General features: G+C 27.2%; 42 protein-coding genes. 20 read left to right on the forward strand and 22 right to left on the reverse strand.

Annotated features, from left to right (window positions below):
• The first annotated feature begins 77 nt into the window (after positions 1-77).
• Positions 78-470 (forward strand): MarR family winged helix-turn-helix transcriptional regulator, encoded by a 393-nt coding sequence (locus GQX97_RS09540; RefSeq protein WP_157151704.1) that lies wholly within the window; start codon positions 78-80, stop codon positions 468-470.
• A gap of 2 nt (positions 471-472) precedes the next feature.
• On the forward strand, positions 473-1,132 hold the full coding sequence (locus GQX97_RS09545; protein ID WP_157151705.1) for a YitT family protein: 660 nt from the start codon (positions 473-475) through the stop codon (positions 1,130-1,132).
• Positions 1,133-1,324: 192 nt separating this feature from the next.
• On the opposite strand, the gene glyS is transcribed toward GQX97_RS09545, so the two are convergent.
• Positions 1,325-3,412 carry a glycine--tRNA ligase subunit beta gene (gene glyS / locus GQX97_RS09550; protein ID WP_157151706.1) on the reverse strand — a complete coding sequence of 696 codons (2,088 nt, stop codon included), beginning with the start codon at positions 3,410-3,412 and terminating at the stop codon, positions 1,325-1,327.
• Positions 3,413-3,564: 152 nt separating this feature from the next.
• Between glyS and GQX97_RS09555 the strand changes: the two genes are divergently transcribed.
• The gene (locus GQX97_RS09555) at positions 3,565-4,563 is read left to right on the forward strand and encodes an aldose epimerase family protein (protein ID WP_157151707.1); all 999 of its coding nucleotides are present in this window, start codon (positions 3,565-3,567) and stop codon (positions 4,561-4,563) included.
• Between the two features lie 31 nt (positions 4,564-4,594).
• Positions 4,595-5,230 carry a class I SAM-dependent methyltransferase gene (locus tag GQX97_RS09560; RefSeq protein ID WP_157151708.1) on the forward strand — a complete coding sequence of 212 codons (636 nt, stop codon included), beginning with the start codon at positions 4,595-4,597 and terminating at the stop codon, positions 5,228-5,230.
• A 535-nt stretch (positions 5,231-5,765) separates the two neighbouring features.
• Here GQX97_RS09560 and GQX97_RS09565 read toward each other — a convergent pair.
• From GQX97_RS09565 to GQX97_RS09575, 3 genes are all read right to left on the reverse strand, one after another.
• Positions 5,766-6,062 carry a DUF2314 domain-containing protein gene (locus GQX97_RS09565; RefSeq protein WP_157151709.1) on the reverse strand — a complete coding sequence of 99 codons (297 nt, stop codon included), beginning with the start codon at positions 6,060-6,062 and terminating at the stop codon, positions 5,766-5,768.
• A 92-nt stretch (positions 6,063-6,154) separates the two neighbouring features.
• Positions 6,155-8,578 carry a TIGR03960 family B12-binding radical SAM protein gene (locus GQX97_RS09570; RefSeq protein WP_157151710.1) on the reverse strand — a complete coding sequence of 808 codons (2,424 nt, stop codon included), beginning with the start codon at positions 8,576-8,578 and terminating at the stop codon, positions 6,155-6,157.
• 13 nt (positions 8,579-8,591) lie between these two features.
• Positions 8,592-9,296 carry a B3/4 domain-containing protein gene (locus GQX97_RS09575; RefSeq protein ID WP_157151711.1) on the reverse strand — a complete coding sequence of 235 codons (705 nt, stop codon included), beginning with the start codon at positions 9,294-9,296 and terminating at the stop codon, positions 8,592-8,594.
• A 280-nt stretch (positions 9,297-9,576) separates the two neighbouring features.
• On the opposite strand from GQX97_RS09575, the gene GQX97_RS09580 reads away from it, so the two are divergent.
• Positions 9,577-10,038 (forward strand): hypothetical protein, encoded by a 462-nt coding sequence (locus GQX97_RS09580; protein ID WP_157151712.1) that lies wholly within the window; start codon positions 9,577-9,579, stop codon positions 10,036-10,038.
• 108 nt (positions 10,039-10,146) lie between these two features.
• A complete protein-coding gene (gene lepA / locus GQX97_RS09585) occupies positions 10,147-11,958 on the forward strand; it encodes a translation elongation factor 4 (RefSeq protein ID WP_157151713.1) in 1,812 nt (603 codons plus the stop codon).
• A 99-nt stretch (positions 11,959-12,057) separates the two neighbouring features.
• Here the strand turns inward: lepA and GQX97_RS09590 are convergent, their stop codons facing one another.
• On the reverse strand, positions 12,058-12,408 hold the full coding sequence (locus GQX97_RS09590; protein WP_157151714.1) for a type II toxin-antitoxin system RelE/ParE family toxin: 351 nt from the start codon (positions 12,406-12,408) through the stop codon (positions 12,058-12,060).
• 810 nt (positions 12,409-13,218) lie between these two features.
• Entirely contained in the window at positions 13,219-13,614 is a 396-nt protein-coding gene (locus tag GQX97_RS09595; RefSeq protein ID WP_157151715.1) for a hypothetical protein, read from the reverse strand.
• 559 nt (positions 13,615-14,173) lie between these two features.
• Between GQX97_RS09595 and GQX97_RS09600 the strand changes: the two genes are divergently transcribed.
• Positions 14,174-15,850 (forward strand): DUF6348 family protein, encoded by a 1,677-nt coding sequence (locus tag GQX97_RS09600; RefSeq protein ID WP_232473310.1) that lies wholly within the window; start codon positions 14,174-14,176, stop codon positions 15,848-15,850.
• Between the two features lie 253 nt (positions 15,851-16,103).
• On the opposite strand, the gene GQX97_RS09605 is transcribed toward GQX97_RS09600, so the two are convergent.
• The 5 genes from GQX97_RS09605 to GQX97_RS09625 all read right to left on the reverse strand — a co-directional run bounded on the left by GQX97_RS09605 (position 16,104) and on the right by GQX97_RS09625 (position 20,373).
• Entirely contained in the window at positions 16,104-16,907 is an 804-nt protein-coding gene (locus GQX97_RS09605; protein ID WP_157151716.1) for a metal ABC transporter permease, read from the reverse strand.
• 24 nt (positions 16,908-16,931) lie between these two features.
• Positions 16,932-17,669, reverse strand: a complete 738-nt coding sequence (locus tag GQX97_RS09610; protein WP_157151717.1) for a metal ABC transporter ATP-binding protein — start codon at positions 17,667-17,669, stop codon at positions 16,932-16,934.
• A 22-nt stretch (positions 17,670-17,691) separates the two neighbouring features.
• On the reverse strand, positions 17,692-18,552 hold the full coding sequence (locus GQX97_RS09615; protein ID WP_157151718.1) for a metal ABC transporter solute-binding protein, Zn/Mn family: 861 nt from the start codon (positions 18,550-18,552) through the stop codon (positions 17,692-17,694).
• Positions 18,553-18,634: 82 nt separating this feature from the next.
• Entirely contained in the window at positions 18,635-19,303 is a 669-nt protein-coding gene (locus tag GQX97_RS09620) for a flavin reductase (RefSeq protein WP_157151719.1), read from the reverse strand.
• Between the two features lie 71 nt (positions 19,304-19,374).
• Positions 19,375-20,373 carry a glycosyltransferase family 2 protein gene (locus tag GQX97_RS09625; RefSeq protein ID WP_157151720.1) on the reverse strand — a complete coding sequence of 333 codons (999 nt, stop codon included), beginning with the start codon at positions 20,371-20,373 and terminating at the stop codon, positions 19,375-19,377.
• 123 nt (positions 20,374-20,496) lie between these two features.
• Here GQX97_RS09625 and GQX97_RS09630 point away from each other — a divergent pair, with 123 nt between their 5' ends.
• Both GQX97_RS09630 and GQX97_RS09635 read left to right on the forward strand, forming a co-directional pair.
• Complete coding sequence (locus tag GQX97_RS09630) at positions 20,497-21,276, forward strand: NYN domain-containing protein (RefSeq protein WP_157151721.1); 780 nt, start codon at positions 20,497-20,499, stop codon at positions 21,274-21,276.
• A gap of 34 nt (positions 21,277-21,310) precedes the next feature.
• On the forward strand, positions 21,311-22,147 hold the full coding sequence (locus GQX97_RS09635; protein ID WP_157151722.1) for a prephenate dehydrogenase: 837 nt from the start codon (positions 21,311-21,313) through the stop codon (positions 22,145-22,147).
• A 250-nt stretch (positions 22,148-22,397) separates the two neighbouring features.
• On the opposite strand, the gene GQX97_RS09640 is transcribed toward GQX97_RS09635, so the two are convergent.
• Positions 22,398-24,017 carry a CTP synthase gene (locus tag GQX97_RS09640; protein ID WP_157151723.1) on the reverse strand — a complete coding sequence of 540 codons (1,620 nt, stop codon included), beginning with the start codon at positions 24,015-24,017 and terminating at the stop codon, positions 22,398-22,400.
• 145 nt (positions 24,018-24,162) lie between these two features.
• Here GQX97_RS09640 and GQX97_RS09645 point away from each other — a divergent pair, with 145 nt between their 5' ends.
• From GQX97_RS09645 to GQX97_RS09655, 3 genes are all read left to right on the forward strand, one after another.
• Positions 24,163-24,669, forward strand: a complete 507-nt coding sequence (locus GQX97_RS09645) for a hypothetical protein (RefSeq protein WP_014936357.1) — start codon at positions 24,163-24,165, stop codon at positions 24,667-24,669.
• Positions 24,670-24,844: 175 nt separating this feature from the next.
• The gene (tva(B), locus tag GQX97_RS09650) at positions 24,845-26,359 is read left to right on the forward strand and encodes an ABC-F type ribosomal protection protein Tva(B) (RefSeq protein WP_014936356.1); all 1,515 of its coding nucleotides are present in this window, start codon (positions 24,845-24,847) and stop codon (positions 26,357-26,359) included.
• 91 nt (positions 26,360-26,450) lie between these two features.
• On the forward strand, positions 26,451-29,039 hold the full coding sequence (locus tag GQX97_RS09655) for an ABC transporter substrate-binding protein (protein ID WP_157151724.1): 2,589 nt from the start codon (positions 26,451-26,453) through the stop codon (positions 29,037-29,039).
• 9 nt (positions 29,040-29,048) lie between these two features.
• On the opposite strand, the gene GQX97_RS09660 is transcribed toward GQX97_RS09655, so the two are convergent.
• Complete coding sequence (locus tag GQX97_RS09660; RefSeq protein ID WP_157151725.1) at positions 29,049-31,307, reverse strand: tetratricopeptide repeat protein; 2,259 nt, start codon at positions 31,305-31,307, stop codon at positions 29,049-29,051.
• 219 nt (positions 31,308-31,526) lie between these two features.
• Between GQX97_RS09660 and GQX97_RS09665 the strand changes: the two genes are divergently transcribed.
• Positions 31,527-32,084, forward strand: a complete 558-nt coding sequence (locus GQX97_RS09665) for a lytic transglycosylase domain-containing protein (RefSeq protein ID WP_157151726.1) — start codon at positions 31,527-31,529, stop codon at positions 32,082-32,084.
• A gap of 47 nt (positions 32,085-32,131) precedes the next feature.
• Here GQX97_RS09665 and flgG read toward each other — a convergent pair whose 3' ends face one another.
• Complete coding sequence (gene flgG, locus GQX97_RS09670) at positions 32,132-32,926, reverse strand: flagellar basal-body rod protein FlgG (protein ID WP_157151727.1); 795 nt, start codon at positions 32,924-32,926, stop codon at positions 32,132-32,134.
• Between the two features lie 135 nt (positions 32,927-33,061).
• Positions 33,062-34,393, reverse strand: coding sequence for a glucose-6-phosphate isomerase (locus GQX97_RS09675; protein WP_157151728.1), 1,332 nt, complete (start codon positions 34,391-34,393; stop codon positions 33,062-33,064).
• A gap of 98 nt (positions 34,394-34,491) precedes the next feature.
• Between GQX97_RS09675 and dcd the strand changes: the two genes are divergently transcribed.
• Both dcd and GQX97_RS09685 read left to right on the forward strand, forming a co-directional pair.
• Positions 34,492-35,010, forward strand: a complete 519-nt coding sequence (gene dcd / locus GQX97_RS09680; protein WP_013244920.1) for a dCTP deaminase — start codon at positions 34,492-34,494, stop codon at positions 35,008-35,010.
• Between the two features lie 19 nt (positions 35,011-35,029).
• On the forward strand, positions 35,030-36,019 hold the full coding sequence (locus GQX97_RS09685) for an RluA family pseudouridine synthase (RefSeq protein ID WP_157151729.1): 990 nt from the start codon (positions 35,030-35,032) through the stop codon (positions 36,017-36,019).
• A 495-nt stretch (positions 36,020-36,514) separates the two neighbouring features.
• On the opposite strand, the gene GQX97_RS09690 is transcribed toward GQX97_RS09685, so the two are convergent.
• A complete protein-coding gene (locus tag GQX97_RS09690) occupies positions 36,515-38,092 on the reverse strand; it encodes a hypothetical protein (RefSeq protein ID WP_157151730.1) in 1,578 nt (525 codons plus the stop codon).
• Between the two features lie 138 nt (positions 38,093-38,230).
• Between GQX97_RS09690 and GQX97_RS09695 the strand changes: the two genes are divergently transcribed.
• Together GQX97_RS09695 and GQX97_RS09700 are read left to right on the forward strand one after the other, a co-directional pair.
• Entirely contained in the window at positions 38,231-38,626 is a 396-nt protein-coding gene (locus tag GQX97_RS09695) for a hypothetical protein (RefSeq protein ID WP_157151731.1), read from the forward strand.
• 83 nt (positions 38,627-38,709) lie between these two features.
• Positions 38,710-39,066 carry an FMN-binding protein gene (locus GQX97_RS09700; RefSeq protein WP_157151732.1) on the forward strand — a complete coding sequence of 119 codons (357 nt, stop codon included), beginning with the start codon at positions 38,710-38,712 and terminating at the stop codon, positions 39,064-39,066.
• A gap of 60 nt (positions 39,067-39,126) precedes the next feature.
• On the opposite strand, the gene GQX97_RS09705 is transcribed toward GQX97_RS09700, so the two are convergent.
• From GQX97_RS09705 to pbpC, 4 genes are all read right to left on the reverse strand, one after another.
• Positions 39,127-40,674: a ComEC/Rec2 family competence protein gene (locus tag GQX97_RS09705; RefSeq protein WP_157151733.1), complete on the reverse strand. Its 1,548-nt coding sequence runs from the start codon at positions 40,672-40,674 to the stop codon at positions 39,127-39,129.
• Positions 40,675-40,678: 4 nt separating this feature from the next.
• Positions 40,679-41,245: a TetR/AcrR family transcriptional regulator gene (locus GQX97_RS09710; protein WP_157151734.1), complete on the reverse strand. Its 567-nt coding sequence runs from the start codon at positions 41,243-41,245 to the stop codon at positions 40,679-40,681.
• Between the two features lie 109 nt (positions 41,246-41,354).
• Positions 41,355-42,023, reverse strand: a complete 669-nt coding sequence (locus GQX97_RS09715) for a FecR domain-containing protein (RefSeq protein ID WP_157151735.1) — start codon at positions 42,021-42,023, stop codon at positions 41,355-41,357.
• A 72-nt stretch (positions 42,024-42,095) separates the two neighbouring features.
• Entirely contained in the window at positions 42,096-44,534 is a 2,439-nt protein-coding gene (pbpC, locus tag GQX97_RS09720) for a penicillin-binding protein 1C (protein ID WP_157151736.1), read from the reverse strand.
• Positions 44,535-45,254: 720 nt separating this feature from the next.
• On the opposite strand from pbpC, the gene GQX97_RS09725 reads away from it, so the two are divergent.
• Positions 45,255-46,451: a hypothetical protein gene (locus GQX97_RS09725; protein ID WP_157151737.1), complete on the forward strand. Its 1,197-nt coding sequence runs from the start codon at positions 45,255-45,257 to the stop codon at positions 46,449-46,451.
• A gap of 31 nt (positions 46,452-46,482) precedes the next feature.
• The gene (locus GQX97_RS09730; protein ID WP_157151738.1) at positions 46,483-47,571 is read left to right on the forward strand and encodes an ankyrin repeat domain-containing protein; all 1,089 of its coding nucleotides are present in this window, start codon (positions 46,483-46,485) and stop codon (positions 47,569-47,571) included.
• A gap of 64 nt (positions 47,572-47,635) precedes the next feature.
• On the opposite strand, the gene pepT is transcribed toward GQX97_RS09730, so the two are convergent.
• Both pepT and GQX97_RS09740 read right to left on the reverse strand, forming a co-directional pair.
• Positions 47,636-48,874: a peptidase T gene (pepT, locus tag GQX97_RS09735; RefSeq protein WP_157151739.1), complete on the reverse strand. Its 1,239-nt coding sequence runs from the start codon at positions 48,872-48,874 to the stop codon at positions 47,636-47,638.
• A gap of 29 nt (positions 48,875-48,903) precedes the next feature.
• On the reverse strand, positions 48,904-50,460 hold the full coding sequence (locus tag GQX97_RS09740; RefSeq protein WP_157151740.1) for an AbgT family transporter: 1,557 nt from the start codon (positions 50,458-50,460) through the stop codon (positions 48,904-48,906).
• 373 nt (positions 50,461-50,833) lie between these two features.
• Between GQX97_RS09740 and GQX97_RS09745 the strand changes: the two genes are divergently transcribed.
• A partial coding sequence (locus GQX97_RS09745) for a hypothetical protein (protein ID WP_157151741.1) occupies positions 50,834-51,017 on the forward strand: 184 nt, incomplete at its 3' end.

The following is a 51,017-nucleotide window of genomic DNA, read 5'->3' on the forward strand; positions in this document are numbered from 1 at the left end:
ATTATATAATAAGCTATCTCATTATAACAATACTTATTATAAGGATGCTCACATTGGAGAATCTGCACTATTTACTAATGAAAGCTAATTCTATGTTTGCAAAAAGAGTAATGCTTGAAGCAAACAAAATAGGACTTACATCTGGTCAGCCTAAAGTATTATACTTTTTATCTAAGTTTAAAGAAGCGGATCAGAAAACTATAGCAAACTACTTAGAAATAGAGCAGACAACTGTAGGAAGCATATTACTAGGAATGGAAAATGCTGGGCTTATTGTGAGGAAGCAGCATGATGGCAATAGGCGTTCTCTTTATGTTTCTCTAACAGAAAAAGGAGTAGAAGCTTCAAATTATATGGAGAAAGTTTTTGAGGATATAGAAAGTATTGCTGCAAATGAGATATCAAAAGAAGACGAAGAAAAATTAAAAGAACTGTTAATGAAAATGTGTCAGTCGCTTAAGGGAGTTTAATTATGAACAGAGAAATTTTTAAAAATCGTTTTGTTGAGAGATGTATAATATTAGTGATAGGTCTTGCTACTATGTCTTTAGGTATAGCTTTTTCTATTAAAGCGGCACTTGGTACTTCTCCGATTTCTAGTGTGCCGTATGTGGCAAGTTCAATATCAGGTTTATCAGTAGGGGCAACAACTATTATAATCAATCTTTTATTTATATTAATACAAATATTGCTTCTAAGAAAAAAGTATGATTTATTTCAGCTTTTTCAAATACCAGCACTTATTTTATTTGGATTTATGATTGATTTTTCTGGTTATTTAATAAAAGATATAACATATACAAATTATATTCAGCAATGGGTTTTATGTATATTAGGAATAATATTAGTTGGTTTAGGAGTAAGCATAGAAGTAATGGCAAAATTAGTTACTACACCCGGTGAAGGAGTTGTTTTAGCTATTTGTAAAATATTTTCTGTAAAGTTTGGTAATACAAAAATGGTATTTGATATATTTTTAGTAGCAGTATCAATTGTTATAGTATTATCATTTTTAGGACATTTGGAAGGGGTTAGAGAAGGTACTATTGCGGGAGCTGTATTTGTGGGATTATTAGCTAAACAATTCAGTAAGCCTTTAAAAGCTTTAGAAGAGAAATATTTGTTATCTTAAAATATTTTAAAATTATAATATATTAATATTATATAAAATTAAAATATTTGTACTTTTTGCTACGGGAAAAAGTTGATAGCGTTTATAAAAATAAAAATTGACAAAATATAATTCAATTTATCCTAATCAATTATTTTTTATATAAAAAAGGGACTTTATTTTAAAGCCCCTTTTATTTTACAATAATAATTATTATTTTACCAAACTAGAGAAGTCAAGCATATTCTTGAAAATCTTATCAACTGATGAAAGTAAAGCTATACGGTTATTTTTTATTTTCTCATCATCTACATTTACCATAATATCTTTAAAGAACTTATCTAATGGTTCATAAAGACTTGCCAATAAAGCAAATGTTTTTTCATATTCTCTCTTTTCCATAAGCTTATTAACTTCATTTAATTTTTCTTTATAAATATTGTATAAAGATTTTTCTGCCTCTTCTTTTAATAATGATTCATCTAAATTAACTTCTTTAGAAGATTTAATCATATTCTTAATTCTCTTGAACACTAATAAAAGATTAGAGAATAGTTCCTCGTTTTTATTTCTAAATGCATCAATAGCCTCTATCTTTAAGTAAGCATCATACATATCATCTATACCAGTAGAAAGAACTCCAGCAACAGAATCTTTTGCAAAGTCAATATCATTCTCAAAACGAGATTTAAAGAACTCAAATATATCATTCAATAAATCATTGCTCTTATTTACTTTAGCATCTTTAGGCATAGAGTTAATAGAATCTTCTATTAATTTTTTAAGATTAACATGCTTTTTAGATTTTATAAGAATGTTTACAATACCAAGAGCCTGTCTTCTTAAAGCATTAGGGTCTTGAGAGCCAGTAGGTATATCAGCAACATAAAAACCAGCTACAATATTATCCATCTTGTCAAGTATAGCTATAGCCTTACCAGTATCATTTGAAGGTATTTCATCAGCAGCAAATAAAGGTCTATATTGTTCATTAATAGCCAAAGCCACATCATCATTAAAATTCATAGACTTAGCAAAATAACCGCCCATTATACCTTGAAGCTCTGGGAAGTTGTAAACCATATTACTTACCAAATCTGATTTCATATATTTTATAGCTTTAAGTATATTTTCTTTATCTTTATCATATCCTAAAAGTTTTATTAAAAGCTCAGAGTTTCTCTCAAGTCTTTTTACTTTGTCAGTAACACTTCCAAGCTCTTTTCTAAACATAAGCATTTCAAGTCTTTCATTCATTTCGTCCATGCCCTTTCTAATATCTTCTTGATAAAGGAATCTACCATCAGAAAGTCTTGCTGTTAATACTCTTATGTTTCCTGCTATTATTTGAGGAGTTTTAGGCTGATTAGCAGTAATTACAAATATATTAGTTAAAGAACCATCTTTTTTACATAACGGGAAATATTTCTGATGCTCAATCATTTCACTTGTTAAAACTTCTTTAGGCACTTCTAAAAACTTAGAGTCAAATTCAGCAGTAAGCAAATAAGGCTCTTCCACCAAATCAACAACTATTTCAGAAACTTTTTTCTTTGATACTGCTTCAAAACCAAGCTCTTTTTCTATCTTTTCTAATTGGCTAACTATATTTTCTAATCTTTTCTCTCTTGAAACAATTACATGTTTTTCTTCTAAAGTTTTTTCATAATCTTTAGGGGTATTAATTTCTTTAAACTCTGGAGAGAGTAGTCTATGTCCAGTTACTTTATTGTTAGTATCTATTCCAGCAACGGTAGTCTTTATAACTTCATTGCCAAATAAAGCTAATACATTTCTAATAGGGCGTACAAATGCAAAGTCCTTATCTGCCCATCTCATCTTCTTTTTAAAATCTATTTTAGCTACAATATCTTCCAATACTTCTTCAAATAATTTTTTAGTATCTACACCTTTTTTTTCTTTTTTTACAAATAAATATTTTTTTCCGCCAACTTCTTTTATATATGCTTTATTAAAATCTTCTTTTTCATCTATGTTTTTAATATTTTCAATATTATGAGATTTTAAAAAACCTTCTCCTGCTTTGGTTAAAGCACCGTCTTTTATAGCACTTTCTAATAAAGGTCCTCTTGATTCTACAACTTCATCTTTTGACTTTTCTTCTACTTCTTCAACAAGAATAGATAATCTTCTTGGAGTTGTGTAGGCTATTATGGATTTAAAACCTATACCATTATTTTTTAGGGTATCTTCCATAATTTTCTTAAAACTCATACTTGCAGGATAGGCAAAATCTGCAGGTATCTCTTCAACTAATATTTCAATAAGTAAATCTTTCACTTCTATAATCCTTAAAAATAATTATGCTATATATTTTATATTTAGTATGTAAAAAAAACAATATTTTTTATTGCAAATAAAAATTAAAATTATGTTGAAAACTAGTTAAATTTTTTATATAATTTTGTTTATAAAAAATGGAGAATATACAAATGCAAATAAAAAACTTTAATAACGGCTATTTACTTTATGAATTAAAAAATAAAAATGATATGGTATTAAAACTCACAGATATTGGAGCTTCAATAGTTGGGGTATTTATAAAAGATAAAAATAATAATGATGTTCAGGTTTCTTTTGGAAGTGATGATATTAATTTTTATCTTAATCCTCATGATTATATAGGGTCTTCTGTGGGAAGGGTTGCTAATAGAACTATAGATGCAGAGTTTACATTAGATGGCGTAACATATAAATTAGCTAAAAATGACAACAATAAACATCATCTTCACGGAGGTGTTGAGGGTATATCTTTTAAGAAATTTGATTCTAAATGTATTAATAATAAAACAGTATTATTTTCTTATTTTTCAAAAGATGGTGAAGAAGGTTATCCCGGAAATGTAAATATTGATATTACTTATACTCTTACTGATGATAATGAGATAATAATGGATTATTTTGTGAAAACAGATAAAAGAACGCCTTTAAACTTTACCAATCATGCCTATTGGAACTTAAATGGTGATGGCACTATATATGAACATGAATTATTTATAGATTCAAAATATTATCTTCCTGTAACAGATGAATGTGTATCTACCGGAGAGATTTTAAAAACAGAGAACACTCCTTTTGACTTTACAAAAAATAAAAAAATAGGGTTAGACATAGAAAAATGCGGAGGCTATGATAATTGTTTTATATTTACTAATAATGATGTAAACAAATTAAAGGCTAAAGCTTATAGTGATAAAACAGGCATAAGCTTAGAGTTTTATACAACAAAACCTGCTATGCATTTTTATTCTGGAAACATGCTTAATAATAGAGAAGTTAGAAACACTGTATTAAACAAACATATGGCTTTTTGTTTTGAGAGTGAGTATTTGGCTTGTGCTTTGAATTTTTTACATTTTCCAAGTATAATATATTCGCCTGATAAGGATTATAAAGAGAGAACTATATATAAATTAAGTTTAAATAAATAATTAATGAACTAATTAAAGAGAGATTGTATTTATGGAAGAAAGCAGAAAATCTATAATAGTTGATCATTATATAAACAGAGTAAATGATTTAAATATACCAGATTATAAAGTAGTTGACTGGGAGTCTGAAGAGGCACAGAATTTAAGGTTTAAGGCGTTAATAGAGCATTTTAATATGAGAGGAAATGTTTTGCTTGATGTTGGATGCGGGGTTGGAAGTTTGGCAGAATATATAGATAAAAATGACATCAACTTATATTACATAGGTATAGATATTATGCCTGAGATGGTTGAGAGAGCTAAAGCAAAAACTTATAAAAATATTAGCCCTCAATTTATGACTATGGATTTCTTTAAAAAGACTGATATAAAGAATGATGTTGATTATATATACACTTCTGGAATATTTAATTTAAACTTGGGAAACAATGAAGAGTTTTTAAAAGAGGCTATAGAAGCATTTTTACTAGCAGCAAGAAAGGGCGTTTGTTTTAATTTGCTTGATATATCTTGTAAAGAAAAATACGGAGATAAATATTATTATTACAAAAAAGATGATATACTTCTGCTTACTCAAGATATATTAAAAAAGCTTAATTTAAATTATAAAATACACATAGAAGATAAATATTTGCAAAACGATTTTTCTGTATTTATAGATTATTAAATTAAAGCTATTTTATAGTAAAAATTTTTAAGTTTGTTATTTTTTCTGTTCTTTTTCCCGCAACTTGCACCCATACCTAAAGGTACTTCCTACGGTCGCGGTGCGGACTTCGTCAAAAGAACCAAAAAGTGCAAGTGTAAAATTAGTACCGAATCATACTAATTCTGTTTTATATGTAATATAAATTATTAAATTTAAATAAAATATAGCCTTTTTGCTTCTTTGTGGCAACAAAAGAAGTGGGGTGCGGGGCAAAGCCCTGCAAATATTTTCAATTTAATAAATTTATTTTTGACAAAATGTAATTGTTTAGGCATATAATTTCATATCAACTTTTCCCGTGGCAAAAGTTGCAAAAGCACATATTACTTTTTATTATACAGTGAAATATTAATAAAAAATTAATACCACAATAAAAACAATGATTATACTAACTTAAGCTTTCTAATATTTTTAATAATCCCAAATAAAGTTTTTCATTCAATTTTTTTGTTTATATATTATTTGTGTTTATAAAATATCCATTTTTAATTTATTAATATATATCAATAATGTTTTCTACTTTAAAAACTATTTCATCGCCATATTTTATACTTTCAATATAGTAAGGATTATTATCTAATATACCAACAAAATTGTCTTTATTGATTTCTATGATTTTTACCCACATTCTCTCAGGTATTGTTTCAGAGCTATCATTTTCCTCAACAAAAATTAATTTAACTAAATCATTAACTTTTAAAGAATCAATTTCTTTTTTGGAAGGTATTTTAAAAGTATCAGGATATTCTTTGTTTAATTCAAATGCATTTTCTAAATAATATTCACTCATATAATACACCTATATATTGAAATTATGATTTAGTAATTAAATTATGTTTTTATATATAAAACTTATTATATCAAAGCCTATAAAATAAACAATTAAATCAAATCTAGTTTCCTAATATTTTTTATATTGATATTATTCTTTGAAAGATAACTTTTTATGTCGCGTACTCTTATAGCTTTTTCATTGCTTTCTAAAAGTGTTATGAGTAAGTCATTATCTTTCTTTATAGCTAAATAATCGCCTTTTCTCTCCTCGCTTGTTCTTAATTCTTCCTTATTTGATAATATTTTTAATGCTTCTTCATCATTATCAGTTTTTATCTTGTAAATAGTGTTTTTGGGAAGAGCTTGAATATTTTTAGCATTTAAAGGAGTAGATACTGCACTAATTATTTCAATTCCTATATGAGAAAGTAAGTTATTTATTTTGTTTTTTAATAAGTCTATGTCTATAGGGTCAGTTAAACTTACTTCCATATATTCAGCCTCACTCTCACATGCAAATGGGGTAGGCGGAGTAAACACAACTTTTTCTAATGGGTGAAAACCTCTGCTTAATGCTATACTTGCACCTGCTATCTTTAAAGCACAAACCATTACACGTGATAAATCATGCATACCCAAAAGCGATGATATACCTTCTTTTTTGAATTTCATTAATACTTTATAGTTTACAGCGAATATATCTCTTTTCTTTAAAGTTTTTAATTCTTCAACCATTTGAGTAAAATTTGTATTTAAAACTTCTTTTTTGTATTTATGGCAATATTTTTTATAATCTATACCGCAGTTTTGACAGTTTCCCGTAAAGCAGTAGTCTGTAAACTTTCCGTTTTGAAATCTTTCATATTCTTTGTCAAAGAATTGCTGGCTTACAAGAGTGTCAATGCATTTCCAAGGCATGTTTATTTTTTTGCTTAATAATTCTTTTATAGTGTATCCGCTCTCTTCTATCACTTCTTTCCAAACATCATATTTAAAATATTCAACCCAAGCATCGAACCTTGCACCTTTTTTATATGCTTTATAAATAATACCTCCAATCTTTTCATCGCCTCTTGATATTATGCCTTCAATTTCTGCCATTCTTGGAGGATGATATTTTATAGCTACTTTGCTTCCTCTGAAATGGTCTCTTACTTTTCCTATATAGTAAATAGCTTCTTCATCTGTAAGCTGATTATTGTTTTCTAAAGGTGTATGAGGCTTTGGAATAAATACATTAATAGCGGCATTTATTTTTACTTTCTTTTTTGATACTTCCAGCATTTTTTCTAATGCTTCTATTATTTCATCAGCTTCTTTTTCTGGGTTATCGGTGAATCCTATCATAAAATATATTTTTACTATCTTCCAGCCCATTTTCTGAACATCAGCAAGTATATTATAAATTGCATCTTCATCCATTGATTTATTTATTTTTTCTCTAAGCTCATGGCTTCCTACTTCTAAGGCAAACGTTAATCCTGTTTTTCTAAATTGAGCGATTCTCTCAGCAGTTTCTTTATCGAATGAATCAATTCTTAATGAAGGCAGAGAGAGAGAAAATCCCTTATGCTCTCCTAGTGTCTGTAAATATTCTATTAATTCACCAATATGCGGATAATCATCAGCAGAAAGAGAAAATAAATTTAAAGTGTTTGCCCCAGTGGCTTCTAAAGACTCCATTGCTATATCAACAATTTTTTCTATAGTGCGGTTTCTTACAGGCCTATAAGTAATACCAGCTAAACAAAATCTGCAGCTATGAGTGCATCCTCTAGCTATTTCAACTGATATTCTATTTTGTATACCTTCAACAAGAGGAACTAAAGGTTTCTTCACATAAGGCATTTCATTAATATTTTCAACGAATATTCTCTTTACATTCTCTCTTGGATATTTCGGCACATAAGCATATTCAAGTTTTGAAAGCTCTTTTAATATATCATCTCTTTTAGCACCATTTTTCTTGAGATTATAAATTATATCAACAAAGTTTTTCATCTCAAAATCAAATTCCCCAAACAAAAACACATCAATAAAATCAACCAAAGGAAATGGATTAAATACACTAGGTCCGCCTGCTGCTATTATAGGTACATCTTCTCCTCTTTCATCTCTATGCATAGGTATTTGACTTAATTCAAGCACTTGAAGTATGTTTGTATATATAAGCTCATACTGCAAAGTAAATCCCAAAACATCAGCATCTTTTACCCTGCTGAAAGTTTCTAAAGTATAAAGCGGTATATTTTTTTCTCTTAAAAGTTCCTCAAAGTCTTCAGCAACGGCATACACTCTCTCGCAAGAAGCATATTCAATAGAATTAATAACCTCATAAAGTATAGAAAGTCCCAAATTGCTAATTGCTACTTCATACATATCAGCAAAACACATAACAAATTTAAAAGGCATATTAGGTTTTATTATAGCATTTATCTCACCGCCTAAATATCTAGTAGGTTTTACTATGTCTTCACTTTTTACAAGATTTAATATCTCTTCTCTCATGCTGCTGCTTGAATTATTGTTCATAAATATCCTTTAATTAAAACTCTTCAGATTCATTGTTTTCTTTGCTTAAAAAACCTTTTATAGTAGTGCAATTAAATAAGTCTTTTAAAATTGTTTCAAGTTCATCTCTTGCCTCTATTACTTTTTTATCATTAACTCCAACAAAACCATCTATTGGAAAAATAATATTAGTTGTAGTCTCTACAATCTTTCCATACTCGCTTTGTCTCCATATCCATCTTCTTGTTCTTATATCATTTCCACAAGTATATACAAGTTCATTGTCTTCTAATAATTCTATTTCAGTCTCACCAAAAGGTAAAAACTTATCACCCTTAACAGAATATCTTACATAAAAATCATCATTCATAGAATCAATATCATGCGAACCCATAGGAAGTCTGTATTTTATAGATAAAGCATTAACTAAATCTACTATTTTGTTTATATGAGGAAAACCCTTACCTTTTGAAACCCTTGTAAGTATAGCTTCTATAGATGATAAAAACTTATTAGGGTTAATAGATAATTTTTCAAAAGCATTTCTATAACATAATATTTCACTATATTCTTTTATCTTTATATTTTCTAATTCTTTTTGAGCCTCTGATAAGTTGTTATCAAGTAAATCCATAACATATTTATCATTTTCTTTATTGTCTATATTTTTAGCAACAACAAATGCTATGCATAAATTGTCTAAAGTGTTAAATACTTTCTCTTCTATTTTGAATTTCATTATTATATTAGCTCCTTTATATAATTATATAATTTTATTTTTATGATTCTATAAAGAATATAATAAAATTACTCATTTGTCAAAGTGGTGAAAAACATAAAAAATATAAAAAAAAATAATTTTTTGGGAACTTTTTTCTGTAACAATCGTCTAATATAATACACAACTTAAGAATAATTACTCATAATTTACTCAAAACTCCGTGTAATATTTTCTATTATGCGGAGTTATTGAATTTATTTTTACTATTTGTATAATTAATATATACGGAGGTAAAACAATGAAGAAATTATTTTGTATATTTTTTATATTATCATTTAATTTATTTTCACAATACTATTATTCTCCAACACCAAGAGTGGGTAATGTAAAACCATTAATACCTAATCAAAGAATACCAATGTATCAACCTCGTTATGACTTGTATAATAAAAGATATAAAAATTACGGATACACAAAAACGTATTACAAAAATGGTAGGTTCTATAAATTTGGAAACGGATATATGACTTATCAAGAGAGAGAAAAGCTAAAAGCAATAGACGGCAGATATTCTCCAAGAATTAGAATGCTTGAAGATAGAATGAGAGTAAATAATTCTAAGATACTATCAGAAATATATCAGAGAACTCCAAATAATAATGCTGTAAATAGTGCTGTTAATGATAATTTTAGAATACAAATGCAAATACAGATGCTAGAAACATTAAGAAGTCTAGATATAGACAGAAATTTTAAATAAATATTTAACATATAAAACTATTTGCAAAAAGCCCCTTGCTATATTATAATATATCATCAATGTATATAATTTTTATTATCAAATAATTATAAGGATATATTTTAATAAATGTCATACGCAGAGAAAATTAGAAATTTTTGTATTATAGCACATGTTGACCATGGAAAAAGCACATTAGCCGATAGAATCATAGAACATACCAAAGCTGTATCAAGCAGAGAGATGAAAGCACAAATTTTGGACTCTATGGATATAGAAAGAGAGAGAGGAATAACAATAAAGAGCCAAGCTGTAAAACTTTCTTATCAGGCTAAGGACGGAGAAGTATATACTCTTAATTTGATTGACACACCGGGGCACGTTGACTTTAACTATGAGGTTTCTCGTTCGCTTGCTGCTTGTGAGGGAGCTATACTTGTAGTGGATGCTGCTCAGGGAGTTGAGGCTCAAACTATTTCTAATTTTTATCTTGCTTTTGAAAATAATTTGGAGATTGTACCTGTTATCAATAAAATAGATTTACCTGCTGCCAATATTGAACTTTGTAAAGAGCAAATGGAAAAAGAGTTTGGAGTTAATAAAGATGATATTGTTTTAGCGAGTGCAAAAAATGATATAGGAATAGATGAGATACTTGAAGCAGTAGTTAAGATGATACCAGCTCCAAAAGACAATACTGATAAAAAGACAAGGGCTTTGATATTTGATTCTTATTATGACCCTTTTCGCGGTGCTGTTATGATAGTGAGAATATTTGACGGCTCTATAAAGAAAAATGATAAATTACTTTTGATGGAGACTAAAGCAGAGTATGAAGTTGAAGAGTGCGGTACACTTTTATTAGGGCTTAAATCTGCTAATGAACTTAAAAGCGGTGAAGTAGGATATATTATTGCGGGCATTAAAAATATATCAGACATAAAAATAGGGGACACTATCACTCTCGAAGAAAACCCTTCTGATGAACCTTTGATAGGATATAAAGAAGTTTTACCTATGGTATTTGCGGGCATTTTCCCTGCAGAAGATGAAGATTACACAAACCTACAAAAGGCATTAGAAAAATTAAAACTTAATGATGCTTCTTTGGTTTATGAGCCTGAGCGTTCTATTGCTTTAGGGTTTGGATACAGATGCGGTTTCTTAGGGCTCTTACATTTAGAGATTGTTCAAGAACGTCTTGAGAGAGAGTTTAATCTTAACCTTGTAATAACTAGTCCTTCTGTAGAAGTGAAATTAAAACTTACAAACGGAGAAGAGAAACTCATTGATAACCCTGCAGATTTTCCTTCTGCACAGTATATAGAAAAATGTTATGAGCCTTTTATTAATGCTCTTATAATAGTACCTACTGATTATTTAGGAAATATTATATCTCTTTGTATAGACAGAAGAGGCACTCAAACTTCTCTCACATATTTAGATGATAAAAGAGCAGAAATAAAATTTGACTTACCTTTAATAGAAGTAGTATATGATTTTTATGACAAATTAAAATCAATATCAAGAGGATACGCTTCTTTCGATTATGATTTTTCAGATTTTAGAGAAAGCCAAATAGAAAAAATAGATATACTTGTTCATGGAGAAGTAGTTGATGCATTATCATTTATGTCTCATAGAAGCAATGCAGAAAGCAGAGGAAGACAGATTATAGAAAAGTTAAAACATCTCATACCAAAGCATATGTTTCAGATTCCTCTACAAGCGGCAATTGCAGGACGCATAATAGCAAGAGAAAATATAAGTGCATTAAGAAAAAATGTTACAGCTAAATGTTATGGTGGAGATATCACAAGAAAAAGAAAATTATTAGAGAAACAGAAAGAAGGTAAAAAGAGAATGAAAGCTATTGGAAACGTAGAAATTCCGCAGGATGCATTTATTAGCGTACTTAAAACTGATGATAATAATAGATAATTTTTAGTAATAGTTAATAAATGATTATTATATAAATATAGTATGACATAAAAATATATGCCATACCATATTAATTTGATATTGAATAATATTAGACGATTAATTTATAATCATTTTTAATTCATTATATTTTTTTCTAACAATATATATTTCATCACCTATTTTATCTGATTTCTTTATCATAGCATGATATAAAAACCAATTATTATTTTCTTTATAACAAAATATTCTTATATCATGATGTCTTATTTCCCATATACCATCTTCAATTTTTTTATACAGTTTAGATGACATAATGATTTTATTAGAAAAAGAATTAATTAAATAGTTTATTTTAGATTCTATAGTTTCTTTTCTAATACTATTTTCAATAAATGATAGAACATCATCATCTATCATGCATACTATATTGCCTAAAGATAAATATTTTTTTATATTTAATTTTCTCATTTATATTATCCTTTTATATCATAATAACTTTTATATTACAAATATACCATCATTGTACTTAAATAATTAAGTACAATGACGTTTTAATTATGTAGGGAGTTTTCCCAAGTAGACCCATAAATATGGTCGCAAATGTACTGTCATATAGTCAATTAAGACTGTTTCTTCTGACAGCTACGCAAAATATGATAGCTCATGTACTTAATTATATAAGCACATGAGCTATGGCATTAAGCCGTTATGACGAGTTTCCTCTGACAGTTACGCAAGATACGTAGTAAATGTACTTAATTATATAAGCACATGAGCTATGGCATTAAGCCGTTATGACGAGTTTCCTCTGACAGTTACGCAAGATACGCAGTAAATGTACTTAATTATATAAGCACATGAGCTATGGCATTAAGCCGTTATGACGAGTTTCCTCTGACAGTTACGCAAGATACGCAGTAAATGTACTTAATTATATAAGCACATGAGCTATGGCATTAAGCCGTTATGACGAGTTTCCTCTGACAGTTACGCAAGATACGCGGTAAATGTACTTAATTATATAAGCACATGAGCTATGGCATTAAGCCGTTATGACGAGTTTCCTCTGACAGTTACGCAAGATACGCAGTAAATGTACTTAATTATATAAGCACATGAGCTATGGCATTAAGCCGTTATGACGAGTTTCCTCTTAGTCACTATGTTATATATAATTACAAACATAGTCAGTCATATAATCTATAAAGGAAAGTTTCCTTTATAGATTATAATATAATAAATATGTTTATATTTGTCAAGTATTTTTTATATGGTATTTTAATTTTTTACAATAAAAATTCCTAGATATATAAGTACTAATCCTGAAACTATTAATAATATACCAATGCAGCTTTCAGAAAAAGGAAGTTTTATATTTCTTGGTTTATTTGGATCAAACCATAAAGGTAATTTATCCCCAACCTTTCTGAATGGATAATGGCTTTTAAGTTTTGCATATAGTTTTCCGTATTTTTCAGTTTCATAACTTATAATCATTGTATTTTGGTGTCTTAATTTTCCAGATTTATATACTTTTTCACTATTACATTGTTCAACTATACATACAGTATGCACATACGTTTTTGAAACAATAACAATAGAAGAAAGTTTTTTTACTCCTCCTAAGATCGATAATATTCCTAATACAAATACTGCTATTATTTTTATATTCATAATAATCCAATAAGTAAAAAATTTAGTAATATAAAAAAAATATATAATATTATATACTAAAAATTTTTAAGTTTGTCAATTTTTTTATTGTTCTTTTTCCCGCAGCACACGGTGTGGACTTCGTCAAAAGAACCAAAAAGTGCAAGTGTTTTTGTATGTTGGTAAATATATAAATAAATGTAAGATATTTTTATCTATGCATAAAAAGCTATACTTCATTAAATGCAGTCTTTTTGCTTCTTTGGGTCACGCCTCCGGCACTCCCTTCGGTCGCAAAAGAAGTGGGGGCTTACCCTACGGGTACGCTTCGCGGGAGGCAAAGCCCCAGATATCAAAACAAAAATATAATTTTATTTTTAACAAAATATAGTTGTTTAGGTATATATAAAAAATAATCAAGCTATAAGCATCTATATTTTTAAGCGTATTGGTTAATTCTTATAACTTGTATAAATTTGTATATGTTATATTATAACAATATATTCTTTAATGTTTTGAGTTTTTATATAATCAATAAAAAACGCAGTTATAAAAAATAATAAAATCTAGGTGTAATAGTATGGACAAAGAATTGAAATCACGATTAAAAAGATTACGCAGTGAAGAAAAGTATAATGATATAATAGAATTAATACTTTCATTGCCTGATGAAAAAGTAGATGATTTTGTACTTAATATGCTTTATTTGGCTTTAGAGATTCAATTATCTAATATGCATAATGAAGCTAGGCATCATGATATAGTTAAATTTATATTAGCTATTCCTAAGAAATATTTAAATGATGATGTTAAGGGTATTCTTGCCGTAGCATATAACAATACTGGTAAATTTGATTCAGCAATAGAGGTTTTGAATTCGCTTTCTGAGGAAACTAGAAATCATCATACTTGGTTTTATAAAATTTCTTATGCTTATTTAGGAAAATGCGACAGAGATAATTCTACTAAATATATAGAAAGGGCTATATATACTCTTGAAATGAATAAAGATAATATAAGCGAAGATGAATATAATCATTATAATGAGATTTATAATAGATTAAAAAAAGAAATAACTAAAGATGCTTTGCATTATGAGGCTAATAGTGTTAATGCTGATGATACTGATGCTGTTATAAAAGATATAGCTTCTATACTGCCTGATGATATTGAGCATGAAATAATAGAAGGAAGCATAGTTATAAAGAAATGGAATATATTGATAAATGCCAATATTGATAACTTAACAGATGAAAGTGCTGTGATTAATTATTATATATCAAGTCCCAATTGGGATAGAAATATATTTGAATGCTGTGCAAGTACTGGAAAAGACACTAATGCTGCTATAGGAATTTCTAATGGAAGTTTTGTATTTGGCATAATGACAGGTATAAAAGCTATGAATGAAGGGAACCTTCTTGATGAAGCAGAAACTGAGTTTGCTGGTAAAAAGCATAAATGGAAAGTGTATACAAGCAATCTTGTTAATATAGGAAATGATAATAAAACTCCTAAGAATGTTAATACTTATTGGAACATGTTTAAAGATGATATATTAATGAGAATAGGAAATCAGAAAATTTGCTACATAAAAATATATGGAGCAAAAGCAAGAAATAATTATTCTATTGGGGAGCTTCGCATAAATGATGTTAATATACCAGAACTTTCTAATAAAATGAACGAGTATGTAAAAACTTGGGAAGAAACAGATTTTGCTTCAGATAAGCAGTTTTTCTTTTTAGTTCAAGATGATGAAACTTACACACCTTATCCGCATACTGATGAAGAGATTATGAATTATGTTCAAGAGTATGCAAATATAGTTCTTAATTCAGAGGAGACAGAAGATTATTATGATAAACTTGGAGATTTAGCTGAAAACTTAACTAAAGATTATAGTCTTGCTTCAGATTTATTTTTATTCCTGCCTGAAATTTGTGCTGATAATGAATTTTATAATGAGCTTCATTCAGGGGAAAGGGTAAATTTCCATTTCAAAACAAGTGATTGTTTAGTTTATAAAACACAGCTTTATACTTATCATTTGATAGGGGGATATCTTTTTGAGCTTTTTAAAAGCGGGGTTTTTAATGGAAAAGAAAACGAGTTATATGCAAGATTCATAAATATGAGTGCAGGATACAGCATATATTCTCAGGTTAAAGCGGATTATGAAAAGAAAAATCAGAAGCTTGAAAATTTTGAAGTGAATATTAGTTTTAATGTAGATGATAATTATGAGATTAGATAAGTAATATTTTTAACACACGTTTAGTATAGTTTTTAATATAAATAAATTGCTGTTATTCATTAAATTTATATTTTTAATTTTATTAAACGTGTGTTGTATGCATTATAAATTTAAATAACACTTGGGTGGGTGTTAACATTCATAATTAAACAATAAGAAAATAAAAAATATAAATTGCAAATTAAAATTATAAAGCTTAAAGGGCGGGAATGTAAATAAATTTAAAAACTTAATTATATACAATCTATATTTTTTATTTTCTGTTTAAGAAAAATTTTATTATTGCAATTAATACAAAACTTATTACGCTTATTAAAACTATAGTAGAGCCCGGTTTTAATCCCTCATAATATGAAAGAAATATTCCTAAAACAGTAAAAACTAAATTAAATAATACAGCATAAATAATAGTTTTTTTATAGCTATTAGCCACCTGCATAGAACAAGCAACAGGAACCACCATCATAGACGAAACAATCAAAGCCCCAACCGCCCTTGCAGATATAGAAACTACTATTGCTGTAAGTATTGTAAAAATAAAGTTTATCCTGTTTACAGGCACCCCAGAGAGTTTTGCAAGCCTTTCATTGAATGTTATATAAAATATTTCTTTGTATAAGAATATAAATATCAATATAGAAATAATACTTATAATTACAACTAGCTTTAATTCAAAATCACTAATAGCTACAATGCTTCCAAACAAAAAACTATTAAAATTAGCATTGTTAGAAACAAACCCAGATAATAATCCCGCAAGTCCAATTGCAAAAGACATGATTATCGCTATAGACATCTCTCCATATCTTGCAATTTTTTTTCTTATAAACTCTATAGATAAAGCAGATAAAACACAAAATATCATAGAAGCAAGTATTGGATTAATATTAAACACAAGACCAAAAGTCACCCCCGCAAGAGAAGTATGAGATATAGCATCTCCTATCATAGAAAGCCTTTTTAATACAACTACAACCCCAATAGAAGGTATTATAATGGCTAAAAGCACCCCCACCAAAAAAGCCCTACGCATAAACTCATATTGAAATATTTCCATTTGTAAATAACCCTTTATATATTATTAGCAAGAACAACTGCTTCCATCTGGATGCTTGTGCTTATGTGATAATTCCATATTTATCTGATTTTTATCAAGTTCAACTAATGTACCATTTTCAAAACAAAACACTCTGTTTGATATTTTTGACATTCTCTCAATATCATGTGTAACCATTACAATAGTTATTTTTTTTTCTTTATTTAAAGTGTGAAGCAGATTATATAAAAAATTAATAGTTTCAATATCAACACCATTAGTAGGTTCATCTAATATTAATAGATTAGGATTTTGCACTAAAGTTCTTGCTAAAAAAACTCTCTGTATCTGCCCGCCTGAAAGTTTTGATATAAGCCTCTCTTTATAATCATACATACCTAAAAGTTTTAATGCTTCAAATACTTTTTCTTTATGCTTTTTATTTGGAAACTTAAATAAGCCAATATCAGCAAACATATTAGACATTACTATCTCATAAACAGTTGCAGGAAAGTTTAATATTTTGTAGTATGCATTCTGCTCTAAATATCCAATGTGCTGCCAATTCTTAAATCTCTTAATGTCTTCACCGTATAGTTTTATTTCGCCTCTATACTGATTAATTTCACCTAAAATAAGTTTTAATATAGTGCTTTTACCCGCCCCATTAGAACCTATAATAGAAACAAAATCTCCTTTGTTTATTTCAAAACTTATGCATTTTAATATATCCTCTTGAGTGTATCCGAAATGCACATTCTTAAAACTTATTATATTTTTCATTTATATAACCTTAATTAATTATTTAATTATTAAGACCATTTGTTATAGCTTCGAGATTTTTTTGCATTATAGAAAAATAATCCTCTCCAGATTCAATATATTCTTCGCTTAAAGACTCTATTGGGTTTAATGAACTTACTTTTACTCCTGTTTCTTTTGCAATAGAATCTACAAGTTTAGAACTTGAGAAGTCTTCATAAAATATAGTTTTAATATTATTGTTTTTTATAAAATTAATTGTTTCAGCCATAGCTTTAGCATCTGCCTCATCTCTTGCTATTGCTACTTGATTAAGATTATATTCTTTGCAAAAATGTCCGAATGCAGGGTGAGTTACAACCAAATTAGTATTTTTTATATTTTGTAAATTATCTCTAAAACTCTTATCAAGTTCATCCAATTTATTTGCATATAAATTGTAATTAGAATTATAATAATCAGCATTTTTACTGTCTAATTCTATTAACGCATTCTTTATATTTTCCATTTGAACTTTTGCCTTTTTAGGAGAAAGCCAAAAATGAGGGTCTAACTCTTCATTGTTTATATTTGAAGAAGCCTCTAAATATTTTAAATCTTTTATTGTCTCTTTTACAGTATCTGCCCAATGCTCCATTGAAGCACCATTATATATAAATAAATTAGCCTTACTTAAATTAGCCATATCTTTTGATGTAAGTTCAAAGTCATGAGGCTCAGAACCTGCTGAAGTAATATTATAAATATCTATTTTCTCTCCGCCAATTTTTTTAGCAAAATCATAAATAGGATATATACTTGCATATACTTGAAGTTTGTCAGTTGCGTTTTGATTATTATTATTGTTATTGCTGCAAGAAATTAAAGAAACTAATATTAGTAATAAATAAAAAACATTTTTCATCTGCATTTATCCTTATAGTATTATAATGTTCGGATATTATAATACTATAAAAATAAATTTCAATGTTTTAATACTATAACAATTATTCTACCTTTTCAAAATTGCTCTTAGGCTCTCCACATAATGGGCATTTCCAATCACTAGGAAGTTCTTCAAATGGCACACTTCCCTTATATTCAAATCCGCAAGTTTTACATCTATAAATTGCTTTAGGCTTTTCTGTTTCTTCCTTTTTTTCTGTTTTGTTTTCGTATGCATTAGCAGTAGAGGCATTAGGAGGAGTTTTGCCTTTTATTACTGTATGATAATAAGAATAAGTCATAGAGTTAGTGTTATTATCAAATATATCAGCATCTACCAATTCACCTATAAATAAAGTATGAGTAAATACATCAAAACTGTTTACCACTTTACATACAAAATAAGCATTGGTATCTTTTATAACGGGAAGACCTTCTTTCATTTCATAATTAACATTTTCAAATTTATTACAATCTTTTGAGCTTCTAAAACCAAAACCGCCTATTAAAGCAGGGTCGCTTTTTTCTGAAAGAACTGATAAAGCAAATTTACCGCTTTTTTTGATACATTCATTGGTATAATTATTTTTGTTTACACTAATCATAATTGTAGTTGGAGTTGATGTTATTTGTGTGGAGGTGTTTATAGTACAGCCTACTGGTTTATCACCGTCCATTGTAGTTAAAATATACATTCCATAAGATAATTTTGTTAATGCAAATGTATTCATAGCTTTTACTCCTTATTAGTAATAATTATTATTAATTATACAATATTAATTTATTATATCAATATTATATTTTAAATATTATCATTTTTATACAATTTATATCTGTTTTCTCTGTACCTAATAGAAACATTTTGCTTAAATATTGTAAATCTTATGTAATTGTATTTATATTTTATAATAGAGTAGTATTCTTTAATTGTATTAGATTCTATTAAACATATAAACTCTTTAGAAAAGCATTCATAATCCTCTTTATTGACATTGACCATTATTTTTTTTAATATATTTTTAAACATATCAAAAACTTTTCTTTCATCATCGGCAGTAAAGTTTTTTGTCCTAAAAGCTAAGAAAGCCTCTTGCTCTACAAACTTAGCAAAAGACAATGATTTTGTCTGCCAAAAATTATATTTAGTATAAAACTCATCTAAAATATCAAACCATTGTTTTATAGCATTTAATAATATTTTTGGTTCTTTTACTGCCTTTGATGAATCTTGACCTTCTCTTTTTATATAGTGATAATGAGTATTATATTCATAGCTTATATTTTTTGTGTACATTAAAAGTTCATGAGAGAATATGCCGTCTTCTCCGGGCTGAACATTTAGAGGATATCTTAAATTATTATTTTCTTTTAGAATGCTTGTTTTTATAAACATAGAACAGGTAGGAAGTGCTGAATGATATTTTGTTGTAGCTCTTTTATCAAGCCCCCAAAAATTACTAAGTATAACTAAATCACTATTGTTTTTTTTAGCATTATTATAAAACACTTCCAAAAAATCTCTATCTATATAATCATCACTGTCTAAACAAAATAAATATTCACCTGTTGATTTTTCTATACCGTCATTTCTTGCAGCAGAAACTCCAGCATTTTCTTTATTTATTATTATAATTCTTTTGTCTTTTTTTGAATATTCTTCGAGTATAGAAAGCGAATTGTCTTTAGAGCCGTCATTTATGCATATTATTTCTAAATCTTTATATGTTTGACTTATTACACTATTCAAACAATCTCTTAAATATTTTTCTACATTGTATACTGGTATAATTACACTAATCATAAAAATATATTATCAAAATAACTAAAAAACTCAAGCTATAAACAAACTTATTATTTTACAAAGTATTGTTTTTTTTGAGATTAATTTATAAAATATGAAAAAATATATAATTATGGATTATTTATGAAAAGAATTGGTGTTTATATAGATTTAGAAAATATTGCTCATTTAAACTTTAATGTTAATTTTAAATTGATACTTGAAGATATAATTAAATTTTATAGAAGCAATTTAAAAGACAAAGATATTTATTATTCAATAAAAAAAGCCTATGGAGATAATAAATCTATAAAGCTATACGAAAAAGAACTTAGAGATTTGCATATAGATATAATACATTCTGTGCATATAAATAAAGCAAAAAACATGTCTGATATGATTTCTTCTATAGATGCTTTTGAAGATTTTGTATTTAATAAAAATATAGATATAATAGTATTTGTAAGCAGAGATGTTGATTATACTATTGTAATGGAGAGGGTAAAAAGGCACGGTGCTATAACTGCTATAGTTACAACTATTACTAATGCTAATAGAGATATTTTTAAAAATGTTTCTAATAAGATTTTTAAAATAGAAAAATATAAATCAAAAGAAAGTGATAAAAATAATTTATTAGACGAATATAGTTTACAATATTTAAAGTTTTTTTATAATAGAATTATTGAAGTTTATAATAAAACAGAAAGTAAAAAATTTTCTATATCCGATATATGTAATAGAGTAAATATGGATTTTAAGCTAGAGCAAGGGGAAAGTGCCATAGAAAAGACTTATTTTAAAAAGATAAAAAAGTTATTTAAATATTTAATAGAAAATGATATAGAAATAAAAGTCGATAGAGATTATTTTAGTATAGATGATATAGAAAAGCTTCATTATTTTTTTAGAAGTTTAGATTGAATAATTAATTAAAAATATATTTGGAGATTTGTTTATGATTAATATTGCAGTTATTGGTTTGGGTTTAATGGGAGGTTCTTTAGTTAAGGCTTTAAATGGTTATAATATATGGGCTTTGGATACTAATAAAGAAGCTATAGACAACGCTTTGGAAGATAAATATATACAAAAAGGAAGTTATGATTATTCAAATATAGAAGAGATGTTTTCGTGGTCTAATATAATTATGATATGCACTTTGCCTTCTATAGCTTTGGATATTATAAACAAATATTCTTCATTTATAACAGATGATAAGATACTGTCAGATTTTTGCGGAGTTAAGACTGATATATTTAATGCTGTAAAAAACAAAAAATATGTATCGCTTCACACTATGGCCGGTAAAGAAAAGGGAGGATATAATAACTCAAGTGAATCATTATTTAAAAACTCTAATGCCATAATAATCGCTAATGATAATGCAAGTAAAGAAGACATAAAAAAAATAGAAGATTTAGCTTTAAATATAGGCTGTAAAAATGTAATTGTATCAACAGAAAAAGAACATGATAAAATGATAGCTTTTACTAGTCAGCTTATGCATATAATAGCTTGTTCTATAGTTAATCACAAAGATTTTTTAGCTTCACTTGGTTTTGAAGGAAATAGTTTAGGCGATCACACAAGGGTAGGAACAATAGATGCCAATATGTGGAGTGAACTTTTTGCAAGAAACTCTCATTATTTATCTTTATCTTTGGGAGAGTATATAAAAAGGCTAGAAGATTTTCAAAATGCATTACAGAATAATGACAGAGAAAAACTTAGAGAATTAATGTTAAGCTCTAATAGCATAAAAGAGGAATGGAACAATTTTAAAAGCAAGTGATTTTTTATGTAACTAAACAACTATAATTTATGTTTTTATTTTTATTCAACTTTTTCCCGCAGCAAAAAGTGCAAACATTTTTACTCTATATATTGGAATATATATAAAATTATAAAATAATAACCCATATTTTAATCTAAAAATGCAGTCTTTTTGGTTCTTTTGGCCACAAAAAGAACTGGGGGCGTGGGGGCAAAGCCACCACAAAAAAAACTTGAATTTTTTTAGTATTTACAATTCAAATCAAAAATCACTTATTTTTGAATTTTTTAGCAGCCTCTATAAACCCAACAAATATAGGATGAGGGTTTGTTATTCTTGATTTTAATTCTGGGTGAAACTGAACTCCTATCATAAATGGATGGTCTTTTATCTCTGATATTTCAACCAAATCAGCATCTTTTGTTTTTCCTGTAATTATAAATCCTGCTTTTTCCATTTCACCTATATATTTATTGTTAAACTCATATCTATGTCTATGTCTTTCACTTATTGTTGTTGAGTTATAAAGTTTATGAGCTAAAGAACCCTCTTTTATAATACACTCAAAAGCACCAAGCCTCATAGTGCCGCCTTTAAGCATAATTTTCTTTTGCTCTTCCATCATGGTAATTATTGGGTTTTTACAATTTTCATTTATCTCTATTGTGTTTGCATCTTCAAGTTTCAACACATTTCTTGCAAACTCTATACTCATAAGCTGCATACCCAAACATATTCCCAAATAAGGAATTTTGTTTTCTCTAGCATATTTAATAGCTTTTATCTTTCCCTCTATTCCTCTCTCTCCAAATCCTCCCGGTATAATAAGACCGCTAACATCTTTAAAATATGCAGATATATCTTCTTTATCTTCTAACTCTTCAGCATTTATCCATTTTATATCAACATTAATGTCATTATATATTCCTCCATGATTTAATGCCTCTATTAATGATATATAAGCATCTTTCATAGATATATATTTTCCAACTATAGCAATACTAACTCTTTCATTTTGTATAGCTATGTTTTTTTGTTTAGCTACCAATTCTGTCCAATTAGATAAGTCTATTTTAGCTGTTTCTAATTTGAAATGCTTACATACCACATCAGAAATCCCCTGAGCCTCAAGCATTAATGGTACAGAATATATATTAGGTTCATCAAAGTTTTCAAATACATTTTGTTTTGGTAAGTTACAGAATAATGCTATTTTAGATTTATGAGATTCTTCTAAATGTTTATTTGTTCTGCATACTAATATATCAGGTATAATACCGCTTTGCATAAGTTCTTTTACACTATGCTGAGTTGGTTTTGTTTTTATCTCTTCAGATGAACTTATAAAAGGTATTAACGTAACATGTATATATAAAACATTATCCTGTCCTAATTCTGTTTTTACTTGTCTTATAGCTTCAATATACGGCAATGATTCTATATCTCCAATAGTTCCGCCTATTTCTGTGATTACTATATCAGTTTTTTTAGTATCATTTTCTCTGTATATTCTTCTTTTTATTTCATTTGTAATATGAGGTATAACCTGAACAGTTTCTCCAAGGTATTTACCTTCTCTTTCCATATTTATAACATGCTGATATATTTTACCAGTAGTAACATTGCTGTATTTATTTAAATTTTCATCAATAAATCTTTCATAATGCCCAATATCCAAATCTGTTTCAGCTCCGTCATCAGTAACAAAAACTTCACCATGCTGAAAAGGACTCATAGTACCCGGGTCAAGATTGATATAAGGGTCTAATTTTTGTATAGTTACACTTAAACCGCGAGCCTTTAATAGTCTTCCAAGTGAAGCAGCTGTTATACCTTTACCAAGTCCAGATACAACTCCGCCTGTTACAAATATGTATTTAGTATCCATAGTTTCCTCTGTTATTCCTTTAATAATTTTGATGATAAACAATATCATTAAAAAAACATAAAATCAAGGTAAATTTTTTATTAATTTTAATATTTTTTGTTATATATTAAAAATAAAAAATAATTATTTTTAAGAGGTGTTAGTTATGATGAGATTGTTTATTAGTTTAGTTACAGTTTTGTTTTTAGCTTCTTGTACAGCTTCAAACAAGAAAGAAGAAGATAATACTGTTGCAGAAGTTGTTGCTGATTATGTTCAAGTGGATTCTCCAAACTCTTTTATTCCTTTAGGCATAGGTATTACAGTAACTCCTCCGGAACATGGGCAAAATGCTAAATATTTTATAGCTAATAAAGATGTTGCCGAAGTTAATTTTGACTATATGAATAATAATTATACTTACAGAGCTTCAAAAAATACTAATAATTTACTTTCATTTTATGGTGATTATATTAATAGCGGAAAAAATTTTACAGAAGAAGAAAAGAACATTGTTGTAGAATATAATACCACTTCAAATAATGAAAAGTTTACCTTATGGAGAGTAGATGATATTTATTATATATTGTCAACACAGGCAGAAGATGATAAGGATTTAACTAATCTTTCATCGCTTTATATAAAGTCTATATATTGGCATAAAGGCAAATAAATATAAATAAACATAATAAAATATAAAATTAGGCATATGGATTTTTTATCTGTATGCCTTTTTTATTGACATTTTTTATAGTGTAAATATAATATAACTATGTGATAAATATATTAACCAAAAATAAAAAACATTTTTTTGTTTAAATTAATTATTTTTTATGAGGGGTTAATATATGTTTGTGAAATTCAATAAAGTTTCTTTTTCTTATGATAGTTCTGATAATATATTAAATGATGTTTCTTTTCATATAGATAATACCTGCACTGCAATAGTAGGCGAAAACGGATGTGGTAAAACTACGCTTGCTAAACTTATAACAGGTATATTAAAGCCTAATTTTGGAAGTATAGAATATTCAAATAAAAATATTATAAGTGCTTACTGTAATCAAGAGTGTGTTGATTTGCCCAATAATGCTGAAAGTTTGTTTTATGATAACAGTTCATATTCAGGATATTTAACATCAATATTTAAAATAGATTATAGTTATTTATATAGGTTTGATACTCTTAGTTTTGGAGAGAGAAAAAGGCTTCAAATAGCTTCTGCATTATATTCTAATCCTGATATATTAGTATTAGATGAACCTACTAATCATATTGATAATGAATGTAAAGATATACTTATTAATGTTATAAAAAGGCTTGATTGTATTGTTATAATTATTAGTCATGATATTGATTTTCTTGATGAATTAGTTTCTAAATGCATATTTATAAGGAATGGGGAGTGCAAAATAAGAATAGGCAATTATACGCAATGCAGAGGCTATGAAAGAGATGAGGAAAAGTATAATTTCAGTTTATATGAAGAAAGTAAGAAAAAATCTAAAATATTAGAAAATAGATATAAAAAACTTCAAAATGAGTCAGATGCTAAAAAAAGCAAATTTGGAAGTAAAAGACATATAGATAAAAAAGACCATGATGCTAAAGCAAAAGTTGATGCTGCAAGACTTACAGGAAAAGATGCAAAACTTGCTGCAAAAGCTAAGCAGGCAAAAAGTTTATATAATAAAAGTATAGTAGAAAAAGAGGCTATATATATAAAAAAGAGAGAAGTTATGAATATGGAGTTTATAGGAGAAAAATATAAAGGGAAGTTTTTATTTTATCTTGAAGCTGGAGAAACAAAAATAAATAATATAGTTTTTAAAAATCCTGAACTTATAATAAAGAAAGACAGCAGAGTAGGTATTGAAGGAGTAAACGGTGCAGGCAAAACTACTTTATTAAATTATATACTAGAAACAATGTATGATAATTCTATAAGTAAAGAGAAAATAGTATATATACCTCAAGATATAGACAGAGACGATTGGAATGACACTTTTAATAATATAAAAGCATTAAATCATGAATCATTGGGCTTTTTAATGAGCTTTGTAAACAGACTTGGAAGCAATGCTAAATCTGTTATTAATTCATTAAATCATAGCCCTGGAGAAATGCGTAAAATAATGCTTGGTATGGCAGTTATAAAAAATCCATATATTATAATATTAGATGAGCCTACTAATCATCTTGATATAGATTCTATAGAGCGTTTAGAAGAGGCTTTAATTTCTTTTAATTGTGCTTTGCTTATAGTAAGTCATAATAAAAATTTTTTAAAGAGAATAGTTGATACAAAATGGATATTAAATAAAACTAATGATTATACTATTATTAATATAGAAAATAAATAAAATGTGTCATAGCTATTATATTTTGTTGACATTTATTTCTTATGTTATATATTATGTTAAGTTGTATTATTGCATCTAATTGGGGATTAAAATGAAATATAATAATAAATTCTTTTTTTTAATAATATTCACTATATTAATTTCATGTTCTAATAATAATCAAGAAGAAATAAGCGAGATAGATAGAGGCGGGGCATTAATAGATAAGATAATATATGAAGTGAGAACCGATATGACAATAGCTATTAAAGATGTGGCAGATGGACGTGCTGATTTAATGGCTAGCGGAATAGATGGAAGCACATATTTATCATTAAGTGAAAGTGATTTGGAGAAACTTGATACTTATGCTGTGCCTTCTGGTTCTTGGTCTTTGCTTTTTAATCCTGTTCCAAATAAAGCACCATACACAGTTACTACAAGAGACGGCAAAACTCATTTTAATCCTTTAGCTATAAAAGAAGTAAGATTTGCAATGAATTTTTTGATAGACAGAAAAAAGCTTGTTGATGAAATTTTAAGAGGGGCAGGGGAGCCTTCATTTACTCAGGCAACACCAGGTCAGCCAGGCACTTATAGATATAATCTCATTCCTTCAAAAATGGGTATGACAGCAAACGGCAATGAAGAGAAAGCTATTAATGATATAAATAAAGCTATGGAAAAAGCTGCTAATCTTCCAGAAAATAGAGGAAAGCTAAAAAAAGAAAATGGCTGGTGGAAATATAATGGTGAAGTAGTAACTATTAAATTTGTTATAAGAGTTGATGACCCTACAGGAAGACTTCCTGCAGGCAATGCAATATCTGATTTAATAGAAAAAACAGGCATAAAAGTAGAAAAATTATTATACGACAGAAACAAATCCACCCAAGTTGTGTATGGTTCAAACCCAAAAGATTATGAATGGAATATTATAACAGAAGCTTGGGGAGCAGGGGCGACAAGAGCTTGGTGGGACGTTACGCTTAGGCAAATGTATGTAAGAGAAGGAAACTATATGCCAGGCGGAAACATTGCAGAGTTTTGGAATTATGACAACAAAGAAGCTTCTAAAATAAGCGATAAAAATTCAAACGGCTGGTTTTTAACTGCTGATGAATATTGGAATGGTAATATGCGTTTGCAAGAGATTGGGCTTGAAGATGCTGTGCGAATATATTTAAACTCTCAAACACAGTTTTTTGTAGCAAACAAAGAAAGATTTAACAGAAGAATGCTTTACGGTGTTGGCGATGGTGTTAATGATTGGTCTATAAGAAGTGCCGACATAAAGCCAAATAGAAACGGTGAAAAAGTATTAAGAGTTCTTCAGCATTCTGCTCAGGGTTCATTGTTTATAAGCCCTTGGGACCCTGTTGGAGTAGGCGGATTTTCTGATGCATATTCTGCTATAATGATAGGTCCTTGCTCTGATGCTGGTGCTACATTTGAATCGCCTTCTACAGCTAAAACAGAGTTTATACTTGGGGACGCTGATACTAATAGTTTAGAGATAGGTGTTAGAGCGGGTGATAATGGTATACCTGTAGGCACTGTAAAAGTTCCTAATAATGCTAAAATGTATAACCCTTATACTCAAAAATGGGAAGAGGGTTTAACTACAAAAGTTGAAAATGGGGAGATAATTTATAAAAAAGCTGATAATCTTACTGCTTATGTAAAATGTGATTTTAAGCCTAGATATTTTAAATGGCATCATGGCATAGATTCTTCTTTAGTTGATTTGATGTATGGAAGTGTATTTATTGCAAACATAATAACAAAGACAAATGAAAATGATAAGTATTATGATTCTGCTATGGCTGGAAGATATACTTCGGCTATGGATAATGCAGTTGGAAGTGTAATAAATGAAGATGGAAGTTTTACTCTTTATGGAAACTATTACTGGCCAATGGATATGAATAGGCAAATTGCTATTGCAGCAGTTGGTCCTAAAATAGGCAACCCTAATAGAAACACTGTTATTCCTTTTGAGATAAATGAGGCTATAATGAAAATAGTTCTTGAAGGCTCTAAATCTGGTAATGTTTATACTATTTCACAGGATCAATCATTGACTGCTATAGATGTAAAAAATCCTACTTGCGTTTCTGACATAAAAGAAAAATTAATTGAGATGAGAGACAGAGAATATATACCTGCGGGAATAGAAGATTTTATCACAAAAGAAGAGGCGGTTAAAAGATATCAGGCTGCTATTGACTTTATAGATAAATACGGGCACGCTTATATATCAAACGGACCTTTCTTTATTTCAAGAATAGATTCAAAGGCTAATTATATAGAATTAACTGCATTTAAAGATTATGGATATACTGCAGAATATTGGATAGAAAAATTATCAACAAAAATGAGCAGAATAGAAGACATTGAAATGCCTGCAATAGTAAATAGAAATAGTGATATGAATATATATATTTATGTTTCATCATACAATTATCCTAATAATGCTTTAGAGATGCCAGACCCTAATACTAAAGTAAAATTGCTCCTTCAATTACAAAATGGAGGCGAAAGAGAATATAATGCTGTTTTAGAAAATGATGTGTTTAAGCTAACTATAACAAAAGAGGAATTAGCGACTCTTCCAAAAGGAAATTATATTTTTGTGATAGAATCTTATATTGCTGATGAAACGCCTTATATAGAAACAAGAAATTTTATATTACAATAATAAATATTTTTAAATCTCATTATATGAATTATCATTATTCATTTTGTATAGTTTTATGTTTTCATTTTTTAGTATGCATTTCATAAGGTTTATATCAGAATCATCAAAACTATATGATAAATATACTGCTTTTACTTTTAATTGTAACTCTTTTTTATATGATATTATTTTATCACTATCTTTATAAAAAATAGAAAGTAAATTGCCATATTCTATATTTTCATTAGATGATAAAAATTTAGCCTTTTTGCCATATGCATTAGCATTATCATTTTTATCAATAATGTATACATTAGAGTCTAATAATTCATACTCTACGCATATAGTATCAGTATTCCAATTATTAATATCATCTATACTTTTATGAAATGAAATTATATTTGTCTTTTCTAATATAGGTTTTAATGCTCTTAAATGATTTTCTGTAAAGTCGTCTTTTAATATAGTGTTAGAATCACAAAATTGTATTCTGTTTTCAAATATGGTTTTTAAAGTGTTGGTATCATATTTAAGAGTTTGATATATTGTTTTTGTATAATTTGTATATGTGATACTTTTCTCTAAACATTTATCTGTTAGCTTTAAAAAATCATTATAGCTAATTTTTTTGTTTGCAAGTAAGCTATATGAAAGTAAAAATATATTATAACTAGCTAAACTATTATTCTCTAAATATTTTAAATAAGTTTCTACAATAGAAGTGTAGTCATTTTTTAAGAAAAACAAAATGGCAATATTATTATAATAAATAAAATTATCTTTGTTTGTTTCTAAAAGTTTTTTATAATATTCTATAGCTTTATCATAGTTTTTAGTATAGAAATATGAATTAGCTATAATCTCATTATCATTAACTGCATTATTTTTATTAATTTCATTATTTTCTTCAAACAAAGCTATTATTTTTGAATACTCTTTTTTATCATACAAAATATTTATAAGCTTATCATAATATTTATTATTTTTTCTAACGCATACAAATGCTTTATCATAATCTTCTAAATCTATATAAATATTAAAAAGCATATCTATGTAATTTTCATTTATGTTATCAATATTTTTATTTAGATAATATGCCGCAGTTTCTTTTTCACCTTTATTATAATAACAAATGGCTATTCCATAATAAGCCTCATCAGTATCATTAATTTCTATAGAAGATTTAAAATATTTTATAGCTTCATCATAATCTTTTAAATTTAAATATGCATTAGCTAAATTATTGTAAGCCTTATAATACATATCATTTGTTTCTATAGCCTTTTTAAAATATTCTATAGATTTATCGTATTCTTCATTTGATGAGTAGCAAAGCCCTATAAAATTATAAGCCTTATATGGATTAGGATTTCTTTCTATTACTTTATTAAAATGTTCTATTGCTTCATAATAATATTTTTTTGAATAATAACTAACTGCCAATTTATAATAATCTGTAAAAGAATCTAAATCAAACTTTCTTGCTTTATCAAAATATAATGCTGCTTTATCAAAGTTTTTTTTGTTAAAAAATATTAATGCGAGGTTATTGTAGGCATTAGCATATTTAGGATTAATTTCTATTGCCTTATTAAAATATTCTATTGCTTTATCATAATCTTTTAAGTAGGAATATATTGCTCCTAATGTATTTGATATTTTGTATGAGCGGCTGTTGCTTTGCAAATATCTATTCAAACATTCTATTGCTTTATCATAATTGTCAATATTATAATAACACATTCCAAGCATATCATAGGCTTTAAAAGTCATTTCATCCATGCTCTTTGAGTTTTCAAAAAAGTTTATTGCTGCTTCATAATTTTTACTTCTATAATGATATAATGCTAAATTGTTATAGGCTTTATCATATTTTGGATTAATTTCTATTGCTTTATTAAAACATTCTATTGCTTTTTCATGTTGATTTTTTTTGTAATAACTTATGCCGAGTAAATTGTATGCAGTATAAGATTTTGGCATTATTTTTAATGTTTCATAAAAGCACTCTATAGCTTTGTCATAGTTTTTTATTGCATGATAGCTTATGCCAAGTAAATTGTATGATTTAAATGTGTTAATATCTACTCTTTTAGCTTCCTCGAAATATTTTATAGCATCATCAAATTTTTTTATTTCAACACATACTTGTCCTTTGTATAAATTGGCTCTATAATTTTTTGGTACTTTTTTTAGAATATTGTCTAATGCTTCTAAAGTTCCTTCATAATCTTCATTTTTAATATTATAGGATATATGATTTAAAATATTATCCATATAGTTTTGCATACATAAAACCTCAAAATGTATAAAATGATATATTATATATTACAATATATATGTATATTATGTCAACTAAAAATATTTTTTTATATGTATAAAATATCTAATAAACTATTGATTTATATGAAAAATAGTATATAATTTTATGACTTTTAGATTTACAGCTACTATTTTTTAAATAGTTAAAGGAGCGAAAAAAACTTTAATTTTATTGGGGGTGAAATTATGAAAAGAATTGTAATTATTTTTAGTATAATACTGTGTGCTGCGAATTTAGAGACACATAGTTTCAACATTAATAATTATTCTTTTGTAACAAGTAATTGGGTTAATTTAATACAAGACATTTCTAATCATTATAATCAAGATTTTTGGTTTGTTAAAGATATTTTTGATATTTCTCAAAGCTATGATATAGATCCGCTGCTTATGATAGCATTAATAAAAATAGAAAGCGATTTTATACCAACTGCATTATCTAAGAAAAATGCTTATGGGTATTGTCAAATTACACCTATAGCCAATGAAGATGTTGATCCTAATCTTAATAGATATAATCATAGAGAAAATATTATACTTGGCACTAGATTTATAGCAAAACTTTTAGATAGATTTGACGGCAATATAATACAGACTCTTAGATATTATAATGCTGGAAGTAATTATGATGAAACAAGACTTTCTTATTCTGAAGACATTAAAGAAGAGTATGATATGCTTACATCGCTTTATGCAAGTAAAGAAGATATTTATGGTGATATATATAGAAAAGAGAGCTTTTAATAATTAATTAAAAACTCTCTTTATTTTTTAATAATTATTTAATTAAATTATCTTTTTAAATTTACAACAGTAGCTAATAAATTATCACTAGTTTGCACAGCTTTAGAGTTCATTTCATAAGCTCTCTGTGCAACTATCATATCTACCATTTCATCTACTACTTTAACATTAGACATTTCAACGAAGCCCTGATGTATTCTAGGGAAACCTTTAGAACCAGCCTCGCCTTCAAAAGCAGGTCCGCTTGCTATAGTTTCTTTATATAAGTTATCACCTATAGATAGTAGTCCAGCTTGGTTTATAAATCTATGTAATGTAATGTTTCCAAGCTCAACAGGTTCGTTTTCATCTCCTATTGTAACAGAAACAACCCCCTCTCTTGATATACTAATTTTTTCTAGAAGGAAGTTCTCTGGGAAAATAATTTCAGGCACTAATTTATATCCATTAGAAGTGACAAGCTGACCATTAGCATCCACTTTAAAAGAACCATCTCTTGTGTATGATACGCTTCCATCAGGCATCAATACTTGAAAGAATCCTTCTCCCTCTAATGCTAAATCTAATTTATTTCCTGTAGCCTGTAATGAACCTTGATCAAACATTTTTTGTGTAGCAGCACTTTTTACACCTAAACCAGTTTGAAGTCCAACAGGTGTTACAGTGTCTTCTGTTGCAGGAGTTCCCTGTATTTTTAAGTTTTGATATATTAAATCTTCAAAATCTGCTCTTACTTTTTTATATCCAATGGTGTTTACATTAGCAAGGTTATTTGCTATAGTATCTGTTTTAAATTGCATACCATTCATACCGCTAGCAGCAGTCCATAGTGAACGTAACATATTTATTTTACTCCATTATAATTTGTTATATTATATTTTCGGTATATACTAAATTCGCTTTATAAATTTTTGTAGTAATAAAAAAGAGGCTATTGCAAATTACAACGCCTCTTTATTTATTATTATATAAAAAAATTATTTATTTAATCTTGCTTTTAATTCTCTTCCCATCTTTTCATAGCCTTTTTTTCCAAGCATAGCAAACATATTTTTCTTATAAGCCTCAACACCAGGCTGATCAAATGGATTAACCCCAAGCATATGTCCAGATATACCGCAAGCCTTCTCAAAGAAATACATAAGTTCACCAATAGTAAATGGAGTAATCTTGTCTATATCTACTATTATATTAGGAACTCCTCCATCAACATGGGCTAAAACAGTAGCTTCTAATGCAGATTTATTTATTTGATGTAAAGATTTTCCTTTTAAGTAGTTAAGTCCATCTAAGTCAGATTCTTCTTTTTTTATTTTCAAATCTATTTCTTCTTCATCTACTCTTATAACAGTTTCAAATAAACCTCTTCTTCCATCTTGTATAAATTGACCTAAAGAGTGCAAATCAGTAGAGAAATCCACAGAAGCAGGGAATATACCTTTTTTATCTTTACCTTCGCTTTCTCCATATAATTGTTTCCACCATTCAGATATATAATGCATTCTTGGGATGTAATTTACCATTATCTCTGTATTGAAACCTTTACTATAAAGAGCGTTTCTTAACATAGCATAAAGCATAGAAGGATTTTTCTTGTAATCTGCTTTTTTTGTAGCCTTAGCCATAGAGTCAAAACCTTTTATAAACTCTTTAATGTCTATTCCAGCAGCTGCTATAGGTATAAGACCAACAGGAGTAAGTACAGAATATCTACCTCCAACATCATCAGGTATTACAAATGTTCTGTATTTATTTTCTGTAGATAATGTTTTTAATGCTCCTTTTGCCTTATCTGTGGTAGCTATTATTCTTTTTGCTGCTCCTTCTTTACCGTATCTTTTTTCAGCATATTCTTTTAATACTCTAAAAGCTATAGCAGGTTCAGTAGTAGTTCCGCTTTTTGATATAACATTAATATAAAAATCTTTGTCTTTTAAATAATCCAACAAATGTTTGAAATACTCACCATTCATATTATGACCAGCATATACAACTTGAGTATTTCCTTTTTTAGCAGTAGTAAAAGGATTTAAGAAAGATTCTATAACAGCTCTCGCACCCAAATAAGATCCGCCAATACCAACAGATACTAATACTTCAGCATTCTCTCTTATTTCTGCTGCCAAAGTTTCTATATCTTTTACCATCTTCATAGCTTCAGTTGGAAGATTAACCCAACCTAAAAAGTCATTGCCAGCACCTTTTTTATTTTCTAAAAGCTCATTAGCATATTGTGCTGAACTTGCTAAATACTCTAATTCATATTCTTGCAAAAAATTTAATACATTCTTATAATTTATAGATAGCATTTTTTACACCTCGTGATATAGTTTTATAATACATAAATTATACAATAATAATACCGAAAAATAAAGAAATAAATATAAAAAATTAAGGTACAAATAAAATGATTTTGTCTGGACTTGAAATAGAAAAGAATTTAAATAAAAATATTATAATAGAACCTTTTAACAGGAAACAATTAAACTCAAATAGTTATAATGTAAGGCTTCATAATAAACTTTTAGTATATAAAGATAATGTATTAGATATGAAAAAGCCTAATGAAACTAAAGAAATCATTATACCTGAAACAGGATATCAGTTAGAACCTAATCAGCTTTATTTGGGAAGAACTTTAGAATATACAAAAACAAAAAAATATGTGCCTATGATAGAGGGTAGGTCATCCATAGGAAGGCTTGGAATATTTATACATATTACTGCTGGGTTTGGAGATGTTGGTTTTGCAGGTTATTGGACTTTAGAGATTTTTTGCATTAAGCCTATAATAATATATCCTGAAGTGGAGATTGCTCAACTTTATTATCACACTATAGACGGTGAATATGAAGAGTATGCAAGCAGCAAATATCAAAACAATACTGATGTTCAGCCTAGCATGCTTTATAAAGATTTTAAATAATTATAAATAAATCCAAATTATGAAGAAATCCAAAAATAAACTCCATTCTACTAATAAAGAATTATATGAAGGTGCTGTTATAAGAAAGTGCCGCATTGAAGAAGATATTGAATCTATGCGATTAGATAAATATATGGGAAATAGGTTTTCTTATTATTCCAGAAACAAGTGGCAGGATTTGATAGGCGAGGGGCTTGTATTAGTAAATGGTGAGAAAATAAAATATACTCGAAGTGTTTCTAAAGGTGATGAAATATCATACTATTTTAAAGATATGAAAGAGCCTGAAGTAAATAAAGATATAGAAATAATTTATGATGATGGCGATTTAATAATAGTAAATAAGCCTGCTAATTTGCCTGTGATTCCTTCTGGAAAATATTATTACAACACTTTACACACAATCATGCAAGAGAGATTAGGCTGTCATTTGAATATGATTAATAGAATAGATAGAGAGACAAGCGGATGTGTAATACTTTCTCGCGGTTCTTTGGTGGCTTCAAAGTTTTGTGCTATGCTTGCAAACAAAAATAATAATATAAAAAAAACTTATATTGCTATAGTGGAGAATGCTAAAGATATAGAAGATTCTTTTACTGTTGAAGGATATATGCAAGAGGTAGGAGATAAACTTTATAGAAGGTATCAAATACTTCATAAAGAGAATGTTGAAGACTCAAAATATTCAAAGACAAAGTTTAAAACTGTAAAAAGAATAGGCGATTATGCCATATTAAAAATAAGACTCTATACTGGACGAATGCATCAAATAAGGGTGCATCTTCATTCAAAAAATCTTTATATGGTTGGAGATAAAATATACGGCAAGTATGGCCCTAAAGTTTTTAATTCTTTTATAGAAAAAAGCATTATACCTGAAGGATTTTTTTATAGGCAGGCACTTCATTCTTATATGTTGGAGTTTAATCATCCAATCACTAATGAGCGTATAAAAGTAAAAGCAAAAATACCAAAAGACTTAAAAGATTTTATTGCTAGTATATAGTGAAAAAATTTAAGTTTGATAAAAATTAATTTTTTATTTTATAATATTCCAAAATATATAGCATTAAAATACTTGCACTTTCGCGAAGCGTACCCGTAGGGTAAAAACTTTTTGCGGCGGGAAAAAGTTGATAGAAAATTATTGTTTTAATATATTCTTTAAATTTTTAATTTTTTTATTTTAATTATTTGCGGGGACTAGCCCCCGTGCCCACACTTCTTTTGCTGATAGGTACTTACTCGGTATTGGTATAAAAGAAGCAAAAGAACTGCATTTTTATGAAATATAGCTAAAAATATATGGTATTATTTATATATTTCCTTTATATAAAGATATTAAATTTGCACCTTTGACGAAGTCCGCACCGCGACCGTAGGAAGTGCCTGCGACCGAAGGGAGTCCTTCAGGGCGACCGTAGGAAGTACCTTTAGGTATGGGTACGAAGGTGGGAAAAAGTTGAATAAAATAAAAAATCTACTGCAAAATATATTTATTTTAGTATATAAAACCATTCTTTATTATAAATACATTCTTGCCGTCTGAGGCTATTGATATCGCTTCACTACTATACATATCTATTTCTGATATATAATCATAGCCGCCTAACTCTTTTCTTGTAGCTGTTTCTTTATTCCATATAAAATAATACTTTCTTCCAAGTCTGTCTGCTGTAAAAGCAAAAGAATCCCCATAAAACTTAAATGAAGTTACAAAGTTATATGAAGGGCTTTCAAAGTTGTCGGATATAATATATTCTCTGTTATTTTTTGAGGCATTGTATACTAATTCATTGTTGTCAGAAAAATATATATCATTTATTTTATTATAATCCTCATTAATTCTTTTGTTATTGAGAATTATAAAAGATATATTATTGCTGCTTACTCCATATGCAAAGTTTTTTGAGTCCTTTGAATATTGATAGGTATATATATTATCATAGCTTCCTAACATATTTCCTCTAACATATAATTGCATCATATCGTTTGTATCTATATTAATAAATACCAAACTTTGACCATCTGGAGAAAAACTCATATTTGTAATTAGATTAAACTCACCTATATTTCTATTGTTTATTAAAATGCTTGTGTTTATAAATTCATTTGTAATAATAAGATTATTATTTGTGTCTGTAAAATTCAATGTGTTTTCTACTATGTTTGTAATAACATTTGTAACCATCATCAATGCTATAGTGTTTGATTGTCCTTTTACAGTTATTCCTTCTTCATTTGTATAAACACTTATATTAGATAGATTATAATTTGTAACAGTAGATATATTTGTAAGAATAGTATCGTTTGTATTAATATTTGTAGACATCATATTATTTATATTATCATTTGTAGTTAAATTAGTGTCTATTTGAGGCATTAATTTAACAGCATATGCCTGATTTTGTAAGTTGTATGAAGCTAAATCATCAACAGATATAAAACTTTCTGTATCATTATTGCCATTATATATAAGAGCACTTCCTTCACTATTTACAACATACATTAAAGTTCTTTCGTCATTAGCATATTTCATTTTTTCTGCTTTGCCTGAAACAGCTTTTTCTTCGCCATTTATATTAACAAAATATTCTCCGTCTCTAGAATAAGAAAATGCATAATTATTATTATTTATAACATATTCATATAATTCAGAGTATTGTGTTTTTGCTTCTCCGTTAATAACAGCAATTCCATAATCCATAAGTCTTGCAAATATTATAGAGTTGTTTCCAGCAAAGGCAGATGCTTCTATAGAGTCGAATTCTTGTTCTTTATTACCGTATATAACAACCCACATATCTTTACCAATAGAAGGTTTAAGCATAGTAGCAACCAATGTAGTGTTTGGTAAAACTTTTATTATACCAGCATCTTTATATCCTTCTAATCTGCTGTTTTTATAAAGTATATCATAGGTTATATTATTAGCGTTGTTCTTTTCTATAACGATTGCATAGTTTGTATCGCTTAATATATGTGCATTTTTTAGAGTTTCATTGTTTTGTAATGTGTATATTTGAGAAAATAGTAAATTGCTTATTAATAAAAAATAAATAGCTATGTATTTTTTCATAGTAAAATCCCATTCTTTAAAGAAAATTATTTATATACTCGGTAATATTATAAACTAAAATTAATAATATACAAAATTATCTTATTAAAAAAAATTGAATTTTTACGATTATTTTTATATAAAACACTTGAGGTTATTATGAGATATTTTATTATAATATTGCTTTTTATTTATTCTTGCAGCTCTGTAAACACTAAAACTGAGAGTCTTAATAATGGTTGGATTAATGAAAATAAATTTAGCATTAATTCAATAGGCTATCCAAATACTGATAATAATGCCACATCAGAAGAAAATAAAAATAGTGCCTATAATGCTGCTTTATCTCTTTCTATAGTAAAAATTGAGAATGCTTTTGCAAAAGAATTGCCAGAAAATTATAAATATTATGATGATTTGAAGAGTTTTATATCTAATAATGTAAAAATAGAGCATGCAAATTATGTGGATAATAGATATTATAATATAATAGCTTCTGTAGAACATGATAATTTATTAGATAGCTTAAGAAAAGGTAAAAAAATAACAAAATAATGTAATTTTTTTTATATTTATTTTACATTTAAATTAAATATAAGTTTATTATAATAATAAAAAATACATATTAGGAGAAAAGTATGAAGTCTACTAAATTGATTGCATTTGTAGGTTCAATTGCATTATTGTTTGGTATGATAGCTTTTGCTCAGGCTAAAATTGATTTAGCTAAAATACCTGATGGTACTTATTTGGGTAACTACAAAGCTACTTACAAAACAAAACAAGGTGACTACCAAGCTAAAGTAACAGTTCAAGGTGGTAAATTAACTAAAGTTGTAATGACTAAATGTGCTCATTCAAGCGGTCCTGCTAGAGCTAAAGCAGCTTATGATAAAATGATTGCTGCTAACAATATTTATGTTGATGGTGTTACTGGTGCTACTTGGACAGCTCTTATTGAAGATGCTTTAACTAAATTAACTCCAGCAAAATAATCTTAAATAGGATATGAAAAATTGTATTAGAGAGTGTATTCATAATTGAATACACTTTTTTTATATTCTTTTATTTATTTTTATATTTAAAAATAAGCCTATTAACATAATTATAAAAGTTATAAGTATTGCTATATACATGTTTAATTCAAAATTGTATCTTAAATGTTGAAAATCAGAAATTTTCCTAGATAATTCTATTAAAACATTTGCAGCAAACTCTGTTGTCTTTGCTGGGTATATTGATATAGTATTAAATATTTGATATGTGAATATAGTTATTAATGATGATGATAATATAATAAAAGATAATGGTACAGCGAATATATTTGCTATTATAGAGTTAAGATTTAAAATTTCAAAATGATATATATTTAATGGCAATATAGAGATAAGAGATATTATATTGATTGCCAAAAAACCTAATAAAGTTATAAATATATTTTTTAGAAATGGCTTTATTTTTAAGTTTTTTATTTTTGTTATTATAAAGAAATTATAAATAGGGTAGTATAATATTATTCCCAATGTTGCTAAGAATGAAAATTGAAAACTTATCTCTCTTATAGAGTTTGGGTCTATGAGTAATATTATTAATGCTGCTAAAAATAATGAGTTTACATTGTTTCTGTCTCTATCAAAATAATAGGATATTAATATACAAAAAGCCATTATACTTGAACGCACTATTGAAACAGAGAATATACTTACTGTTGGATATATTATTATAGTGATGATTGTAGCAATAAATATTTTATTATAAAAGTTTATTGGCAAGAATGATAATGCTGTAAATAATATAAAAAGTATCATAGATATATGAAGACCTGATATTGAAAGTATATGAGATATTCCAGAGTTTATGAAGTATTGATTAATATATGCTGGTATAATATGTTTATCGCCTGTAATGATGCATTGAGCAACAGAATAGCTTATAGGCTCTATATGTTCACCTAAAGACTTTTTTATTGTGTTTCTAAAATGTAAACCAATTTTGTTTAGAGAGTTCAATATTGAAAAACTTTCTTTTTGCACAGTAAAATTAATATATGGATAAATACTACTTACACCATAAAGCATTTGATTTTCTAATGCTTTTACTATATTAAGATTATTTGTTAGTATATTTTTATATAGTCTGATTTTAGCGTAAACTGTAATAATGTCGTTTATATATATTGGTTTGGCTGAATTATGATATAGTCTAATTTTTCCAGCATATTTGTGCCAATTTTCCCCATCATAAACTCTATCAACATATGCAATATATCTATCTCTAAAATTAACTACTCCATCATAATCTATTATTTTACAGCTGTATGCTTTAATTTCTTTGTTAAATTCTTTTAATGGTGATGAAAATATATCATAATACCTAGAAATTGTATAACTGTATCCCAAGAAAAATACTGAAATTATTAAAATAAAAAAACTGTTTTTATTATATATGGCAAGTATTATTGATATTACTATGAGAATAAAAGATATTATTAATGATATATTAAAAAAATAATTACTGCTAAGTTTCAATGCAATAGATATACCTAAAGCAAAGCTCGTTGTGATATAAAGTATATAAGTAATAGGATATACGCTTTTCATCATAATATCATCTTTTTACTATTCCGTAGAAGATAATATTAATTATCATGTCTAAATCTTTTTCATTATTTTCTATATTTTTATTTTTTGCCCACTCCATTTCAAAGCCTTTAATTATTGCTAATATGGATTCTGTGGCAAGCCTTAAATCTATATTAAATAATCCCTTTTTTACGCCTCTTCTTAATATCATTTTAATAGTGTCATATTCTTCTTTATGATATTTTGCCCTCATATGTTCTATTAAAGTAAAATCTTCAAATATTTCGCTATGAAGTGCCTCATAAAGGTTGGCTAATTTAATATATCCTTTTTGTCTTGTTAGTATATAGGCTCTTATTTTAGCTTCGGCTGTATCTTCTTTTTTTATTGCTTCGTATATAGATCTTTTTAAATCTGCTGCTTCATTTTCAGCTATGGCAAAAAAAATTTCTTCTTTACTTTTAAAATAATGATAGATACTGCTTTTTGATTTATGAACCATTAAAGCAATATCACTCATAGAAGTCTTTTTAAATCCGTATTTTTTAAATAGCTCTTTTCCAGCATTAACAATTTGTTCTCTTGGATTCATTTCTATCCTTCATATAACTTTCTACTAATAATTATATATAATATTTTTTATTTGTCAAAAGTTATATGAGAATAGCTTATATTATGAAGATTTTTATTTATTTTTTAATTTATTTCTCTATAGTAGATTGATTAACATTAAGCACTGTATTATCAGGTAAAGATACTATACTTCTATAGAAATTTACTTGAGTAACATTATTAGCATAAGGCATATTAATTATTTCATTTAAATAACTTTTAGTATTTGCATCTAAAATTACATTTTCTGTAGTTACTTCTGCGCTTGATATATTAGCCTGCATAAATGCACCAAGCTGTAAGTTATTATTAACTGTTGCAGAGCCAGATAATACTTTAACAGTGGTTGTGCCATTATTATTAGCTATTATAACAGTACCTCTCATAGAAATATTAGCATTTTGAGTAACTATATTAATAGAATCAAGTTTTGTAATTGCTATAATTTCTCCAGAAGACAATGTGAATTTTATTTTATTATTTCTATCTAATGACTCATCTATATTTAGAGAAGTGTTTTGTTTTAGTTTAAATAAAGAATTATTTTGTATATAATAAGTTAGATAAGAATTTTCTTGTAAAGTTAGTCTATCATTACTAAATAATAAATCGCCAATATTAGCAGGTTTAGCTATTATATCTTTTGATGTAATTTTTACTTCACCTTGAACAGATACTATTTCCATATAATTAGCATTATATTGTGCATTTAAAGCAAAAGCACATACAAATATTATAGCAATTATTTTTTTACACATCTGTGAAACTCCATAATACATTTTTACTATAAAATATTATCGGAAATATTTTTATATATACATAATATTTTTTTATTGTACGAATATATTTACTTTTATGCTGTTTAAATTTTGATTGTCTTTATTAACTGCTTTTATATAAAAACTATGCTCTCCGCCTTCTAATTGCCATCTAATATTTCCATTTTTTAATTCTTCAATGCTCGCTATAATTTTATCATCGCAATATAGATTTGCTGAGACAATATTTTCTGGTATATAAGTTTTTATAAATATGTTTTGATATTCTTTTGGAAGGGTAGAATCTATTTTATATACTGAGTTATCTGTTGGAGAAGTTATCATAATATTTTGTGAGTAGGTATCTCTTCTGCTATAGGTTAAATTATAAGTATTATTAACTTTTACCCAATCTCTTGTTGGAGTTTCTATTTGCTGTTCTTTTATCCAGCCATTATATTCTGAAGGAAGGCTTACAAACACTTTTTTGCTTATACTTCCATCTTCATTATTTTTTATATATAAATTATGAACATCGCATTCTTCTGTCGGCACATATTCTTTAGAAAACTCTTCATTTCTATACTCTTTACAAAACTCTCCTCTTAGTTTGCCGCTTATTAAACATATATCTCTGTTTACTATATTCGCTGGTTTATTCCATATTGTTTCTTTTTGACTTTTATTAAGCATAGTGAATAAATCATATATTATAGGTACAGCTCCGTTTCCGCCTGTAATATTTATCATTTCGCTCCCCTTAAAATCTCCAAGCCAAATACCAACTATATAGTTTTTAGTATAACCAATTCCCCAAGCATCTCTTGAGCCTTTTGATGTACCTGTTTTTATGGCTACAGAAAAAGGATAAACAATTCCTCTATAGCTTCTAAAAGAGCCCATTCTTGCATTTCTGTCTGATAATATGCTTGTTATAAGATAGGCACTTTCTTTTGATATTACCTGCCTTGTGCTTTTTTTAGGTATATTAATTATTTCGCCATTTTCTTTTTTTAATGATTTTATAGAGTAATGATTTATAAACTTACCTTCATTTGGGAATATAGTATATGCAGAAACCAAATCAACTAATCTCACCTCAGCACTTCCAAGCACAAGAGAATAACCATAATAATCTGGATTTTTATTTATAGAACTTAAACCAGATTTTAATAAAATATTTTGAAAGTCTTTTATACTGTATCTTGCAAGCCATTTTACAGCTGGTATATTTAGAGAATTAGCAAGTGCATCTCTTATGGTAACAGGGCCATGATATTTATGATTAAAGTTTTCTGGTATGTAATCTCCTCCCGGTGAGTTTATATAAGTTTTAACATCAGCTATAATAGATGCAGGAGTTTCTCCTTTATCAAACAAATATCCATACAAAAAAGGTTTTAAAGTGCTTCCAGCCTGTCTTAAAGAAGTAGCTCCATTAACAGCTCCATCGACTTCCTTATCAAAATAATCCATAGAGCCTATCATAGATAATATTTCACCTGTTTTGGCATTTAATATAACACATGAAATATTTCTTACATTGAATGTGTGAAGCGATTGACTTGCATTGCTTATTACTGTTATTGCTTCTTGTTGTAGTTTATAGTCTAAAGTGGTTTTTATTTCTGTTATGTTGTTGTATTTTAATTGTGCTAATGATTCTTTTGTATACATTGTAAAGTGAGGTGCTTTGAATGTGTATTCTTCTTTGTTGTTGTAAACGATAATTTTTTCTTCAATATTTTTTTGATACTCTGCATCATCTATATAGCCGTTATTTTTCATTTCATTTATAACATACATTCTTCTATCATTTAATCTCTCTTCATATTTGTATGGGTTAAACTTTGTTCCTGATTTTATAATTGAAGCTAGTATTGCTGATTCATTGACATTTAAATCTTTTGCCTCTTTTTTGAAATAAACTTGAGAAGCAGCCCCCACACCATAACAGTTATTTCCTAAAAAAACTCTGTTTAAATATTCTGTGATGATTTCTTCTTTTGATAGGTTTCTTTCTAATCTTATAGCGTCTAATGCTTCATATAATTTATTAATATATGTTCTCTCTCTTGGTATTATACTTTTTGCTAGCTGCTGAGTGATAGTGCTTCCGCCTGATACCACTTTGCCGTTTATTAAATTAGCTAAAAATGCTCTCATTATTGCTTTATAATCTATTCCATCATGTTTAAAAAAGTTTTTGTCCTCCGCACTTATAACTGCATTTATGAGGTTTGTTGATATATCACTATATTTTACTTCACTATAAAAACCACCATGCTTTGGAAAGAGTGTTGATATTAGAATATTGTTTCTGTCATATATTTTTAATACTCTCTCTTCATCTAATTTTAATTCATCTTTTGTAAATGGTATATTTATATAATCCTTACAATACTTATAAAAATTATATCCCTTTGGAATAAATATTACTGACAATACTAAAACAGAAATTAATAAAATATATATTATAGCTAATGATATTCTTCTAATTATTTTTTCCATAAGCAGTTTTCCATAAACCTATATTTTTATTTTACAATAAAATGAACAATAGTCAATTTTTTGTTATATATTTAAATTATTATGTTTTAATATATAAGTTTTTGTTTTATTCAACTTTTTCCTGCCTTTGCTCTGCGGACTTCGTCAAAGTTGCAAAAAGTGCAAGTACTACAACTTTATATTTTACAATATATTTTCAATATAATATAACATCTAAAATTTAACGTACACCTAAAGGTAGATTTTATAAAAATGCAGTCTTTTTGCTTCTTTGTGTCAATACCGAAGGTACTTCCTTCGGTCGCAAAAGAAGTGGGGGTGTGGGGGCTAGTCCCCACAAACAATAAAAAACAAAAAAATTTTATTGTTCTTTTTCCCGCAGCAAAAAGAACCAAAAAGTGCGAATGTTTTAACTTTATCTTTTTGGAATATATAAATCTAAAATAAAGTTTATATTTTATTTGCACATAAAAAGCTATACTCTATTAAATGCAGTTCTTTTGGTTCTTTTATACCAATACCAAGTAGGTGCCTATCGGCAAAAGAACTGGGGTGCTACCCTACGGGCACGCTTCGCAGGGGGGGCAAAGCTCTGCAAATAATTAAAATAAAAAACAATTTTGACAAAATATAATCATAATCCATAAATACTTTACAATTTGTAATTATAATTTATAATTCATTCTCAAACATTAATATACCTACAGAGGCTATCTCAATATGTCTGAAAATAAATTAATTAATAACAGTACCAAAAAAATATTATATTTTTTATTAGTATTTACTCTTATGATATTTTCTTCTATTCCTATGGATATACAAATATTGTTGTTTGATACCACATATGATTCTGAAAAATTAATTTATAATATAATTTTCAATAGTTTTTATTTTCAAGTGTTTTATTTTTTTTGTTATTCATTTTTATTTAGTATAAACAGCAATTTTGAAAATGTTAATAAGAGAACTGTATTAATAACATTTTTATCATTTTTACTTGTGCTTTTGCTTGGCATATTTACTTCAGCTCCTTTAAAAAATGAAATACCTAATATGCTTGATTTTTTTATGTCTAATATAATGATTAATAAAAGCATATTATCTTATATAATGTTTTTTATTATAATAGTTTTAGCTGACAATAATTTCAAAAACAATATATCTAATAGTTTTACTAAATTGGGAGATATAATTTTCTTTTCTGCAATAGCTGCAATTATTGCGTTTATATTTTGGATATTTATTGTTTTTTTATATGACAGATTTATTTTTAGAACTGATATAGTAAGTGATTTAGAACCATTAATTGAAAAGTTTATTTTTATCTCTATTATATTTGTTCTTTCTATAATACCTTTTATATTTTTCTTTGTACAAAATAGATTTAAAACTGTTTTGTCAATATATATTTCTAGAGTCTTATTATTTATATATTCATTTTTAATATTTATTTTATTTTTTGCATTATTTTATGGACCTATAAGACCTTTTGAAAATATGAAGTCTTTTATAATTTATAATATATTATTATATTTGTTTGTATTTACTCTATATTTTGTGAGGGCTGATTATAAGGCTGGAATAATAACAAAAGCGATGTATATAATATTTCCAATACCAGCATTTTTATTTAATATATTAGTTTTATGGGCAAGTATATACAGAGTGATTATTTCTGAGGTTAAAATAAATGAAATTTCTATTGCTGTACTTAATATAATAATAGCTGTTAATTTAATATATATAATAGTACAAAATATAAAGTCCATAATAAAAATATTAAAAGAGAACATCAATATAAATGAGGCAGTGATTGGAAATAATAAAATATATAGTTTTATTTATGTTTATGGAATTTACTCATTTATTTTTTCTTTTATAGCTCCTATAATAATGGTATTTTTAAAAGACAAATAAAAGTTTAATAATCTAAATAGGTTTATGAATTATGAAAAAGTTAATATTTATTTTATTTTTATTTAGTATGTGCTTATACAGTCAAAATAATAATAAAAGTAAAGCTTATGAAAAATTAAGAGAATATGTGAATGAAGGTAATGTTAAAGAAGCTGAGAATATTCTTAAAAAATATAACGTTAATATAAATGATCTTGATTATGAAGATTTTACATTATTATCACATGCGGTTATGGATAATAATATAGAAATGGCTGAGCTTCTTCTAAAATATAAAGCGGATGTTAATACTGTAGTAAATGACGGCGATACTGCATTGATACTTGCAGTTGATAATAATAATATGGAAATGGTTAAACTACTTTTAAGTTATGGTGCTGATATTGATTATCAGGGCTTTAGAGGAAGAACTGCATTATTTTCTGCTTTAGAATATAATAGAAAAGAAAATACTGAAATGGTAAAACTCTTAATAAAAAATAAAGCCGATGTTAATATAGCTTATGATGGAGATTATGGGAATGAAGAAACCCCTTTAATATATGCTGCTATGAAAGGCTATAAAGAAACTGTAAAAATATTAATTGAAAATAAAGCTTTTGTAAATAAAAGAAACAGAAATAATGCAAATGCTTTGATTTACGCTTATATGTATGGACATGATGATATAGCAGATATTTTACTTCAAAATGGTTCTGATTCTTTGGATAAAAGTTTGAAAGGTTGTAAGCTTATTAATAAAGAAACTTTATTTAGTTATAGATTAATAAATGCTGCAGTATATTCTACCAATGAAGTTTTTTTACAAAATCTGATTGATAATGGTGCAGATATAAATTATAAAACTTATGATAAGAAAACTGCATTAACAGAAGCGGCTTCTTATAATAATATTAATGCTGTAAAAGTGCTTCTTAAAAATAATGCCAATGTAAATGTTCAAGATTACTATGATATGACAGCATTGATGTTGGCTTGTCGTAACGGAAATTTAGAGATGACAAAAATGCTTTTAGATGCTGGTGCAGATAAAAGTATAAAAAGAGGTAATTATGATGCATTGTATTATGCTAGAGAATACGGAAAGAATGAAGAGATAATAAAACTTCTTACAAGATAAAAAATAATTTATTAATAAAGCAAAAGATTATTTATAATTAATTGCTTTATTAATAAAACTATAATTATTTTGAAGATATAATTCTTATTATTTCGAGAGTAGTTTCTAAACTTTTATGAAATGATGGGATAGGCAAAAACTCATATATAGAGTGGAAATTATGTGCACCTGTAAAATAATTTGGTGTTAGTAAGCCTTTTACAGATAATGCTGAGCCGTCTGTACCTCCTCTCATTGATAAAGTTTTTGCTTCTATATTTAAGTTTTTCATTGCTTCATAAATAACATCTATAGGAAACTTATCGTCTTTTAGAGAGTCAGCTATATTGCCGTATACATCTTCAATAGTTAATTCTATTTTTGCTCTAGGCTCTAATTTTTGATATTTTTCAACAGCTTCTCTAATTTTAGCTTTTTTCTCTTCATAGAGTTTTTTGTTATGGTCTCTAATATTTAATTTTAAAGAAGCATTTCTCTGATTTCCGCTAATGCCTTGAACCCAAATGTAGCCTTCTTTTTTTTCTGTACATTCAGGAGTTTGTTTTCTGTCGAATTCATTAGCTATATCTATCGCTATAAGTATAGGATTAACCAATACTCCTTTAGCACTCATAGGATGTGCTGTTACTCCTTCTATATCTATAGAAGCACTTCCTGCATTAAATGTTTCATATACTACTTCTCCTATTTCGCATGAATCTATAGTGTATGCAAAATCGGGCTTAAATACATTCAAATCTAATTGCTTAGAACCAAGAAGTCCTATTTCCTCATCTGGTACAAAAGCTATATATATACCACCATGCTCTAAATTATTATCTTTAATATATTTTAATGCAGACATTATTGTTGATATTGCTGCTTTGTTATCAGCACCTAACACACTTGTTCCATCAGAAAATATAATATCATTGTTTATATAATTTTTTATTTCAGGATGTTCTGATACTTTAAACATTATATTTTTTTCTTTGTTTAAGCATAAATCATTGCCTTCAAATTTAAGTATTTGAGGATGAACGTCTCCTGTAAGCCCAATATCAACAGTATCAAGATGTGCCACAAATCCAATAGAATGTATATTGTCTTTATTTTTTGGAAGCAATGCTGTAACAATAGAATTATCATTTACAACAATGTTTGTTAAACCTAAAGCTTTTAAATCTTCTGCTAAAACTTTTGCAAGCTTCATCTGTCCTTCAGAGCTAGGAAGATTTTTTACAGATGCATTGCTTTGGCTTGGTATAGAAGAATATTTAAAAAAACTGTCAATTTGAAATTTCTTAATATCATCGTTTAACATACTATTTTTACCTCTTTTATTTTATTAAATTAATTAACAGGCGGATAAACATAACCGCTATTAAATCCTATAGGTATATTTAAGCCCCAGAATATATAAAGCATTATCATAAGAGCAATTAATAAGCCTATACTATAAGGAAGCATCATAGAAGATAATGTACCAACTCCTGTTTTCTTGCAGTATTTCTGACAATAAGAAATTATTAACGGATAGAATGCAAACATTGGAGTTACAACATTTATAGCCGAATCGCTTACTCTAAATGCTGCCTGAGTTAATTCTGGAGAAATGCCTACAGCCATAAGCATAGGTACAAATATTGGTGCTAATATTGCCCATTTTGAAGAAGCTGAAGTTATTAACAAATTTAATATTGCTGTAAGTAGAGTGATACCTGCAACTGTTACTTGAGCTGGCATATTTAAAGATTTTAAAAACTCAGCACCAGCTATTGCTATCAATGTTCCAACATTAGAGTTTCCAAATACATACAAAAACTGAGCACAGAAAAATGAAAAAGTTAAAAATGAAGCAAGATTTTTTACGCTTCCTGCCATAGCTAAACTAAAATCTTTTGTTGTTTTAAATTTACCAGTAAGTTTTCCATATATGTATCCGGGTATTACTAAGAATAAAAATAATATAGGTACTATTGCCTGCATAACAGGAGCATCTGGAGTAGTTAATTCACCGTTTGGAGATCTTAATAAAGAGTTCTCTGGAATAAGTAAAACTATTAAAAGTACAAGCATTAATACTAAAACAGAAAATGCTATTCTAAAAGCTCTATTTTCTTCTTTTGTTATAGAAGAGACACTTGTATCCTCTGGTTTAATACCTTCATCAATAGGCATAGTTTTCCATAAGAAAGGCTCTACTATTTTATCAGTGATAAACCAGCATACTAAAATTACAGCAAAAGTTGATGATATGCTTAAGAAATAATTACATAAAACATTAACAGTATAAGTAGGGTCTATGAGTCTTGCTGCTCCTTGAGTAAAACCTTGCATTATAGGGTCTATTGTAGAAGGAGTATAGCTTGCAGAAAAACCTCCAGCAAGTCCTGCAAATGAAGCTGCTATTCCTGCTAATGGGTGTCTTCCTACAGCAAAAAACATTATAGAAGCTATAGGCATTAATATAACATAAGAAGAATCTGAAGTTATATGGCTTACAACAGAAATAAATATAATTGCTGGTGCTATTGCTTTTTTTGGTATGATAGCTAATAGCTTTATAAGAATCATTCTAATAAATCCGCTTCCTTCAGCTGCTCCTATTCCAAGTGTTGCTACAATTGTAATACCTAAAGGAGGAAAGTTTATAAAGTTGTATGTCATTTTTGTTATAAACTTTGTTATTTCTACAGGGGCAAGCATATTAATTATTTTTATTTGCTCTCCTGTGGTAGGATGAAAATAATTAAATGTGAAATAAGACAATATCCATGACACTATAAGCATTATGAAAAATGCTAGTAAAAATAAGATTGTGATGTCTGGAAGTTTGTTTCCTACTGTCTCAATGACATTTAAAAAACTTTCAAACTTATTTGACTTTTTAATGTCTTTAGTATTCATGTAAGACTCCTATTGTGAAACTTTATAAATAAATAATTATACAATTAAATATTTTATAATTAAAAAAACATAGTAAAATAAATAATTTGCCTGCTTTTTAAATAAAAAAGTATTATTTATTTTATTAGATTAAAATATAAGAAAAAATAATTATATTAAAATTGTACATATTATACTATTAAATTAAGTATTCATCAATAGTATTGTATGATTTTTATATATAATATTATTGTTTGTAATAATATTATATAAGGTTTTACATGAATTTATCATAAAAAATTACTAAGCACTTTTTTATTAAAATATTTCATAATTGAAATTTTGTTAATTTTCTTTTATTATAAAAAATAACAATACATACATGGGGTACAATATGAAAAATATTATTTCTATAATTGCAGCATTTATTTTAACAATTGCTGTAATTTCATGCGGCGGCGGAAACAAAGAAACAAATCAATCAGAACAAAATACTCAAACATCACAATCTCAAAATATTCAAACTAATACTTTACAAACAAATAATCAAAAAGAATTCTTTGATATGAAATATGTTT

The sequence above is a fragment of the Brachyspira sp. SAP_772 genome (genome assembly GCF_009755885.1).
Classification (GTDB): domain Bacteria; phylum Spirochaetota; class Brachyspiria; order Brachyspirales; family Brachyspiraceae; genus Brachyspira.

Coding starts and splice junctions, on each gene's coding strand:
- GQX97_RS09540 (WP_157151704.1), top strand. CDS start 78: ATGAAAGCTAATTCTATGTTTGCAAAAAGAGTAATGCTTGAAGCAAAC.
- GQX97_RS09545 (WP_157151705.1), top strand. CDS start 473: ATGAACAGAGAAATTTTTAAAAATCGTTTTGTTGAGAGATGTATAATA.
- GQX97_RS09555 (WP_157151707.1), top strand. CDS start 3,565: ATGCAAATAAAAAACTTTAATAACGGCTATTTACTTTATGAATTAAAA.
- GQX97_RS09560 (WP_157151708.1), top strand. CDS start 4,595: ATGGAAGAAAGCAGAAAATCTATAATAGTTGATCATTATATAAACAGA.
- GQX97_RS09565 (WP_157151709.1), bottom strand. CDS start 6,062: ATGAGTGAATATTATTTAGAAAATGCATTTGAATTAAACAAAGAATAT.
- GQX97_RS09570 (WP_157151710.1), bottom strand. CDS start 8,578: ATGAACAATAATTCAAGCAGCAGCATGAGAGAAGAGATATTAAATCTT.
- GQX97_RS09575 (WP_157151711.1), bottom strand. CDS start 9,296: ATGAAATTCAAAATAGAAGAGAAAGTATTTAACACTTTAGACAATTTA.
- GQX97_RS09580 (WP_157151712.1), top strand. CDS start 9,577: ATGAAGAAATTATTTTGTATATTTTTTATATTATCATTTAATTTATTT.
- lepA (WP_157151713.1), top strand. CDS start 10,147: ATGTCATACGCAGAGAAAATTAGAAATTTTTGTATTATAGCACATGTT.
- GQX97_RS09590 (WP_157151714.1), bottom strand. CDS start 12,408: ATGAGAAAATTAAATATAAAAAAATATTTATCTTTAGGCAATATAGTA.
- GQX97_RS09595 (WP_157151715.1), bottom strand. CDS start 13,614: ATGAATATAAAAATAATAGCAGTATTTGTATTAGGAATATTATCGATC.
- GQX97_RS09600 (WP_232473310.1), top strand. CDS start 14,174: ATGGACAAAGAATTGAAATCACGATTAAAAAGATTACGCAGTGAAGAA.
- GQX97_RS09605 (WP_157151716.1), bottom strand. CDS start 16,907: ATGGAAATATTTCAATATGAGTTTATGCGTAGGGCTTTTTTGGTGGGG.
- GQX97_RS09610 (WP_157151717.1), bottom strand. CDS start 17,669: ATGAAAAATATAATAAGTTTTAAGAATGTGCATTTCGGATACACTCAA.
- GQX97_RS09615 (WP_157151718.1), bottom strand. CDS start 18,552: ATGAAAAATGTTTTTTATTTATTACTAATATTAGTTTCTTTAATTTCT.
- GQX97_RS09620 (WP_157151719.1), bottom strand. CDS start 19,303: ATGAATACATTTGCATTAACAAAATTATCTTATGGAATGTATATTTTA.
- GQX97_RS09625 (WP_157151720.1), bottom strand. CDS start 20,373: ATGATTAGTGTAATTATACCAGTATACAATGTAGAAAAATATTTAAGA.
- GQX97_RS09630 (WP_157151721.1), top strand. CDS start 20,497: ATGAAAAGAATTGGTGTTTATATAGATTTAGAAAATATTGCTCATTTA.
- GQX97_RS09635 (WP_157151722.1), top strand. CDS start 21,311: ATGATTAATATTGCAGTTATTGGTTTGGGTTTAATGGGAGGTTCTTTA.
- GQX97_RS09640 (WP_157151723.1), bottom strand. CDS start 24,017: ATGGATACTAAATACATATTTGTAACAGGCGGAGTTGTATCTGGACTT.
- GQX97_RS09645 (WP_014936357.1), top strand. CDS start 24,163: ATGATGAGATTGTTTATTAGTTTAGTTACAGTTTTGTTTTTAGCTTCT.
- GQX97_RS09655 (WP_157151724.1), top strand. CDS start 26,451: ATGAAATATAATAATAAATTCTTTTTTTTAATAATATTCACTATATTA.
- GQX97_RS09660 (WP_157151725.1), bottom strand. CDS start 31,307: ATGCAAAACTATATGGATAATATTTTAAATCATATATCCTATAATATT.
- GQX97_RS09665 (WP_157151726.1), top strand. CDS start 31,527: ATGAAAAGAATTGTAATTATTTTTAGTATAATACTGTGTGCTGCGAAT.
- flgG (WP_157151727.1), bottom strand. CDS start 32,926: ATGTTACGTTCACTATGGACTGCTGCTAGCGGTATGAATGGTATGCAA.
- GQX97_RS09675 (WP_157151728.1), bottom strand. CDS start 34,393: ATGCTATCTATAAATTATAAGAATGTATTAAATTTTTTGCAAGAATAT.
- dcd (WP_013244920.1), top strand. CDS start 34,492: ATGATTTTGTCTGGACTTGAAATAGAAAAGAATTTAAATAAAAATATT.
- GQX97_RS09685 (WP_157151729.1), top strand. CDS start 35,030: ATGAAGAAATCCAAAAATAAACTCCATTCTACTAATAAAGAATTATAT.
- GQX97_RS09690 (WP_157151730.1), bottom strand. CDS start 38,092: ATGAAAAAATACATAGCTATTTATTTTTTATTAATAAGCAATTTACTA.
- GQX97_RS09695 (WP_157151731.1), top strand. CDS start 38,231: ATGAGATATTTTATTATAATATTGCTTTTTATTTATTCTTGCAGCTCT.
- GQX97_RS09700 (WP_157151732.1), top strand. CDS start 38,710: ATGAAGTCTACTAAATTGATTGCATTTGTAGGTTCAATTGCATTATTG.
- GQX97_RS09705 (WP_157151733.1), bottom strand. CDS start 40,674: ATGATGAAAAGCGTATATCCTATTACTTATATACTTTATATCACAACG.
- GQX97_RS09710 (WP_157151734.1), bottom strand. CDS start 41,245: ATGAATCCAAGAGAACAAATTGTTAATGCTGGAAAAGAGCTATTTAAA.
- GQX97_RS09715 (WP_157151735.1), bottom strand. CDS start 42,023: ATGTGTAAAAAAATAATTGCTATAATATTTGTATGTGCTTTTGCTTTA.
- pbpC (WP_157151736.1), bottom strand. CDS start 44,534: ATGGAAAAAATAATTAGAAGAATATCATTAGCTATAATATATATTTTA.
- GQX97_RS09725 (WP_157151737.1), top strand. CDS start 45,255: ATGTCTGAAAATAAATTAATTAATAACAGTACCAAAAAAATATTATAT.
- GQX97_RS09730 (WP_157151738.1), top strand. CDS start 46,483: ATGAAAAAGTTAATATTTATTTTATTTTTATTTAGTATGTGCTTATAC.
- pepT (WP_157151739.1), bottom strand. CDS start 48,874: ATGTTAAACGATGATATTAAGAAATTTCAAATTGACAGTTTTTTTAAA.
- GQX97_RS09740 (WP_157151740.1), bottom strand. CDS start 50,460: ATGAATACTAAAGACATTAAAAAGTCAAATAAGTTTGAAAGTTTTTTA.